Below are 44570 nucleotides of genomic sequence, written 5' to 3'. Positions count from 1 at the left end.
CACGTGGATGACCCAACCAACCCTCGCCGACCCCCAACCCGGACGCGTCGGCTGGCTCACCCCCACCCAACAATGGCGCGCCAACGGAGGCCACTGGTGAACCCCCACCACCTCCCCCAACCACGACTCGGCCCCCACCCCCAACACCCCCACCACCGAACAGGAAACCGACCACCCCACACACCCCTACGACCCACCTGGACCTGCCGCGCCTGCGGCCACCCCTGGCCCTGCGCCGAAGCCCGCCTCCTCCTCAAAACCCAATACGAAACCCGACAACCAAGCCTATCCATCTACCTCGCCGGACTCCTCTACGAAGCCATGCACGACCTCTACCACCTCAACCCCCACGACGGACCAAACCCCCGCGAACTATTCAACCGATTCGTCGCCTGGGGGCCATTCCGGCGGTCTGGCTGCTGAGCACCGCAATCCGGAATTCACCGACCCGGATATCAGTTGCTAGCAACCATCAGGCTGCTGGCTGGCGACCAGGAGGCCCCTCCGCGGCCCCGGTTAGCCTACTCCGGGCGAATCGCAGCAGCCTTCCAACCACAATTACATAGAGAAATGCAACAACAACCCAAACAGCAACCGCCAACAGAACCTGAGCGTATTTCGGCGTAACCCAACCATATCGGAACAGGGTTATCCCATCGTAGCTACGCGAGGATTCGGGAATCACCACCTCCCATTCATAGTTATCGTCAGGACCGTCTAACGCGCGCCAGCGACTCCCCACGGGAACACCGTAGACCGACCCGGAATTGTCTACTCCAAACCGCTCCCACTGACCAGCACAGCGACTATGCATCCGCTCCAAACGGTCATATGTTACATAACAACTTTCTACGGTGATGTGGGCTGGCACCGGAACAATTCCCACAGCAAAGGTAATCACGGTCGCGGTCATGGCGATGACAAGACTGGTCACGTTGAACGACCCTCGGGCGGTCGCGGCGGCATACGGGGGCACCATGTCTCCCCTTCTCGGCAAACGGAAGCCCGGCAGCCGGCACGTTTCGGCCTCGCGGGGAGATTGTCAACCCAGGGGCGCCCGCGTCGTTTTCCGCGTCACGTTGGCTCATCCACGGGCCCACCTGCGTCGCCGTCGTGGGAGGGTTGCCCCATGGCTACCGCGCCTCGCGTCCGAGCACCCGAGCTGAAGGGCCGTCGCTGGCTGAACACCGGCGGACGAGACCTGACCCTGGCCGACCTTCGGGGCCGAATAACCGTCCTCGACTTCTGGACCTTCTGCTGCATCAACTGCCTGCACGTGCTCGATGAGCTACGCCCCATCGAGCAGAAGTACGCCGACGTACTCGTGGTCATCGGCGTGCACTCGCCCAAGTTCGAACACGAAAAGGACCCGGACGCCCTGGCCGACGCCGTTGAACGGTACGGCGTGCACCACGCGGTACTCGACGACCCCGACCTGAACATGTGGCAGCAGTACGCCGCCCGGGCCTGGCCGACCCTGGCCGTGATCGACCCCGAGGGGTACGTCGTGGCCACGATGGCCGGTGAGGGACACGCCGAGGGCCTGGTCCGGCTCGTGGACGACCTGATCGCCACCCACGAGGCCAAGGGCACCCTGCACCGGGGCGACGGCCCGTACGTGCCCCCCGCCGAGCCGGAGACCACGCTGCGCTTCCCCGGCAAAGGCGTCGTACTCGAAAACGGGAACCTGCTGGTGTCGGACTCGGCCCGGCACTCCCTCGCGGAGCTGGCCCCGGACGGCGAGACGCTGCTCCGCCGGATCGGCACCGGCGCGCGCGGCCGAGCCGACGGGCCGGCCACGGCGGCCACCTTCGCCGAGCCGCAGGGACTCTGCCTCCTCCCAGCTAACGTCTCCCGGCTGGTCGGCTACGACCTGGTCGTCGCGGACACCGTCAACCACTTGCTGCGCGGCGTACGCCTCGACACCGGCGAAGTGGTCACCGTGGCCGGCACCGGCCGGCAGTGGCGTTCCACCGTGGATGACCACGCCCACGACGCCCTCTCGGTCGACCTCTCCTCTCCCTGGGACCTGGCCTGGTACGACGGCCGCCTGGTGATCGCCATGGCCGGCATCCACCAGCTCTGGTGGTTCGACCCGGTGAAACGCACCGCGGGCATGTACGCGGGCAGCACTGTCGAGGCCCGCAAGGACGGCCCGCTGGCCGAGGCGTGGCTGGCCCAGCCCTCCGGCCTGTCGGTCTCCACCGACGGCAGCCGACTCTGGGTGGCCGACAGCGAGACCAGCGCGGTCCGCTACGTCGAGAACGGCACCCTGCACACCGCGGTCGGGCAGGGGCTCTTCGAGTTCGGGCACGTGGACGGGCCAGCCGCACAGGCGCTACTCCAGCATCCGCTGGGGGTCTGCGCGCTGCCGGACGGATCGGTGCTGATCGCCGACACGTACAACGGGGCGGTCCGCCGCTACGACCCGGAGTCGGACTCGGTCGGCACGGTCGCCGACGGGCTCGCCGAGCCGAGCGACCTGCTGCTCACCCCGGACGGCGGGGTGCTGGTCGTGGAGTCCGCCGCCCACCGGCTGACCCGACTCGCGCCGGGCGCGCTCACCGCCGCCGGAGCCAGCACGGTCAACGGCCCCCGGCACCGCACCGAGCGGAGACCGACCGAACTACGCGCCGGCGAGGTGACCCTGGAAGTCATCTTCACCCCGGCGCCCGGTCAGAAGCTCGACGACAGCTACGGGCCGTCCACCCGGCTGGTGGTCACCGCGTCCCCGCCGGAGCTGCTGCTGGCCGGCGCGGGCACCGGCACCGAGCTGTCCCGCCAGCTGGTGATCAACGATTCGGTCCCCGAGGGGGTGCTCCAGGTGACCGCCCAGGCGGCGACCTGCGACGCCGACGTGGCGCACGCCGCGTGCCACCTGACCCGGCAGGACTGGGGCGTACCGATCTGGGTGGTCGACGACGGCCCCGACCGCCTCCCGCTGGTGCTACGCGGCATGGACGCCTGAGCCGGCGCGGGGCCCCACGCCTGAACCGGCAGGTCCCACGCCTGAACCGGCAGGTCCCACGCCTGAGCCGGCAGGTCCCACGCCTGAGCCGGCACGGGGTCCCGCGACGCTGTTACGCCCGCCCCACACTTCCCGCGAACGGGGCGAGCGGGACCCCCGCGTCAACCAACACGGCGCGGATCAACTCGGCGCAGCGCACCGCACCGGGGGTGTCGCCGTGCAGGCAGATCGACTGGACCGGGCAGGGAATAACGGTGCCGTCGACCGCCACCACCGCCTGCTCGGTGGCCATCTGGAGGGCCTGCTGGGCCATCTGCTCCGCGTCGGTGACCAGCGCGTCCGGGGCGCCCCGAGGCACCAGCCGGCCGTTGGGCTGGTAGCCCCGGTCGGCGAAGCCCTCGCTGACCGCCCGCAGCCCGGCACCGTTCGCGAGCTGGGCGAGCACCGAGCCGGACGGGCAGAGCAGGGAGAGCTGGGCGTCGTACTCGGCGACCGCGGCGACCACCGCCGCCGCCTGGGACTCGTCGTGGGTGACGGCGTGGTAGAGCGCGCCGTGCGGCTTGAGGTAGCGGACCCGCGTCCCGGCGACCCGGCAGAACCCGTCGAGCGCGCCGAGCTGGTAGATGACCTCGTCACGCAGCTCGGCGAACTCGTACGCGATGTGCCGACGGCCGAATCCGACCAGGTCCCGGTAGCTGACCTGGGCGCCGACCATGACTCCCCGCTCGGCGGCCCCGGCGCAGACCCGGCGCATGGTTACGGCGTCGCCCGCATGGAAGCCGCAGGCGATGTTGGCGGAGGTGACCAGGTCCAGCAGCGCGGCATCGTCGCCGAGCCGCCAGACGCCGAGGCCCTCACCGAGGTCCGCGTTGAGGTCCATAGAACCTCACCGTAGTCCCTGGCCGGGCCTGCGCAAGCGGGGTCACGTCAACCACCACCCCGACAACCGGATACCCACCGGTGGTCGGGTGATCGGCGAGGAAGATCAGGGGTTGGCCGTCCGCCGGCACCTGCACCGCACCGAGTACGACGCCCTCGCTGGGCAGTTCCCCCGACACCGCGCGAGGTAGCGGCGCCCCGGAGAGGCGAGCGCCGACGCGGTTGCTGACCGGGGTGAGGGTGTAGGCCGTGCCGAACAGCAGGTCGAGTGCGGGTGGGGTGAACCAGTCGGCGCGTGGGCCGAGGCACAGCGCCAGCCGTACCTCGTCCGGGGCCGGCACGGTCGCGGTGACATCCACCGGAGCGGGCGGCCCGGCCGGGGCACCCACGGGGAGCCGGTCGCCGTCGTGCAGCGGGGGTGGGCCGAGCCCGGAGAGGGTGTCCGTGGCCCGGCTGCCGAGCACCGGGTCGACGGCGATCCCGCCGGCGACGGCGAGCCAGGACCGCAGACCGGTGCGGGGCGGACCGACCCGTACCACCGCGCCTGCCGGTACCGCGAGCGGTCGTCCCACGTCGCCGGGACGCTCACCGACGTGGACGGGAGCGTCCGCCCCGGTGACCGCGACCGTGGTGGCGCGACGAAACCGCAGCTCACACCCAGTCAGGGTGACCTCCAGACCGGCGGCGCTCTCCGGGTTGCCGACCAGCCGATTGGCCAGCCGGAGCGCGCTCGGGTCGAGGGCACCGGAGCGCGGTACGCCGAGATGTGCCCAGCCGGGCCGGCCGAGATCCTGGACAGTGGTGAGAATGCCGGCCCGCAGCACCTCGACCACGCCACCGCTGCCGGCTTCGATGACGCTGGGTAACTTCGGCCCGGCGGGCCGGGTGCCGGTCATGCCGGGACCAGCCGCACCCGGGTGCCGGGCGTGAGCCGGGCCGGCGGGTCGGCGTGCACGTCAAACAGGGGGAGGTCGGTGTGGCCGACGAGCAGCCAGCCGCCGGGCGAGGCGGTCGGATAGATCCCGGCGTACGGTCCGGCCAGCGCGACGGAGCCGGCCGGGACCCAGGGGCGGGGGGTTGGCAGCCGGGGCACGGCCAGCCCGGCAGGCAACCCGGTCAAGTACGCGAAGCCGGGCGCGAAGCCGCAGAAGGCCACCCGGAACTCGGTGGCGATGAGCCGGCGTACGACGGTCGGCACGGGGACCTCCCAGTAGCCGGCGACGGTTGGCAGGTCCGTCCCGTCGTAGCGCACCGGAACCTCGACAGCGCCGGCGCCTCCCCTGCCGGTGTCGGTGGCAGCACCGCCGGCGCCGGCGGTGCCGGTGCCGGTGCTCGTGGTGCCGGTGCCGGTGCTCGTGGCGACGGTGTCGGTGGCAGCGGTGCTGGGGGGCGGGTTCCAGGTGCCGAGGAGCGCGGCGGTGTGAGCCGGGTCGGTGAGGCCGTCGAGCAGCACGGTGCGCGCCGCCGGGATGATCTCGACCGCGTCCAGGTCGCCCCGTTCCCGGCGTCGCCACAACTCGGCTCGCCACGCCTCCACCTGGTCGGCGTCGGAACAGTCGAGCAGCAGGGCGTGTGCCCCGACCGGCCGGATCCGCATCCCGCTATCTTTCCGGACCAGGCCGCGTTCCGGAACGAGCCAGCTACCGGAACGGCCTGGGCGCCGGAGCGGCCCGGCTCCGGAACGAGCCAGCGCCGGCAGCCCGCTGGCGTTGCCGGACGCCCACCCGCTCGCACCGGTTAACGTGACCATCGGCACTACCACCAGGTAACCTACGGCGTCGTAACCTGTTGGCGTGACCACCTCCGCACCAACCCGCCTCAAGCCGGCCGACCTCGGCAAACCTCGGATGCGCGGCTGGCTGCACGCGTACGCGTTCTTCGTCGCCGTCGTCTGCGGGATCGTCCTCTGCTCCATCGCCGCCGCCCGGTCCGGCTGGTCGCCGTTGGTCAGCACTCTGATCTACAGCCTGACCGTCTGCGGGCTCTTCGGCACCAGCGCGCTCTACCACCGGCGGGTGTGGTCCGAGCGGGGCTTCCAGGTCATGCGGCGGATGGACCACTCGATGATCTTTGTCTTCATCGCTGGTACATACACGCCGTTCTGCGTCCTGCTGCTGGAGCCCCGACCGGCGACGATCATGCTCGCGCTGGTGTGGGGCGGCGCACTCGGGGGTGTGGCACTCAAGCTCATCTGGCCGCACGCCCCGCGCTGGGTCTCCGCGCCGCTCTACCTGGCGCTCGGCTGGGTCGCGGTGGCGATGCTGCCGGACATCCTCCACGCGGGTGGGGTGACCGCCCTGGTCCTGCTGATCGTTGGCGGCGCGATCTACAGCATCGGCGCGGTCAGTTACGCCCTGCGCCGACCCAACCCGTGGCCCACCGTCTTCGGCCACCACGAGTTCTTTCACGCCTGCACCCTGGTCGCCGCGATCTGCCACCACATCGCCATCTACTTCGCCCTCTTCGCCTAGCAGTGCGTCGCCAGATCAGTGTCACCGACCTGCAGCACATGACAGGGGCTCACAGTCCGACCCCCGTCGTCGATCCCGGCCGATAGATCATCAGAACCACCACGATGGCCCAGAGCAGGTTGAAAATGCCGGCGTGCATGCCCAGGCGAGGGACGACCCGGGCGAGGTCCGCGGGTTCCGCACCCACGTCAAGGCAGCGCAGAGTGCGACGCTGGCCGGGCAGGACGACGCCGATGAGCATCGCACCCGCACCGGCGGTGAGAACAATGGACACGATCAGCCACGCGTCACCGAGGACACCGATACTGGCGCCGGTAGCGAGCCCGAACACGGGAACGAGTACGCCGATCACGGCGTAGTTACGGGTGATCCGGTGCAGGACGCGTACGACGGCACCGCGGCGGGGGTCGGTTGGCTTGCCGAGCGCGAGTCGCACGAAGCGCGGAAACATGCTTGCGGTGACAGCGACTGGGCCGATGGTGAGGATCGCGGCCAGGACGTGGACCGACAACAGGAGGGCGCTCATGCCCGCACTCGCTGCCCGCTGACAGGTGTGCGGAACAGGCGTCCGGCAGGCGATTTCCAGGTGGTGCCGCGGCGCTCGAACTCGAAAAGGTCCTCGACGGCACGGGCAGCAGCGCAGCCGAAGTCACGTTCGAGCAGGTAGAGGGCTACGTCGACGCCGGACAAAACACCGCCACCGGTGACGAGATCACCGTCGTCAACGACCCGCGCCCGGACCGCGTTCACGCCGGTGGACCCCAGTCGATCAATGCCGAGGTGGTGGGTGGTGGCTGTTCTCCCCTCCAGCAGGCCCGCCATGGCGAGCGCGAGCCCGCCGCCGCAGACGGCGACGACGGTGACCGGCGGCGCGGCGAGAGCCCCGGCGACGAGTGCCATCACCGGACTTCCGGCGAGCCGCCCGAGCAGCGTGGGAACGGTCAGCTCGCCTGCGTCCGGGTCGCCGTCGACGGGCCCGGACGCACCCGGAACGATGACGTAGCCGGGCACCTCCGGCTCCAGGGCGGCGCTGACAGGGAGGGAGAGGCCGGCGGTTCCCGACGGGATGCTGTCCCGTCCTGACTCGCTCACCAGCACACATTCGAGTACGCCTCCGAGGGCGGCGCTGCCCGCGGAAAGCACCTCGAGTGGAGCGATGACATCGAGTAGGTCGAAGCCGTCGAAGAGCACGAACTGGGCGCGAAGCGTAGGCATCGGTAGTCCCCTCACGTGTAGGTGCATTCCATGGTCGGGCAGCCGCGCACCTCCCGACAGTGGCTACTAAGCCACGCAACGCCTTAATCTCGCCAGATGTCAGAGAGGCCTATCATGCAGGTATGTATACGGTCGTCGTGCTCGCTCTGCCGGATGTGATTGCCTTTGATCTGGCCACGCCGGTTGAGACGTTCGGACGTGTCCGCCTGCCGGACGGCCGGCCGGGCTACCGGGTCCTCGTCGCAGGGCCCGATGATGTCGTTGACGCCGGGCCGGTGCGGCTGGCAGTCAGCGAGCAGCTGGATGCGCTCGATCGCGCCGACCTGGTCTTGGTGCCCGGCCGGAACAACCCCTTGCGGCCCTCCCCGCCCTCGGTGCTCACAGCCCTGCGTGCGGCCGCGGCCAAGGGCACTCGCGTCGCCTCCATCTGCGTCGGAGCGTTCACGCTGGCAGAGGCGGGACTACTCGACAATCTGAGGGCCACGACCCACTGGCTCGCCGCGGAACAACTTGCGCGCAAGCACCCGTCGATCCAGGTGGACCCCGACGTGCTCTACGTCGACAACGGCAGCATTCTCACCTCTGCCGGTGCAGCGTCCGGACTGGACCTGTGCCTGCACGTGATTCACACCGACTACGGCGCGGCGGTGGCTGCGGACGCGGCACGCCTCGCCGTGGCCCCACTGCACCGAGCCGGCGGACAGGCGCAGTACATCCTGCGGAACCGGCAGCCGCTGCGCACCTCAGCCCTCGAACCCGTCCTCGCCTGGATCGAGGCCAACGCGCATCGGGCCCTCACGCTCGCCGACCTCGCCGCCGCCGCGAACATGAGCACCCGCACCCTGACCAGGCGATTCGCCGTCGAGACCAGACAGAGCCCGATGCAATGGGTAGCCGGTGTCCGGATTCGTCACGCCCAGGAGCTGCTGGAAACCACCGACTACACAATCGACCGCGTAGCAAACCAAACCGGATTCACCACCACGAGCAACTTTCGTGCGCAATTCCAGGAGGTCGTCGGCACCACACCAGGCGCCTATCGCAGAACCTTCCGGCTGTGAGGCGAGCAGCGTCCGGCCGATTCACGTCGAGGAGATCGTCGCACTGTTCAACAGCAGAACACCGTCGACAGCATCGACGTACCCGGGCGGTCGGATCGCCGATCAGGCAAGCTGGGGGGCATGACGGACGCGCACGCCCAAAACCGCACACTGGTGTTGCTCCGGCACGCGAAGGCAGAACCCCCCGGTGACCAGCCGGATGTTGATCGGCCGCTGACAACCCGGGGCCGAGCGGACGCGGCGGCGGCCGGCGCGTGGCTGGCCCACCACGGCCTCCTCCCAGACGTGGTGATCTGCTCCTCGGCCCGCCGCACCCGGGAAACCTGGCACGGCGTGGCGATGGGAATGACCGGAGCGCCACCGGAGGGCGGCTCCGCGGGCCCGGCACCCGAGGTGCACTACGCCGACGACGCGTACGAGGCGCATCCGGCGGATCTGCTGGCCCTGGTGCGCCGGGTCGAACCGACCGCCCGGACGGTGTTGCTGATCGCCCACAACCCCGGCGTGTCACAGCTGTCGATCTTGCTCGACTCCGAGCAGGCGGACCGGGACCCACAACGGACCGGCCAGGCCGTCGTACACCGCACGACAGCGGAGTGGGCCGGCCTCGGCCGCCGGGACACCGTCATCACCACCGAGCACACCGCCCGCGGCTGAACCGCCGTCGCGCTGACGCTGGGCTGAGCCGCTGGACGGGCCGCCGTCGCGCTGAGCCGCTGGGCTGAGCCGCTGGGGCGAGCCGCCGTCGGGCTGAGCCGCTGGGGCGAGCCGCTGCCAGGTCGCGACGGCTCACCCCGCCGCTCAGGACGGCGGCGCTGTCGGCGGCGGCGGATCCGGCGGCGGTGGCATCATCGCGGTCGGATGGGACAGCCGGTTCTCCTCCACGATCAGCGTCCGCGCCCGCTTGCGCCGGTCCTGCCAGAACCACACCGTGGTGAGGAGGACTGCCAGCCCGGCCAGGATGAAGACCCAGCCGACCGCACGCAGGTCAACCCACCAGACGTTGGCCCGGACCGCGAAGGTGAGGATCGCCCCGAGGGCGATCAGGAAAATACCGCTACCAATGCCCATGTGCGCTGCACTCCCCCGTGCGATGGCTTCTGGGCGTTCTCTGCCTGACCTGATGCCGGTTACCCGCCGCCGCCGGGTGCTACCCCTGTCCGGGCCCATAACCCCGCCCCGGGCCGGTTGATGCTCGACGTGAGCAGCTACAGCTAACGCGACGGCCGGCGGGTCACCCCGCCGGCCGTCGATTCTGCCGGGTCTGCTCCGGATCAGCCCTACCCCCCGAAACGGGTCAGAACGCCTCCTCCGGGAGGTCCATGACGCTCAGGTCGACGTTCTCGATGATGCGCCGATCGGCACCGATGCGGGGCAGTACCTCGCGGGCGAAGAACCGGGCTGCGGCCACCTTGCCGGTGTAGAAGTCCCGGTCGGTGCCGGGGTCGCCCGCGAGCGCCGCCAGCGCCACGTCGGCCTGCCGCTGGAGCAGCCAGGCCACCACCAGGTCACCGATGGCGAGCAGGAACCGGCGGCTGCCCAGGCCGACCTTGTAGAGCGCCCGGGCCTCGCCGCCCTGCGCCTCACCGAGCCAGCCGGTCAGCGTACCGAGGATGCTCTGAATCTCGACGAGGGCGCGGCCGAGCGCCTGCCGCTCCTCCTTGAGCTGACCGTTGCCACCCTCGGCGGCGATGAACTCCTGAATCTCGCCGGCGACCGCCATCAGGGCCTTGCCGTTGTCCCGGACGACCTTGCGGAAGATCAGGTCGAGGCTCTGGATCGCCGTGGTGCCCTCATACAGGGTGTCGATCTTGGCGTCTCGGACGTACTGCTCCAGCGGGTAGTCCTGGAGGAAGCCGGAGCCACCAAAGGTCTGCAGGGACTCGTGGCCGAGCAGCTCGTACGCCCGCTCCGAGCCGACCCCCTTGACCAGCGGCAACAGCAGGTCGTTGACCCGCTTGGCCAGCTTCACGGTCTTCTCGTCGCCGGCCGCCTCGGCGATGGCGACCTTGTCCTGCCAGGTCGCGGTGTAGCAGACCAGGGCGCGCAGCCCCTCGGCGTACGACTTCTGCAGCAGCAGCGAACGGCGTACGTCCGGGTGGTGGGTGATCGTGACCCGGGGAGCGCTCTTGTCGGTCATCTGGGTCAGGTCGGCGCCCTGCACCCGGCTCTTGGCGTACTCGAGTGCGTTCAGGTAGCCGGTGGAGAGGGTGGCGATCGCCTTCGTACCGACCATCATCCGGGCGTACTCGATAATCATGAACATCTGCCGGATGCCGTCGTGCTTCTCGCCCAGCAGCCAGCCCTGGGCCGGTACGCCGTGCTCGCCGAAGGTCAGCTCGCAGGTGTTCGAGACCTTCAAACCCATCTTGTGCTCGACGTTGGTGGCGAAGACGCCGTTACGCTCGCCCAGCTCGCCGGTCTCCTCATTGAAGTGGTACTTCGGCACCACGAAGAGGGAGAGGCCCTTGGTGCCCGGCCCGCCCACGCCCTCGACCCCGACCGGTCGAGCCAGCACATAGTGGACGATGTTGTCGCTGAGGTCATGCTCGCCGGAGGTGATGAAGCGCTTGACGCCCTCGATGTGCCATGAGCCGTCCGGCTGCGGGATGGCACGGGCGCGGCCGGCGCCGACATCCGAGCCGGCGTCCGCCTCGGTCAGCACCATCGTGGAGCCCCAGCCCTGGTCGATGAAGAGCTTGGCCCACTTCCGCTGTTGCTCGGTGCCCTCAACGTGCAGGACGTGCGCGAACGACGGGCCGGAGGCGTACATCCAGACCGCGGCGTTGGAGCCCAGCACCAGCTCGGCGAGCGACCACCAGAGGGCGCGGGGTGCGTTGCTACCGCCAAGCGCCTCGGGCAGGTCCAGCCGCCAGAACTCGGCGTCAATGAACCGGCGGTACGACTTCTTGAACGATTCCGGCAGCGGCGCGGTGTGCGTCGCCGGATCGAAGACCGGCGGATTGCGGTCGCTGTCCGTGTAGCTGGCTGCCAGGTCTTCCCGGGTCAGGCGGTCGACCTCGGCGAGGAAGCTACGGGCGGTGTCGACATCCAGCTCCGTGTAGGGAGCGTGGCTGAACGCCCGGTCCGCCCCGAACACCTCGAACAGGTTGAACTCAAGGTCCCGAAGGTTGCTCTTGTAGTGGGTCATGGTCGCTGGCCCCGCTTCCGGACGCGTGTTACCGATCAGTAACCCCGACTGTATTACTCACGGGTAGGCAACGACAAGCCCTTCACCCCTCCGCCGTGCCAACCTCCCAATTCGGCACGGCGACCGAACCCCCGGACCGAGCACCGGTGTACTCCATCAAGACCAGTGCGATGTCGTCGTCAAGCCGGTCATACACCCACTCGACCAGCGCCGCTTCCAGGGACGCCAGCCCGTCGGCGACAGTGCCGTGCCCGAGCAACCGCCAGGCTCGATCGGTGGTCGGGAAAAACTCGCCGTCCCGCCGGGCTTCGCCGAGTCCATCAGTGAACAACAGCAGCCGGTCGCCCGGCTCCAACCGCTCCACCCGGGCCCGGACCGCCGGCATGAACCCCAGCGGCGGAGCCGGCGCCGGCGGCTCCAGCGCGATCACCGCACCCCGGCGCAACAACAGTGGCGCCGGATGTCCGCAGTTGACGATGGTCAACGTGCCACCCCGCTCCTCGACCAGAGCCGCGGTCACGAAGTCCTCGTCACCCCCGCTCCGGGCCACCGCCCGGTCCAGATCCGCGACGACCGCTCGCAGATCGGCCCGCTCGTACGCCACATGTCGGTAGGAGCCCAGCACAATGCTGGCCAACCGGACCGCGTCCAGGCCCTTCCCCCGAACATCCCCAATGATCATGCGTACGCCGTACGGCGTGTCCAGGGCCTCGTACAGGTCACCGCCGATCTCCGCGGTGGCCGTGGAGGAGATGTATCGGGCGGCGACGGCCAAAGAGCCGGTCTGCGGACCGAGCGGACGGAGTACGGCCTGCTGAGCAACCGTGGCGAGCTTGGACAACTCCTCGATCCGCTCGGCCTGCCGCTGCCGGATCGACGCCATGGTGGCCGCCAACGCGGCGCCCAGAGCGATGCCAGCTACCGCGACCGCGGCCGACAGTGACCTGACCCCCTCGGCCACCGCAAAGCCGACACCGAGGAAGACGGCTGCGACCCCTACTCCCAGCACCACCTGCCAGGAGGCCAGGGCGGCGGCCAGGAACGGGGCAGCGATCAGTAGAGCGATGTAGCTGGCCCCACGACCATCGGCGCTCTCCAACGCCGAGACAATTACGAGCAGGGCAAGAGCCGCGCCGAGGCCGGCGCGGGATCCGGGGCCCAGTGGGCCGCGGCCCAGCTGGGAAAGCTGTGTGCGTACGAGGGACAGCATGCCTGATGGACAGTGGTCGTTGAATGAACCTGACCTGACATCTGAGGTAGTTCTGACTGTGCGGGTCACCCCGGGAAGCCGTTCGCGGTTGGCGGCGGGCTCAGCCCAACACCTCGTACCGAACCTCGACGTGCCCCGCGCTCAGTGGGGCGATCACTGCGAAGGCCGCCTGGGACAGGTCGATGCAGCGCCCCGTGACGAATGGGCCCCGGTCGTTGATCCGCACGGTCACCGACGTACTGGTAACCGGGTTGGTGACCCGCACCATCGTGTCAAACGGCAGGGTCTTGTGAGCGGCCGTCATCGCCGACGGGTCAAAGACTTCCCCACTCGCCGTCAGCTGCCCCTCGGAGTAGTAGGAGGCACCGCAGGAACCGGTCTCCACCACGGTCGGGGCGGCGCTGGTCGGCGTCGTCGCGGTCGGGGCGGCGCTGGTCGGCGTCGTCGCGGTCGGGGCGGCGCTGGTCGGCGTCGTCCTGGTCGGCTGCGGCGTCGTGGATCTCGGCTTACTCCGGGACGGCGCCTCGGTCTGCCGGACCGGCGTGGGGCTCGCGGCCGGAGCGGACGAGGCGCTCACGCTCGGCGACGCGGAGGGTGGGGCGGGTGTAGCGGCCGGAGAGTCACCCGTGGTCGGCGCGACCGAGGCGGACCAGTCGGGCTCGTTGGCAGAGGTCAGCCGGACGGTGCCCACGGTCCCACCGATCGCGAGCACGACACCGATCGCCGCGGTTGCCGCGACGCCGGTCGAGGAGACCCTTCGGGTACGCGCATGCCTGCCGGCCACCAGCCCGATCCTTTCGCCACCTGAACAAAGCGGGTCGGACCGTAACGAGCGAAGCACATCCGAAGTCAACGTGATCATGGAGGTATTGCCCGATTTATGACTAAACGAATAGCCGATCATCCGATCGGTAATAGTCCGGCCAGCCGATCAGCCGGCAGTGGACCAAAATAGCGGCATGCGCCCCGAGCTGAGTGGACGTCTCGCCGAGCTGATCCGTTGGATTGACCCGGGACCGGGTGCCACCCATCTGGTCAGTGACATCTCCGGCTGGTGGCGGGACCCGGTGGTGCTGGCCAGCCTCGGCCCCGCCCTGGTCCAGCCCTTCCAGCAGTCCCGGCCGACGGTAGTGATCTCCCCGGCGGTCACCGGCTACCTACTCGGACCGCTCGCCGCGACCGCGCTCGGCATCGGCTTCGTCGCGGCCCACAAGCCCGGTGACGGTCGCCTCCCCCCGGGCACACTCACCTGGGCGCAGGGCCCGCCGGACTACCGCGGGCGCCGACTCGACCTCGCCGTACGGGACCGGAACCTCGAAGCCGGAGACCGGGTGCTGGTGGTGGACGACTGGGTCTCCACCGGAGCCCAGGTGCGTGCCCTCTACGACATCTGCGCGACCCGAGGCGCCACCCCGATCGGCACCGCCACGGTGGTGGCCGACTGCCCCCCGGACGTCGCTGCCGAGCTCCAGATCCAGAGCCTGCTCACCGGCGCCGACCTCACCCCCTGAGCCACAACCGAGATAGCTCGGCAGTCGGGGGCAACTCGGCCAGTCGGGGGCACTCGGTCAGTCGGGGCAGCTCGGCCGACCGAGGCCAGTCGGTGCGGGTCGGTCAGCCGAGATCAGCCGAGGCTAGTCGTCGTCGGTCAGCCGGTTAGCCGGCGCAGCTCCGGCAGCTGGGAGGCAACCTCCACCAGGACCGCCTCATCCCCTGCGTACCAGCTACTGGACCGGGGCCAGTGGGTGATCACGTCGGTGAAACCGAGCGCCGCGGCCCGCCCCACCTGCTCGGCGAAGAACTCTGTGCTACGGAGTGAGAAGACGGGCGCGGAGTCCACCAACAGGTGCCGATCGAGGGAACCGGGCTCACGGCCGTCCGACGCCAGCGACTTGTCCAGCCGAGCGGACAGGTCCGCCACGCCCTCCCACCACGCCTCCAAGTCATCGGTGGTGGGACCGGTGGTGATCCAGCCCTGCCCGTACCGGACCGCGAGCCGCATCGAACGAGGCCCGTTGGCGGCGACGACGAACGGTACCCGCGGCGTCTGGACGCAGCCCGGGTTGCTCCGCGCGTCAACCGCGGTGAACCAGTCACCCCGCCACGTCGTCCCATCCTCGCGCAACACCAAGTCAAGCAGCTCGACGAACTCGCTGAACCGGTCCACCCGCTGCCGTGGCGAAAGGGTCTCGCCACCGAGCACCGCGGCGTCGAACCCGATGCCGCCCGCGCCCAGACCGAGCAGGGCCCGACCGCCGGACACATCGTCAAGGGTGGTGACCTGGCGGGCGAAGGCGGCCGGATGCCGGAAGTTCGGCGACGCGACCAGGGTGCCCAGCCGAATCTGGCGGGTCGCGGCCGCGGCGGCGGTCAGGGTGGTCATCGAGTCGAACCAGGGCCCGTCCACCAGATCCCGCCAGCCCAGGTGATCATAAGTCCAGGCATGGTCGAAGCCCCACTCGTCCACCTGCCGCCAACGCCGCTCCGAATCCGCCCAGCGCTGGTCTGGAAGGATCACAATGCCGATCCGCATGATCACCAGCCTATCTGCCTTCCCGCACGGCAGCAGGAGACCAGTGCGAAGACTCGGCGGTACGCGGGCGGATTCACCCAACTGTTGATCGCCGCGACCAGCGAAGCACCGCCCGTCAGCGCAGCGGCTTCGCCATCTGCTGAGTGGTCACCTCATACCCGCTGCGCTCGTACAGGGCGAGCGCCGGCTTGTTGTGGCCGAAAACATTGAGCCCCAGGCGCAGCGCTCCCGCCTCCCGGGCCAGCTCCTCGGCCGCCGACAGGATGGCAGCGCCGTAGCCCAGCCGTCGGTGGGCGGGATCAACCCTGATATCGAAAATCCAGGCCATCTCCGCCGACTTGCTGCGTGGATCGTCCAAGCCGAGCCAGAGGACTCCGACCGCCTCCCCGCTACTGTTCTCCGCCACCAACAGCCGGTGGCGCTCAGTGGCCAACCCGTGGGGCAGGTACTGCTCCCGATCCCGAAACGCCTTCCTCCGGGCTGTTTCGGTCGAGACCAACCCGGTCTGGGACTCCACATACTCGCGGAGCTGCTGATCTGAGTAGACGTCGTACTCGTCCTGGCGCATGTCCCGCAGTTTCACGACCTGATCCATGGTCGAAGGCTACTGGGGGCACGACCAGGGCCGGCCGCAGTAGTCCGCTTGGGACACAACGGGCCAACTAGCCGCCCAGGTAGAGGCGGAAAGGCGCCCAGCGGGGTCGAACAGCACCCGTACCCGCTGCTGTGGTTGGTGGTCGGCGACCGTCGAACCCAGCTCCATCGCGTGCGCCACCGCTGCATCCAGGTGGCGTCAGCAGTACCCAGGCATGGACCTGAGCACGCTGGGACAACACCTGTTCGTTGAAGGCCTCTCCGTGGTCTCGCCAACCCACATGGAGATCAGCTTCCTTCGGCGGCCTCGACTTGCTGTGGTTGACGTGGACGCCTCCGAGCGCGTTCGAGGTGGCACCTAGCCGCCCAGCGCCTCGGGAATCCTGAGTTCACACCGGCGCGGTCGGCCGCCAGAAGTTCGGCACTGCCCGATCTGACCGGAGCTGACGGCACACTGGGGCATGCAGCTCTCCGAAGATCACGATTTGAGCGCCGCGATCAGGAATGCTGGCTCACCTGCCTGGTCATGCGGGGGTAGGGCCTGGGCCGTCGGAAGGAAGCCCGATCCCACTTGATTTGATTACTCCATGTACGTCACGGCTCCTGATCGCATTGGTGAAGTCCAGCTCTCTGATGGGCGGCTGCTGGGTTGGGCGGAGTGGGGACCGCCGGATGGGACACCCGTGCTGTTCTCTCCTGGTGCCGCCACCAGCCGATGGCTCGGATTCGGTGCCGAAGTCATCGACCGGCTCGGCGTACGACTCGTTTCGGTGGATCGTCCAGGGCTCGGTGTCTCGACGCCGTTGCCCGGTCGAACGTTCGCCGACTTCGTCGCGGACCTCCGACAGTTCACCACGATGCGCGGGTTGGGTCGGCCTGCGATGGTCGGGAACTCGCAGGGCGCGCCGTTCGCGCTGGCCTGTGCGGAGGGAGGTGTCACCGCTGCCCTCGCCATCGTTTCCGGCGCGGACGAGGTGGCCGCGCCGGAGTTCGCCTCCGCACTGCCGGCCGAGCTACGCAAGCTCGTCGATTGGACGGTACGGGACGCGGCTGAAGCAGAGCGCTTCTTCGCCGGGTACAGCGCCGACTCGCTGCTTGACTTCGTACTGAGTGGCAGCCCCGAGTGTGACCTCGCGGTGTACCGCGAGCCCGGGTTCGCGGCCGCCTATCGCCGGGCCCTGAACGAGGCGTTCGCGCAAGGGGCAGCTGGGTACGCACGGGACACGGTGCTGGCGATGAGCCCCTGGCCCATCGACCTCGGCAAAATCTCCGTACCAGTCGACGTCTGGTACGGCGAACTGGACCAAAGCCACTCGCCAGACAACGGATCGTTGCTCACTGCCCGGATACCCGGCGCGCAGCATCACCTCGTACCAGCGATCGGTGGAGCGGTGCTGTGGACCCATGCCGAGCCGATCCTCAACACCCTGTTGACCAAGGCAGGCACCTAACCGTCGCCAACCGCAGCCGCGGGCGTCGCCCGGTCGCGGTTTCTCTCGCCGTCCCGGCCACGGTTGAGGCTGTCGATGTGCCGCTTTCGACCGTGTCGACCGGTGGAACGGGCACGGATCGGTCATGCCGCTGGATCTTGCGCCATGACCTCCTCGGCCAGGAGACTTGCCTTGCAGTAAGCAAACGTGAGGAATGCACATGGGCGAGGACAGCGCCGTACCGATGGATGTCGCCGAGCGTCTGACGACCAGGCGGCAAGGGTTGTTCCGGAAGGTGGTAACCGGCGAGACCGTGGGCCTCAGTGACCGGGACACGGTCGTACGGTGGCTGCGCGAACTCCATCTGGAGCGAGACCAGACGGTGATCATCCATCGTTCGTGGGGGGCGGTTTGCGTGGTCGGCGAAGGACAGGCCCCGACCGACATCATGATGAGCGATGGTGACCGGACGTGGTATGCGGCCCGCGCGGGAAGCAATATCCCACAAAAGCGTCCCCAGCTAACCCCGAACGAGGTAGAGCACGTCATGCTCGATGCGCTGACCTCAGATGCGCCGCCTCAGTGGCCAGAGTGGCGGGAGTTCTGACTGCACCGACACAGGAGCGTTACCAGCACATCGCCTAGGGCACGCACCCGTTCTACTCATACGCCGGAAGCCGCGGGCGTGACAGCGGCAAGAAGGCTAGGGACACCCGTCTGTGTACGGCCGCACCACTCGCCGCCTGTCCGCCAGATGACCTCCATACCGAGTGAAACGAGAAGGTCCACGAAGACGTCACCGATCGGACCAGAGAACAGCGCCACCAAGTTTGGTTCAGACCGCTCAATGTCTCGGTAACAAAAGTGCCGGTAGGAAAAGAAATATCCGATGGCCTCTCGTACCACCGTCTCCGCGTTCGGGCCAACCACCTTGGCCTCAACGAGCTAGTGAAGAACCTTCCCGTCAACGGTGAGGTCACAGGGGTGGGTGTTGTTGGCTACCGTCATGCCGACGCCTTTAGCTTGTGCTGCTAGGCGCCGGCACAACTCCGCTGGCTCGGTGGTGGCCGCGAAGGCCTCGGCATGCTCGCCCTGCCAGGAGCGGGCGCTGCCCGCGAGTGCGGGACCGCATGTCGTCGGCGGCCCGGTCCGCGACCCGGCAGCCGACCGAGACGGACCCTTCGGCTGGGGTCTGCCGATGACCGATGGGTCGATCATCCGGCTGTTGATGTCCGGCGTCGCCCTGCGCCTACCCGGCCATTTCTCATCACCACCAGTAGACGCCTTTGCCACCGGTTACGAGCCGTCCTGGTAGCGAGTACACCGGATCATCGGCCTAACGCGGTCAGGTCAGTTGAGACAAGAACCTTTCCAATTCCGTGCCGACGGCGGCCAGCGCGTCGGTGTAGGCCCTTAGCGGTCCATGCGGCCGCAGGCCATGGTTAGCACCTTCGATAGTCAGGACCTTCTTGCCTGTCCGTACTGCAGCGTCAGGAACCCAGGTTCGATCGCGTGTCCCCCCGACGAGCAGGGCCGGCGCCGGGTTTCGGGTAATCGCCTCGGCCACTGCGTTGTCATCCAAGAGTGGCGTCAGCCAGATCGCCGGCAGTTGCCGCTCCGCCGCCAACCCGGCGGCGTGTGTCCCGAGCGACTTAGCGATGATCACGGGCTGTATGCCTGGTGCCGCATCGGCGAGCCGGTGCAGTGCCGCGGAGACGTGCGCCCTGACGAAAGGCTCAGGGCCGATGTCCAGCAGTCCGTTTGGCACGGTCCACGTGATGATCTCTATGATCGCGTCGAGGTCGGTGAGCGCTTCGTTGGCGAGGTTGAGCAACGGCGCTTGCGGGCCGTAACCGTGCCCTGGGACGATGACTCCAGCGATCATCCAGAGACTGTAGCGGCTTTGGTCCGGTCAAATCCTTCTGCACGAGCGAGGTCCCCTCGCCGAAGTAGGCAAGCGCGCGGGGGCCCGGTTCCGGGGAGGCTCGATCGTTCCTGGCGCAGGCTGCGTCGTTGTCACCGGCAGCTGGCTCGTCGAGGACCCACGGCAGCGGGAAGCGATCGGCATCGCGATGAGCCAGCACACCGGGCAAGCGGCACCGGCGCTGATCGCAGCACAGGCGGCCGCTCTACCGGAGCGACGTGGCGCCGCGGTGACCAACTCTGCAACGCTTGCTGCCACGATCGATGCCTGGCAATCCGGTTACGGCGTCGATCCAACTGCAACCAGTGCGCCCTGCGGCGGCAGGATCGACCGCTTCATCCGCACCGGATGGAACCAGGTCGTGCTCGTAGGAGCCAACCTGGCGCGCATCGGGCCGTTCTGAGCCTGCGTAGGGCTCGCGAACGGATCTGTCAGAACTCCGATCTGACGATGCCCCTCTCCGGCTTCCGACCACAACCTCCTTGCCCACATACAAGCGTTTTGTACGCCGCTGCTGGCCGAAATTTCCCAGCGATGCGAGTAGCAATCGCATCTCGTTCCAACAAGCGATCAGTATATATTGGTAAATAACAATGAAGGGAGCGCAAACCGCCTCTGAACAGGGAAACTTGGAGTGGGTGACGGGAATCGAACCCGTACTGCCAGCTTGGGAATTGTCGATCTTCGGCAGGCCACAGGCTTGGCGGCCTGGTCTTGGCAGTCTCGCATGGCCTCGGCTGGCCCCTGTTGTCCTCGCCCAATGGCACGCTAATGGCACGCCATGGTTCGGAATCTGCCTACAGTTCCTCAGGAGCAGGCCGAAGCAGGTCTAGCTGCGGGTCAAAGCAGACAAGGCCATGCTCAGCGGCAATTCGTGCGGCACCGGCCGACACTTCCTCACAGCGGCTGTACACCATCGGGAAGTAGATGAACGGTCCCGATGCCTCCTTGATCAGTGGCCCCGTCGACCACGGGCTCCGCTCATCGTCGTCGTCCTGAGTGAGGTCGATCCACCGCTCAAGCAGGGCTTCGACGTAAGCCCGGATGCGCGGCGTCGGCGGGATCTGGCCTTTACCGACGTACCTCTCGTAAAGCGCCTTGAAGGTGGTCAGCGCTGCGGCGTTGTCAGCGGGCCTGTCACCTTCCCACACCGCCAAGTCGTAACTCATGAGCGGAGTGTGCCAGTCAGCGCTGACATGCCGCGCAGCGGCTACGGAGTAAGCGGTGGAAAGCGGATCTCCTCGTCGGTGAGGTTCCCCCGGTAGCTCGGAGGCTTGTCGAGGCGCAGTTGGCGCGGCGCGAATGGGTCGACCCGGATCGTGCCAAGGTGACGCTCGGGGACTACGCCCGGCGGTGGATCGATCAGCGGCCGAACCTGCGGCCTCGGACCGTTCACCTGTACGGCTGGCTGCTGGACAAGCACATCGTGCCGCACCTCGGCGGGATATAACTGGGTCGACTCGACACGCCGATGATCCGTGAGTTGCGGGCGAGACTTCTCGGCAACGGTGTGTCGGAGAGTATGGCGGCCAAGGCATACCGGCTGCTGCGTGCAGTGCTGATGACGGCCGTCAAGGAAGACGAGATCCTGACCCGGAACCCATGCCGGATGCTGGGTGCGGACCAGGAAAAGCCGGCAGAGAGGCCCGTGCTCACACTCGCCCAGGTCTTCAAGCTGGCCGACATCGTGCCGCCTCGGTATCGCGCCCTAGTCCTGGTGACCACCTTCGCCTGCCTGCGCTGGGGCGAGGTGGCAGCACTGCAACGGCAGGACATCGACACCGTGACCGGCACCGTTCGCGTACGGCAGGCGTACACCGAGCAGCGCGGGGTTGGCCTGGTCCTCGGTCCACCGCAGTCCGGGCGAGCCGGCGCATTGTCAGTCTGCCACCGACCGTTGTCGATGTTCTGCCGTGGCCACCTCGCGGCGGAGGTCGATGACAACCCTGAGGCGCTCGTGTTCAGCACTGAGAGCGGGCGGCCGATCTGGCGGGGCAACCTCAACAAGCTGGTGGGCTGGAGAGCGGCCGTGGCGCAGATCGGCCAACCGAACCTACACTCCACGATCTACGACACACCGGGAACACCCTCGCTGCCCGGACCGGGGCGAGCACTCGTGAGTTGATGGCCAGGACGGGACACGACTCGCCGCAGGCCGCGTTGATCTACCAGCACGCGACTACAGAGGCTGATCGCGCCATCGCCCAGTCGCTGCACGAAGCGATGCGTGCGGACCAGCTCAGGGCGAAGAAGCCGTCTGGTAGTGCGGCGAGGGGCATGGATGAGCCGGGCAGCAAGAAGGGCAAGAAGCAGCCGGCGGCCCGGGATCGCCAGGGCTAATGGCACGCGACGTAATTACCGATCTTGGAACATCGAAGGCCCTGGCGGGACATCTGTCCTGACCAGGGCTTCCGTGCGTGGAGCGGGTGACGGGAATCGAACCCGCACTGTCAGCTTGGGAAGCTGATGTTCTGCCATTGAACTACACCCGCAGGTGGGGCCACTCTACCTGAAGCACCGTGTGGCGCACACCCCGGCACCCGCCGACCCGAGCGAACCGCGCTCCAGCAGCCACCGGAGCGAGCTGAACCCGCAGCCGCGGAACGGCGGCGCCGGCGCATTCCCATTCGGACGAGCCCGGCCAGGGACATGGCATGAACTACCGGTAGGACCCCGCCGAGCCAAATCAGCATTTTCAAATTTATCGATGTCTTGTAAGGTCTGCCCCACGTTTCCTGCCATGGCACGCACACTCCCCCCGCTGTGCTGCCAGAAGGAGGTGGCCCATGGGCCTCCGTCACAACCTACTGTCCCGTCGAAGCGCCGGCATCGCGTCAACGTCGCTCGCGCTACTCCTCGGCGCCGTCACGGCCGGCTACGCCCCGGCGCACGCGGCACCGCTCCCGAGCCACGCCGCAGAGCACGGCGCGAGCGAGGAGTGCGAGCCGGTCCACGCCAACGCCAAGGCTCGGCCCGGCAGCATCACCGAACACGACCCGAACCACCTGACCGAAGCCCAGGTGGAAGCGCGGGAGAACGAGCTGGCCGAACTGGTGGAGATACAGGTACGGCGCCAGGGCGCCGCCGCCTTCGCACCCGTGGCTCCCGCGTCGGTCGCCATCCCGGTTGTGGTGCACGTCATCCAGGAGAACAGCACCCGGGCCGGCGGCAACATCCCGGACTCCATGATCTACTCGCAGATCGACGTACTGAACGACTCGTTCAGTGGGGCGACCGGTGGCGCCCCGACAGCCTTCAGCTTCGCACTCCAGTCGATCAACCGGGTCACGAACCCGAGCTGGTACCCGATCAACTATGGCTCCTCGTCGGAACGGTCAATGAAGAGGTCCCTGCGCACCGGCGGCGCGGACACCCTCAACATCTACCTCGGTGACCTCTCGAGCGGCCTGCTCGGCTGGGCGACCTTCCCGAAGCGCTCGATAAACAAGATGGACGGCGTCGTCGTGCTGAACGAGTCGCTGCCGGGTGGCACCGCCACCAACTACAACCTCGGCGACACCGGCACCCACGAGGTTGGCCACTGGTTGAACCTCTACCACACCTTCCAAGGCGGCTGTAGTGGCTCCGGGGACGAGGTCAGCGACACCCCGGCCGAAGCCTCCCCGGCCTACCAGTGCCCGACCGGACGGGACACCTGCTCCGCGGCGGGCGTGGACCCGATCCACAACTTCATGGACTACACCTACGACTCCTGCATGTACGAATTCACTCCGGGCCAGGCCAGCCGCATGCTGACCGCCTGGAATACGTATCGGGCTTAGCCCTCGACCGGCACAGTCCGCTGCCGGCTCCGACGTTCGGGGCCGGCAGCGGCTCTTGTGAGGCCGGCGCTCAGGCCGCCGCGCTGCCCTGATCGACGGTGGGGGCCGGTGGGGCGACACGTCGAGGTTGGCCGGGGCGACCCGACGCGGGCTGACCACCCGGCTCCAGCCAGACCTGAACAGCCGGTCTCGCCACGCCAGCGATGTCGTGCTGGGCGATCATCGCGACATCAATGCTGAACTCGAAGAGGCGCCAATCGATGTCATAGATCGCGCAGTGCCGACGAGCTAAGCGGGTCACCCGGGTCTGATCCGTCACCAGGTGCGCACGGCCCGCCAGGTAAGCCTCGTCGTCACTCTCCTCGGCGGGGAAAGAATGCAGCGCGTAACGCCCGTCGCGCTCCAGGTCGCGCCGCTTGGGCGAGTCAATCACGAAACAGAATAGGCCCTCCTCGGTGAGCACCGGGGAGACCGGATGCACGCGAGGACCGCCGTCGGCGCGGACCGTGGCCAGGTAGCCCAGGCCCGGCCCGTACTGCTGAAGAAGCCGGCGGACCCCATCGGCGAGGCGAGGTACGTCGGCGGCGAACTCGGACCAGGAAGCCATACCCGCACCCTATCGAACGTGCGTTCGAATGCCCAGGCGAAATGGGCGCGTGTCGCCCCACTCGCTATGGTGGTCCGATGCTTCTCTCCGATCGTGACCTGGCCGCCGAAATCAAGGCCGGCACGCTGGCGCTGGAGCCGTTCGATCCCGCGCTGGTCCAGCCGTCCAGCATCGACGTACGGCTGGACAAGCTCTTCCGGGTGTTCAACAACCACCTCTACACGCACATCGACCCGTCCCGGCAGCAGGACGACCTGACCTCGGCGGTCGAGGTGCCCGACGGCGAGCCGTTCGTGCTGCACCCCGGCGAGTTCGTGCTCGCCTCCACCCTCGAGGTCATCTCACTCGGGGACCAGCTCGCCGGCCGGCTGGAAGGCAAGAGCTCCCTTGGCCGGCTCGGGCTGCTCACCCACTCGACCGCCGGCTTCATCGACCCGGGCTTCTCCGGCCATGTGACGCTGGAGCTCTCCAATGTGGCGAACCTGCCAATCATGCTCTGGCCCGGCATGAAGATCGGTCAGCTCTGCATCTTCCGCCTCTGCTCACCCGCCGAGCACCCATACGGATCGGCCGTCTACGGCTCCCGCTACCAGGGGCAGCGGGGCCCCACGCCCAGCCGCTCCTGGCAGAGTTGGCGCACCTGGCCGACGCGCTGACGCTGGGCGGGTGGCGGCTACTCGCGAGCGACCAGCGACCACTCGCTGCGACCAACGGCTACCAACGGATGACCAGCGGACGAGCCGACGGGTGACACCCGCCCGGGAACCGGCAGACGCACACGACGAGGCCCCGGACGACTTGTCGTCCGGGGCCTCGATTCAGTCGCCGGCTCAGCCTGGTCGACGGAAGCCGGCGATCGACGGCATGGTGTTGATGCTGGAAACCATGACCGGCTTTCCGGTCCGGGGCGCGTGCACCATCTGGCTGTTACCGAGATACAGGCCGACATGGTGCAGGTTGCCGGGGCTGGAGAAGAAGACGAGGTCGCCAGGGCGCGCGTCGGAGCGCGAAATCGCCCTGCCCTCGTTCCACTGGGCGCCGGTGTAGTGCGTCAGATAGATACCGGCCGCCTTGTACGCGTACTGCGTCAGTCCGGAGCAGTCGAACGAGTTGGGGCCGGTGGCACCCCACACGTACGGGTCACCCACCTGAGCGCAGGCGGTCCGGATGGCAGTCCGGGCAGCCTCGCTGACCACACCGTTGATGGTGGGGCACTGCGGGGTCGACACCGTAGTCACCGGGAGCGAGTCCTTGAGCCGCTTGATCTCAGCGTCGATCTGCTTCTTCCTCGCCGCCAGTTCGCTCTCCTGCGTATCCTGTGCGGCAATCAGTTCATCGAGCGCTTTCTTCTGATCCTCGTACTCTCTGCGGACCTTCAGCACTTCCTCGAGCTGCTTGTGCTCCATAGCGGCAACCCGATTCAGCAGGGCCAGATCCTCGCTGATCCCATTCGGATCATCGCTCACCAGCAGCGCGCCGAGCTCCCGCGACGGACCAGTGATGTAGTACTGCGAGGCCATGCTGCCGATCCGCCGCATCGCGATCTCGCTCTTTTCCTGGAGCGGAGCGAGCTTCTTCGCCAGGTCCTCCGATTTCTCGCGGTTGACCTTAAGCTGCGCCCGCACCTTGTTGTACTGCGCAATCGTGGGCTCCATTTCACGCCACTGCTCGTCGATCGCGGCCTCGATCTCCTCCACGGACGGCTCGGCGTACGCGGGGACTGCCAGCGCACCGAGACTGACCGCGACCGCGGCGACTGCGGCGAGCAGGCCGTGAGCGGCCCGACGCAGCCCTCCCGGACGGCGCGGCCATGCCGAGTCCTGACAATGAGGGGGCGTGGTTGCCACCGGCACCGACTCCTTTTGCAACCCGGACAACGGGGCGCCTCGGGACAAGGGGGGGATACGAGGCAGACGATCCACCGTAGCCAACGCACAACGATAGGGAGGGCCCGGTGCGGAATCAAGGCAAACGACCGGCTTTCACTTCTGCGTAGTCGCCCGCCCACAAATAGTGCCCGGCCCTACTCAGGAATTACGGACATTTCCAATAAATTGACATCCACGACCATTACCTTCGGTAATCATTTCGGTCGGGCCGACGGCAGAGCGACCGGCGACAGCACCTGGTGGGTGCCGCCGCCGTCCCCGTCCAGAGCAAGATCAGCCCGCGACCCGCTCACCCTCCTCGTTGACCTGCGGCTGTTCCGGGCGTACCGACCGGAGCAGAACGCTGGCCACGTCAACCACCTCGACCTGCTCGCCAGCGCCCTTGCCGTTCACGCCGTCGTTGAGCATCGTCGAGCAGAACGGACAGCCGACCGCAACCGTCGCTGCGCCGGTCGACATGGCCTCCTCGACCCGATCCACGTTGATCCGCTTACCGATCTTCTCCTCCATCCACATGCGGGCGCCGCCAGCGCCACAGCAGAAGGAGCGTTCACTGTTCCGCGGCATCTCGGTGACCTCACCCTGGACCGCCGTACCAAGCACCTCACGCGGCGGAGCGAAGACCCGATTGTGCCGGCCCAGGTAGCAAGGGTCGTGGTAGGTGACGCCGCCATCGATCGGCTGCACCGGGGTCAGCGCGCCGGTGGACACCAGGTGGGCCAGCAGCTGGGTATGGTGCACCACCTCGAATTCCCCACCGAGCTGCCCATACTCGTTGCCCAGGGTGTTGAAGCAGTGCGGACAGGTAGCGACAATCTTGCGCCGGCTCTTCTCCCGGCCGTCAAACGCCTCGTTCAGAGTCTCAACGTTCTGCTGGGCGAGCATCTGGAAGACAAACTCGTTGCCGATCCGGCGGGCCGGATCGCCGGAGCAGGTCTCCCCCTCGCCCAAGATGGCGAAGGAAACACCGGCCTCGTGCAGCAGCGTGGCGACCGCCCGGGTGGTCTTCTTGGCCCGGTCCTCGAAGGCCCCGGCGCAGCCAACCCAGAACAGGTACTCGAAGTCGTCAACTTCGCCGACCCGCGGCACCTCGAAATCGAGACCCTTGGTCCAATCCTCTCGGGTGTTCTGCGGGGCGCCCCACGGGTTGCCCTTGTTCTCGAGGTTGCGCAGCATCACCCCGGCCTCCGAGGGGAAGCTGGACTCGATGAGCATCTGGTAGCGGCGCATATCGACGATGTGGTCAACGTGCTCGATGTCGACCGGACACTGCTCGACGCAGGCCCCACAGGTGGTACAGGACCAGAGCACCTCCGGGTCGATGACGCCGAACTCCTCGGCGCCCCCGATCAGCGGCTTCTCCGCCTCGGCGAGCGCCAGCGCATCAACATGGGCGAGTTGCCCGTCAGCGGCCTTCTCCGCACCGGTCAGGTCCTTGCCACCACCGGCCAGCAGGTACGGGGCCTTTGCATAGGCGTGATCGCGGAGGCTGAGCACCAACAGCTTCGGCGACAGCGGCTTACCGGTGTTCCACGCCGGGCACTGGGACTGGCAGCGGCCGCACTCGGTGCAGGTGCTGAAGTCCAACAGTCCCTTCCAGGTGAACTGCTCGACCTGGGCAACGCCGAACTGGTCCTTCTCCGGATCCGCTTCCTCGAAGTCGAGGAGCTCGCCGTTGCTGATCATCGGCCGCAGGGCACCGAGCCCAGAACCCGGCCGACCGGGGGTGCGCTTGAAGAAAATGTTGGGGAAGGCCAGGAAACGGTGCCAGGCGACCCCCATGGTCACGTTCAGCGAGATCACGATCAGCCAGGTCATCGAGATCGCGATCTTGATGACGGCGGCGACGCTGACCCCGGCCTCCCAGTTCGGTAGCAGGCCACCGACCGCATGGCTGAGCGGCGCCGCCCAGACCGGGTACTCAAAGTGATCAGTGGCGACCTTGAAGCCCCGGATGAGAAAACCCATCACCAGGACGCCGAGAATGACGGCCTCGACGAAGTAGCCCTGCCACATGGTCGAGCCCGTGAACCGGGACCTTCCACCGGGCCGGGTCGGCCGGTTCCGCAGCCGGATCGCGATCAACACCAAGATGCTGGCGATCCCGAAGATGCCGAGCCATTCGGTGACGAGACCGTAGACCGCCCAGTTCCCGACCAGCGGGAGCCCGCCGGTTGGGGAGACGACCTCGAAGTACGCCTCCAGCACCAGCAGCGACAGCACGATGAACCCGACCATCACGAACCAATGCGCGGCTCCCACGAGGCTCCAGCGAAGCATCCGGGTGTGACCCGCGGTCTCCGCCAGCATCGTCCTCGTCCGCGCGGCCCGGTCGGTGAAGCGGGTCGGATCCGGCTGGCCCAGCCGGATCACGGCCACCATCTTCATGACTGCCCGCACGGCGAGCCACACCGCCACAGCGGTGATGGCGGCCGCGATGATCGTGGTGACGATCTGGACGCTGCCCATCGAGTCGGCCCTCCCGGTCTACTACTGCCTCGAGCGGCTCGGCGATCGGCACCCGGTCAGGGACGCGGTCGCGAAACTCTCGCCACGTCCTCGACTCGGACCGATCGTTGACCTTGCCTCGCCCGGTCGTGCAGTGCAGCCTACGCGCGAGGTTACCCAGCGGTAACGTGACGCATCTCGCATCCCGAACGCCGCCGTCCTGCGCCACACCATAAGGTGCCGCGCCCGGCAGCGCCGGTTGGGGCCGAGTCGACCGAGCTGGCTAGGCTGGCGCGCCGGTTCCGGCCGGCGCGCGAGTCAACGCGTGGTCAACGCCAGCGCGAGAGCAGGATCAGGGAGCCGACCATTGCGCCGAAGCCCACCGCGAGGTTCCAGTAACCCCACGACATGACCGGATACGCCTGCTCGGAGAGGTAGTAGACCACCAGCCAGCCGATGCCGGCGACGATAAGCGCGACCGCCGTAGCCGGCACCCAGACCGGGCTAGGCTTACGCGTCGCCGCCGTCGCCGTCGGACGCACGTCCGTCGGCGGGGTGTACACCTTCTTCTTACGGACCTGAGACTTGGGCACGACGCTCTCCAGAGGGGGTGACGACCTCGTCCGGCCTGACAACCGGGCGCGAGGGCGACGGTCCATGGCCAATAATGTTCGACAGCTAGCGTAGTCCGGAAGACCCGTTCAGGCCACGAAAGGGTCTTCTCCAACACCCCGGAGGGGGCAGCGGAGCGGGCTGGCATGCGATGAGGGGAGGGAACCCCGTGGAGTACACATCCGGCGCGGCCTCCTGGCGGAAGGTACTCCGGCGGGTCATCGCCGCCCTCATCCGGCGCCCGCGGCAGCGCCGACTCGGCTGGCCGGTCGGCGTGCCGTTGATCGCCGTCGCGGCCGGACTGCTCTTCACCACCACCGCTACCACCGCCGGGGGCACCACCCTGCGCGAGGACCGGCGCCCCCAACTCAACCAGCTCATCCAGGACCGCCACCACGAGGTGGCGACCAGCGAGCAGCGGGCGGCGGAGCTCCGCGCGACGGTCGAGGCTCGCACCAGTGCTCTCGCCGGTTCCGACGGGACGATCCAGCAGCAGCAGGAGCGGGCGGCAGCCAGCCAGGAGCCGGCCGGGTTCACCGCCCTCACCGGCCCCGGAGTAACGGTGGAGCTCGACGACGCGCCACGGCGCAGCGACGGCAGCCTGCCCACGGGCGGCGCCACCAACGACGACCTGGTGGTGCACCAAGGTGACGTACAGGCCGTGGTAAACGCCCTCTGGGCCGGCGGCGCGGAGGCGATGTCAATCATGGATGTCCGCGTACTCGCCACCAGCGCGGTACGCTGCGTCGGTAACACCCTGCTGCTCCATGGCCGGGTGTATTCCCCTCCATTCAAGATCGTAGCGATCGGCGACCCCGCTACCCTCCAGCGGGCCCTCGCCGAATCTGAGGGAGTCCGGTTGTTCAGAGACCTGGCGAACATTTACAAGCTGGGCTACGAGGAGACTGTCTCCACCGTGACGGTGCCAGCATTCGATGGCTCGGCCGCACTCCGTTGGGCGACGGTGCCCGAATGACCAGGGCATCGGAGGGCTGGCAACCCGATCAGGACGACGACCAGACGGCGCTCCTGCCGCGGCTGGAACGCCCCTGGCAGCAGCCCCGGCACGCCTCGGAGCAGCCATCGCCCCCGCCGGGGCCCCTGCCCCAACCGGACGCGCCGAGCCAAGTGGACCCGCTCAGCCAACCGGACCCGCTGAGCCGACCAGGCCCGCTGAGCCGGCCATCACGGTCAACCGACACGCCGCAGCACCGACCGAGTCAGGCGCCACGGCACTCGGCCGGCCTCGCCTCCACACCTCCAGCCGGCTCGACCTTCGACGCTGCGTACCCGTCCACGCCGCCGCCACCAGTGCCGGCGGCCGACCGGCCACTTGATCAGCCGCCCGCAGCCCACCGGGATCTTCGGCCCGAATCCCCACCCCACTCGTCCGGACCGGCCGCCCCTTCCCCACCACCAAGCCCGGTCAGCCCGCGGCAGCCAGCATGGGACCGCACCCCATCGACTGCGGACGCCCCCACCGCGCTCATCCCCACGACACCGCTGCGGGCCACACCCCCGAATACCGGCACACCCCCGAATACCGGCGCAACCCCGGGTGCCGGCCCAGCCCCCGATGGCACTGGCGCTGCGGCTGATCCGGCGGCCACCGCGCTCATCCCGCGGTTGGCCAGCCACACCCTTCCGCCACCCGACTCCACCGCCCTGATGGGCGCCGTGCCCCAGCCACCGCGCGACGCGGACTCCACGGCCGAACCCGTCATCGAGGAGCCGACCCAGCCGCGCCGCGGTGAGCGGGTGATCAAGCTACGCCCAGAGCAGTCCACCGACGGCTACAAAAGCGTCTACTCGGAGTTGACCCGGCCGACGTTCTGGTCCCGCCTCCGCACCGGCATCCGCGCCGCCGGCGAGGTGCTCATCACCTTCGGCATCGTGGTGCTCCTCTTCGCCGGGTACGAGATCTGGGGGAAGTCGGTGATCGTCAACGCCCACCAGAACGACCTCAGCCAGCAGCTCGCCGAGGCGTGGGGGCCCACCGGTGACCCGACTGTGACGCCCTCCACCACTTCCTCGTCCACCCCCGCCCCCGCCTCCGCCCCGCCGAAGGTGCAGGGCACCCCGATCGCCGGCCTGTACATTCCGCGGCTCGACAAGAACTGGATCGTCGTCGAGGGGGTGACCCAGAAGGACCTCCGATACGCCCCGGGCCACTATCCGACGAGCGCCCTCCCCGGCCAGCTCGGCAACTTCTCCATCGCTGGGCACCGGAACCGGGCCACCTTCTGGCGACTTGACGAGTTGGACGACGGCGACGTGATCGTTGCCGAGGACCGGGACAACTGGCACGTCTACCGCGTCACGCGCAACCACATCGTCAAACCGAGCGAGGTGGCGGTGGTGGCGCCGGTTCCCGGCGAACCGGACGCCAAGCCGACCGACGCGATGCTCACCCTGACCACCTGCCACCCGAAGTTCGACAACTACGAACGCCTGATCATCCACGCGAAGCTGGACCGGACCCAGCCCAAGTCGGCGGGTCGCCCGGCGGAACTGGGGGGCTGAGGAGATGTACGCCTGGATCTGGCGGAAGTTGCCGTTCGGGCTGCCCGGCAAGCTGGCCGGCAGCGTCCTGTTAACGACGGCCACGGTCGCTCTGCTCTGGTACGTGGTCTTCCCCTGGGCTGAGCCACTGCTCCCCTTCGACGATGTACAGGTCAGCCAGGAGACGGGGGACCCCGGGGACCCGGGTGTTCCCGGCTTCCCGCCGGCCGGCGACGGGCCGGCACCGACCGAGGACGGGCACGACCTGCCGTACGACACGGACGAGAACAACCCACCCCCCTCCCCGGAGGAGTGACCCGTGCGCATCCTGGTCATCGACAACTACGACTCGTTCGTCTTCAACTTGGTGCAGTACCTGGGTCAGCTCGGTGCCGAGTGCGAGGTGCGCCGCAACGACGAGATCAGCGTCGCGGAGGTCGGGCAGGCCAACGCGGACGGCGTCCTGCTCTCCCCTGGCCCGGGCAGCCCGGATCGCGCCGGCATCTGCCTGGACGTCATCCGGGAGTACGCCGGCGAGCTCCCCCTCTTCGGTGTCTGCCTCGGCCACCAGGCGCTCGGGGAGGCGTTCGGCGCCACCGTCGCCCAGGCTCCGGAGTTGCTGCACGGCAAGACCTCCGAGGTCCGGCACCAGGGTGTGGGGGTACTGGCCGGCCTACCGGAGGTATTCACCGCGACCCGCTACCACTCGCTCACTCTCGTACCGGGGACGTTGCCGGACGAGTTGGAGGTCACCGGTTGGACCGGCTCCGGCGTGGTGATGGCGATGCGCCACCGGACGTTGCCGATCGAGGGGGTGCAGTTTCACCCCGAGTCGGTCCTGACCGAGGGCGGACACCTCATGCTCGCGAACTGGCTGGCGTCCTGCGGCTTCCCGGAGGCGCTGGAGCGCGCCCCCGCATTGGCGGCCGAGGTCGACGCGCGCCGGCGCTCTGCTTTCAGCACCATCTAGCTGACAGTCAACCAGGCCGCGCGACACCCCGTATCGTCGCGCACCCGTCAGCGGTCGCCACCGCGCCCCGCGCCCGTAGCTCCGACGCGGGATGTGCCGGCCGTCAGCGCGTCGGGAGACGAGCCGGCGGTGTGGTTGGGAGAGGGAAGCCACCGCCACCGCCGTCGCCACCGCCATCGCCGTCGCCGTCGCCACCGCCGTCGCCATCGCCCGGCGTCTCGGTCGGCTCCGGTGTCGGGGGCTCGGTCGGCTCCTCCAGCACCGTTACCGTGATGGTCACCTTCGCGCCCTTCTTGAGGGGGGCGCCCGGGCGCGGGTTCTGGTTCGTCACCCGGCCTTCCTCGCCCGATGGCACCGGCTGACCGTCCCGGACGTCGACGTCGTAACCGGCGTTCTCGAGGGTCCGCGTGGCATCCTCGACGGAGGATTGCACCACGTTCGGCACGGTGCCGATGTTGCCGTTGGAGACGGTCAGCGTGACTGTCTCCCCCTCCGCCGCCTGAGTACCCACATCCGGCGTCACCTCCAGGACGGTGCCCTTCGCCTCCTTATGATCAACATATTCGCTATCCACCTCGAAGCCGAGGTTCTCCAGCTGCAACTTCGCGTTGTCGAAGTTAGTGCCGACCAGGGTGTTCGGTATCTCCACCGTCGCCGGCCCAGCGCAGATAAAGACCGTGACAACCGTTTTCGGATCCAGCCGTCGGCCCTGGATTGGATCCTGTTTGGCCACCTCTCCCTTGGTGCAGTCGTTGTCGCGGACCGCCTCGCCCCTGTTCGGTACCAGGTCCGCCCGCTCGATCGCCGCGAACGCGTCAGCCTGCTCCAGCCCGGTCACCTGCGGGACCGTGGCCTGCTCGGGTTCTGAGGGCTGAAGCAGGTTGACGGCCAACGCGACCACCGCGAGTACGGCGAGCGTGGCGAAGGCGGCGATCAGCCACGACGACGTCCGGCGCCGTCGTGGGCCGCCGACCCGGGCCGGAATCTGTTGGGTACGCGGACCGGGCGCGGCGGCCGGGTATCCGGCGCCGGCCGGGGCGAGTTGGGTGGTCTCTTCCTCCCGCAGGACCGGGGTCGCCATGACCGGCCGTCCGGCGGCAGCACGCAGCAGGTCCGCCCGCATCTCGCCGGCGCTCTGGTAGCGGTTGAGCGGGTTCTTCGACAGCGCCTTGAGGATGATCGCGTCGACGGCCGGGGGGACCTCCGGGTTGAGGTCGCTGGGCGTCGGTGGCGCCTCCCGCACATGCTGGTACGCGACGCTGACCGGGCTGTCCCCGACGAAGGGCGGATGCCCGCAGAGCAACTCGAAGAGCACACAGCCGGCGGCGTAGACATCCGAACGGGCATCCACCGACTCGCCGCGGGCCTGCTCGGGTGAGAGGTACTGGGCGGTGCCGATCACGGCGCTGGTCTGCGTCATCGTGGTCGCACCGCTGGCCAACGCCCGGGCGATCCCGAAGTCCATCACCTTGACCTGGCCGGTCTGGGTGAGCATGACGTTGCCGGGCTTGATGTCCCGGTGGATGATGCTGTGCCGGTGGCTGAACTCCAGCGCCGCGCACATGTCGGCGCAGATCTCCAGGGCCCGGCGCGGCTGGAGTCGTCCCTCGCCGCCCAGCACCTCCTTCAGCGTCCGCCCGCCGACGAACTCCATGACGATGAACGGCAGGGTCTCACCGGTCGGCGCCTGCTCCTCGCCGGTGTCGTAGACAGCGACAATGGCCGGGTGGTTGAGGGAGGCGGCGTTCTGCGCCTCCCGCCGGAACCGCATCTGGAAGGTGGCGTCCCGGGCCAGATCGGCCCGGAGCATCTTGATCGCAACGTCCCGACCCAATCGCAGGTCACGACCGCGATGCACCTCGGCCATGCCGCCGTAGCCGATGAGCTCGCCGACCTGGTAGCGGCCGCCGAGCAGGCGGGCCTGCGCTGTCATCGCGTCTGTCGTCCTTCGCTCGTCGTCGTCTCGTCGCCGCCCGTCGAGGGCAGTTGTGCTCGACGGTACGACGTTCGGTCTGAATCGTCGCGTCCGTCGAGCCGGAGTTCGTCGGAGGTTCCCGCCGGCTGCCCCGGTCGGCCGGCGGGCCCGGCAGACACCTCGTCCCAAAGGTAGGAAACCATGCCAAAGCAGCTCAGGACCAGAGCCGCCAGGAGGAGAACGAGGAATGCTCTCCCAAGTCGGGACCGGCGGGGCGGGGCTGGAATCGGGGGATGCCCGGGTCGCGCTGAGGCCAGCGGCACGGCGGCGACCGGGGACCGCCGGGCCTGCGGTTGTGGGGTCAGTGGAGAGGAAGGCTGCGGCACCACCGGCGAGCGGGAAGCCTGCGGTGGACGGGAACCGACCGGCGGAGGCACGCTGGCTCGACCTGGCGCCGATGCCGCCGGCACCGCTGACGCCACACTCGCCCGGCCCGGCGCCGCCGACACCACACTCGCCCGGCCCGGCACCGACCCAGCCGGCACCACACTCGCCCGGCCCGGCGTCGACCCAGCTGACACCGCACCGGCCCGACCCGGCGCCGGCGAAACCGGGCTGGCCTGTTCCGCCGCCCGGGCGGCCTGGGAGAGCTGGGACTTCAGTTGTCGGGCCACCCCGGCCAGCGCCGCCGCGCTCGGCCAGCGGTCCGCCGGGTCCTTCGCCATGGCCCGCTCGACTACCGCCCGCACCTGCGGTGGAATGTCGGCAGGCAACGCCCGAGGCGCATCCTGGACGTGCCGCAGGGCGATCTCGAGTGGGTTGTCGCCCTCAAACGGCCGCCGGCCGGAGAGACACTGGTAGGCGACCACACCGAGGGCATACACGTCCGAGGCAGGGGTGGCGACCGCGCCGGTGGCCTGCTCCGGCGAGATGTACGAGGCGGTGCCCAGCACCGAGCCGGCGGCGGTGAGCTGGGCCACCAGATCGGATCGGGCGATACCGAAGTCGGTGAGCACCAGGGTGCCGTTCGGCCGGACGAGGAGGTTGCCGGGCTTCACGTCTCGGTGCACGATGCCCTCCAGGTGAGCGGCGTGCAACGCGTCGGCGGCCTGGGCAACCAGGGCCATCGTCCGGGCGGAGGTGAGCCGGCCGACCCGGTTCAGGGTGGCCGAGAGCGCATCCCCCTCCACGTGCTCCATCACCAGGAAAGCGATCTGCTGGTCGCTGCCGAAGTCGTAAATGTCGACGACACCGGGATGGTTGATGGTCGCCATCGTGCGCGCCTCACCCCGGAACCGTTCGGCGAAGTCAGGATCGTCGAGCAGGGCCGGCAGGAGACTCTTTACGGCGACCACCCGGCCGAGCACCTCATCGGTGCCGCGCCAGACGTCGCCCATGCCGCCGCTGGCGATCCGCTCATCGAGACGGTAGCGGTTGCCGAGCTTCACCCCGGTACTGAGCATGTCAGCGGCTCCCCGGCGAGGCGATCGCCGCCCGCATGATCTGCCCGGCGATCCGGGCGGCCTCGGCGCTGCCGCCGTCACCGGCCTCCTCCAGCAGGACACAGACTGCGGAGACCGGGTTGCCGTCCTTGTCGAGCGCGAAGCCGATGAACCAGCCATGATCGGGAGTGTCCGGACCAGACTGCGCCGTGCCGGTCTTGCCGGCGACGGTGTAGCCGCTGATCCGGGCGTTGCGACCGGTGCCGTTCTGGACGACGCTCTCCATCATTTCCCGCAGGTCGGCGGCGACCTCGCCACTGACCGGCTGGCGCAACTCGTCGGGCTCGGCGGTGTAGTAGTTGGTGGTGCGATCAGCGCCGAGAATCTGACTGACCAGGTACGGCCGCATCTGGCTGCCCTCGTTGGCGACCGTGGCGGCGATCAGGGCGCCCTGGAGTGGGGTCATCCGAACATCACGCTGGCCGATGGAGGACTGGGCGAGGGCGGCCGGGTCGACGCTGCCGTCAGGGTTCGCGATGCCGCCGGTCCGACTGGCCGCGACCGGTTCGCCGTCCTCACCGAGCCGGCCCACGGTCAGGTCGTCCTGCTCGAAGCCGAACTGCTGGGCCTTCTCCTTGAGCGCGTCCGCGCCGAAGCGCACGCCGAGCTGGGCGAAGCCGGTGTTACACGACTCGGTCACCGCGTTCATCAGGGTGACCTCCGCCTCCGGGCAGATGGAGGGGGCCGCGTTTTCGATCGGTTCGCCAGAGGTCGGGGGAGTCCAGCTGGCCCCCGCGGGGATCTTCGTCTCCTTCGTGACCCCGTTCTCCAACGCGATGGCAGCCATCACGATCTTGAAGGTGGAGCCCGGTGGGAGCACCTCGCCGAGCGCCCGGTTCTTCAACGGGCCGTCCGGGTTCTGCTGCAGCTCGTTGTAGGCCGAGGTGGCCTCGTCCGGGTCGTGGCTAGCCAATGGGTTCGGGTCGAAGCTTGGCATGGAGACCAGCGCCTGCACCGCCCCGGTGCGGGGGTCGAGTGCGATGGCCGCACCCTTGGTGACTCCCCTACGGTTCTCCCGCAGCTGCTCGTACGCGACATCCTGCGCTTGTTTGGAGACGGTGAGCAGGACGTTCGCGCCGGCGGTCTCGTCGCCGGTGACCAGATCCCGCAGCCGGTCGCCGATGAGCTGGTCGCTGGTGCCGGCCAGGAATGCGTTCTCCGCCTCCTCGATGCCGGTGTCCGCCAGGTTGACCGGCTTGTAGCCGATCGCGTGGGCGTACTTCGCCCCACCCGGGTAGGTGCGCAGGTACTCCAGCTCCCCGTCGGTCTCCTTGCTCACCGCGAGCGCCGTACCGCCGGCCTCGATGTTGCCGCGCTTACGCTCGTATTCAGCGACCTGGACCCGGCCGTTGTAGTCGCTGTTGCGGTAGTCGTCGGCCTTGTAGGCCTGAATCCAGTTCAGGTTCGCGAAGAGAAGCCCGAACAGGACTATCACGACGAGACCCACCCGGCGCAGTGGTGCGTTCACGGTCTGATCACCTCCGTGGGGGCACCGTGTAGCTGCTCGGGCGGGCCGCCCGTCGGTCGGGTTGACGCAGGGCCCCCGCCGGTCACCGGCCGACGGGCGGCATCGGAGACCCGGAGCAGGATCGCGATCAGCAACCAGTTCGCCATCAGCGACGAACCGCCGGCGGAGAGGAACGGCGTGGTCTGGCCGGTGAGCGGAATCAGCCCGCTGATCCCGCCGACGATCACGAAGACCTGAAACCCAAGGGTGAACGCCAGGCCACCGGCGAACAGCTTGCCGAACGAATCGTGAACCGCCAGCGCAGCGCGCAATCCCCGCTCGACGATGAGCAGATAGACCACCAGCAGGGCGGAGAGACCAAAGAGACCGATCTCCTCGCCGAGGCCGGCGAAGATGAAGTCGTTCTGCACCTCGGGCAGCTTGAGCGGCTGGCCGGCGCCGGGCCCAGCGCCGAACATTCCGCCGCTACCAAGGGCGAGCAGCCCCTGCACTAGCTGGTAACCGTCGCTGTACGGGTCGGCGAACGGGTCCAGCCAGATATTGGCTCGCAGGTAGAAGTTGGCGAACGGACCACCGATCATGCCACCCAACACGTACGCCAGATAGGCGCCGCCGAAGAAGAGCACCAGGCCGATGAGGAGCCAGCTCACCCGTTCGGTGGCGATGTAGAGCGTCGCCACGAACATGCCGAAGTAGAGCAGGGAAGTGCCCAGGTCCTTCTCGAAGACCAGAACCAGGAGGCTGATCAGCCAGACCACCACGACCGGCCCGAGGTCCCGGCCCCGCGGAAAGTCGACACCGAGGAACCGGTGACTGGCCAGCGATAGGACCTCCCGCTTGCGGACCAGGTAGTACGCGAAGAAGGCGAGCAGCGCGAGCTTGGCGAACTCACCGGGCTGGATGGAGAAGCCACCGACCCGAATCCAAAGCTTCGCGCCGTTGACCTCGGAAATGCTCCGCGGTAGCACCGCCGGGATCATCACCAGCACGATGCCGGCGAGACCCAGGGTGTACGCGTACCGGGAGATCGAGCGGTGGTCGCGGACCACGGCGAGCAACCCGGCAGCGAGGGCGACCGAGAGCAACGTCCAGGCGAGTTGACGCCCGCCGGTACCGGCGAAGGTCGCCAGTTCGGCGCGCTCGGCCGGAGTGGTGCGGGCCAGGTCGAGCCGGTGCAGGAAGCCGACACCGAGACCGTTGAGGAGCGCGGCGGCCGGCAACAGGGCCGGGTCGGCGAAGGGCGCCAAGAACCGGATCGCCACGTGCAGGCTGAGGAAGACCGCGCTGAGCGCGGCGGCCGACACCCAAAAGCTCGGCGTGACCGTGTCGAGCACGCTGGCTTCGACCATCGCCCCGTACGCGGCCACCAACACCATGGCGAGCAGCAGCAGCGACAGTTCGGCGTTGCGCCGGGACCGGGCCAACCGCACGCCGCTCTGCCCGCCCGGGGTGGTGGGCGGGGATGTCGACGTGGCCGCTACGGTCACTGAACGTCCTGACAGGTCGAGCCGGCGCTCACTCGGGCGACCGGCAGGCGGCCGGGTCAACGGCCGGTGGGATGGCGGGCAAGGCGTCGGGCGAGGGGGTCGGTTCGGTTGGCAGGCCCGTTGCCGGCGTGCTCGGCGTGGCGGAGCTTGCCGGAGGCGCACTCGGCGCGGTAGCCGACGTCGGCGCTCCAAGCTCCGCTGTCGGGCTCGGCACTACTGACGGGCTCGGCACTACCGACGGGCTCGGACTGGGGCTGGGGGGACAGGTCGGCTTCAGGTTGGGGTTGGTCGGGGTATCAGCGGTCAGCTCGGCCAGCCGACGCTCCGCATCCGCTTCACTCTTGGCCGGAATGCCCTGCTTGACCCGCTCCTGCGCGGCGAGCGTGAGGTCGTCCAGCTCGACCGAGCTGGTTGAGTGCACGGCAGAGAGGTCAATGCCGGCGATCTGCCCCTCGATGCCACGGAACACCGCGACCTGGCCGCCCCCCGTGGCTCCGACGTAGTACTGCCGCTGGGTGAGGCTCCACCCGCCGTAGAGCGCTCCGCCCAGAAGGATGAGCAGGGCGAGGCTTACCGCCGCGAGACGGAGGGGCCGGCGACGACGGGGCTCTGGCTCGTCGTCGGCCCCGGCAGTCGGCTCATCCGGCGTCGCCGGTGGCGCCCCGGAGAGCGCCGAGGCACGGGCCGCAGGGGTGGAGTCGTCGGCGGAGGTCGCCATGCCCCGGTCCCGGGCAGCGGCGCCACCAACGATCGGGGTCGCCTCGACGATGTCCTGGTCCGTCGCGTCGGCGATGATCACGGTGATGTTGTCCGGTCCGCCACCGCGCAACGCGAGCTGGACCAACCGCTCCACGCACTGCTGCGGGTCCGCGTACTCCCGCATCGTCTCCACGATCGTCTCCGCGCTCACCACGCCCGAGAGACCGTCGCTACAGATCAGGTACCGGTCACCGGTGAGGACCTGGCGGACCGAGTACTCCGCGTCGATGTCCCGGCCGTCGAGAGCCCGGGTCAGCAGCGACCGCTGGGGGTGGCTGCTCGCCTCCTCGGCGCTGATCCGGCCCTCGTCGACAAGCATCTGGACGTACGTGTCGTCCTTGGTTATCTGGGCGAACTCGCCGGCCCGCAGCAGGTAGGCCCGGGAGTCGCCGATGTGCACCATGCCCAGCTTGCTGCCCGAGAAGAGGATCGCGGTGAGCGTCGTCCCCATTCCCTCCAGCTGCGGGTTGGCGTCAACCGTTTCACGTAGCTGCTGAGTGGCGTTGGTGACAGCCGAACGAAGCGCATCCACGAGGGCGTTGCCCGGGACATCCTCGTCCAGCGGCGCCATAGCGCCGATGACGATGTTGCTGGCGACGTCACCGGCGGCCATACCGCCCATGCCGTCGGCGACGGCGAGCAGCCGTGGCCCGGCATAGACGGAGTCCTGGTTACCGTCTCGGATCAGCCCGCGGTCGCTGTGGGCCGCATAGCGGAGGGTCAGAGTCATGGCCGTAATTCGAGTGAGGTGCGCCCGATGCGGATCGGCACGCCGAGGGGGACGGGGGTAGGTCCGGTGACCTTAGCGCGATCCAGGTAGGTGCCGTTAGTCGAACCGAGGTCCTCGACGAACCACTGCCCGTCGCGGGGTACGAGCCGGGCGTGTCGAGCGGAGGCGTAATCATCGGTGATCACGAGGGTGGAATCCTCGGCCCGGCCGATTGTGATCTGCGCTTCACCGAGAGTGATGCGGGTGCCGGCTAACTGGCCGGCGGTCACCACCAGCTGGCGAGCTGCCTTTCCCCGCTTCACCCGGGCCGGCTTGCCGCCCTGACCAAGGACGGCCCCGACTCCCCGGGGGGCCGCCACCAGTCGACCAGAGCGGGCACCCGCGAAGAGGTCCCGGCGAATCACCCCGACCACCGTGAAGACGAAAATCCACAACAGGATCAGGAACCCGAACCGGGCAACGGTGATGACGAGCTCCGGCAAGACGAATCAGCCGTCCACGCGGAAGGTCAGCGTCGTGGTGCCGAGCTGGACCATGTCGCCGGGGTTCAGGGCGACGGCGGAGACCCGCTGACCGTTGACCATCGTGCCGTTGGTCGATCCGAGATCGGTCAGCACGACTTGTCCACCGTCGAAATCCAGTCGGGCGTGTCGCCGCGAGATGCCGACATCGGGTAGGCGCAGGGTGGCCTGGTCACCGCGGCCGATCACGGTCGTGCCCAGCTGGAGCGGGTAGGTCCGCCCGTCGCCGGAGACCAGCCGCACGTTGTGGCCGCCGGCCTGACCGGGCGGCGGACCGTAGCCGCCCCCTTGGTCGTAGGCGGGGTAGGCCGGCGGGCCGGCGTCGTAGCCCGGCCCCGACACCGGGGCGACCTCACCGCCGGTGTACACCTCGGCGGTGACCCGGAACATACCGGTGTCGAGCCCCTCCCCCCGTTCGACCTCGACGATCACGTCGCCGTAGACCGTCCACGCCTGCTCGCCGATGAACTCCGCCTGCGACTGGGCCAGCTCCTGGGCCAGCGCGGCGGCGTACGGCGCCAGGCGACTGTGGTCGTATGGCGAGAGATCGATCACGTAGCGGTTGGGCACCAACGTGCGCCCACCGGCCAGGATCGCCTTGTGCGCCTCGGCCTCCCGCTGCATGGCGTTAAGGATCTCCACGGGGTGGACCACCCCTTTGAAGACCTTGGCGAAAGCCCCTTCGACCAGGCCTTCCAGACGCTTCTCGAAGCGTTGCAGCACGCTCACCGGCTCCTCCTCGGGTCCCGAGGACATGATGGTATCCGGCCGACGAGCGTGCAGCTCACACGCCGCTCGGCCGCGCTTGTCCCGGCCCGTTCGGCGGGCCGGCTCCGTCGTGCTAGTCTTTCGTCCGCCACAAACGGCGGCCGTCCTACGAGGGTAACCGTTGGTGGCAAGCGCGAGGAGCCACGTAGAATGTCTCGAGCCCGGGCCGCACAGCCGGGTAGCCGGGCATCAGGTGTCTCCGGTTGCAGCCACGGGGAAGTGGCGGAATGGCAGACGCGCACGGTTCAGGTCCGTGTGCCCGAAAGGGCGTGGGGGTTCAACTCCCCCCTTCCCCACCAGACGAGGGCTCCGCAGTAGCGGGGCCCTCGCGCCGTCTCGGGGCACGTCGTACGTCACGCTATGCTCCGATCGTTCTTGACTCCGACGGACAGGAGTGACGTGTGAGTGTCGCATTCGTGACCGGATCGGGCGGTCTGATTGGCTCCGAAGCGGTCCGGCATTTTGCCGGCCTCGGTCTCGATGTCGTCGGTATTGACAATGACATGCGGCAGGAGTTCTTCGGCGCGGAGGCCTCGACCGCCTGGAACGTCCGACGGCTCACCGAGGAGTTGGGCGCCGCCTACTCCCACCAGAACATCGATATCCGCGACCGGGACGCACTCACGAAGCTGTTCCGCCGGTACGGCCGCGACACCGCCGTGGTGATCCACACCGCCGCACAGCCGTCGCACGACTGGGCTGTCCGCGACCCGTTCACCGACTTCGACGTCAACGCCACCGGCACCCTCAACGTGCTACAGAACGTCCGCGAGCACTGCATTGAGGCGCCAGTCATCCACTGCTCCACCAACAAGGTCTACGGCGACCGGCCGAACAGCCTGCCCCTAGTCGAGTTGGCAACCCGGTGGGAGATCGAGCCCGGGCACCCGTATGAGCAGGGCATCCGGGAGGACATGTCGATCGACGCCTGCCTGCACTCGATCTTCGGCGCCTCCAAGGTGGCGGCGGACGTGATGGTGCAGGAGTACGGCCGCTACTTCGACATGCGGACGGCCTGCTTCCGAGGTGGCACCCTGACCGGGCCCGCGCACTCCGCCACCGAGCTGCACGGTTTCCTCGGGTACGTGATGCGGGCCAACATGGAGCGCCGGAAGTACAAGATCTTCGGATATCAGGGCAAGCAGGTCCGGGACGCGATCCACAGTTCGGATGTGGTCTCGGCGTTCGAGTCGTTCTTCCGTAACCCGCGCTCCGCCGCCGTCTACAACCTGGGTGGCGGGCGGCACTCCAACACCTCGATGCACGAGGCCTTCGCCCTGGCCCAGGAGATCACCGGGCAGGGGATGGACTCCGAGTACGTCGAGGCGAACCGAATCGGCGACCACAAGTGGTGGATCGGCTCGAACGAAGCCTTCCACGCCGACTACCCGGACTGGAAGCAGGTCTACGACGTGCCCATGATCATGCGTGAGATCTACGAGGCCAACGTCGACAAGTGGGTTCCGCAGTCATGACCCTCCGGGCCAAGCGGAACGTGCTCGGCGTCCTCGTTGATGTCACCGACTACGCCACCGCCACCGAGGCGGTGGTGACGGCGGCGCACGAGCGGCAGCCGCTGGCGCTGACCGCCCTGGCCGTTCACGGCGTGATGACCGGTGTGCTCGACCCCGCACACAATGCCCGATTGAACTCATTCGACGTGGTCACTCCAGATGGACAGCCGGTGCGCTGGGCGCTCAACGTGCTGCACCGTGCCGGGTTGACCGACCGGGTCTACGGCCCGACGCTCACCCTGCATGTGCTGTCCCGCTTCGCCGACGAGGGCCTTCCGGTCTACCTCTACGGCTCCACCGAGGAGACGCTCGCAACGCTGGTGCCAGCGCTGGAGCGCATGTTCCCCGCGCTGAAGCTCGCCGGGGTGGAGCCGTCCAAGTTCCGACCGGTGCAACCCGGTGAGGATGTCGAGATCGCCGACCGGATCAGGGACAGCGGGGCCCGGCTCGTCCTGGTCGGGCTGGGCTGCCCGCGGCAGGAGATTTTCACGTACGCCATGCGACCGTTGCTGGACATGCCGCTGATGGCGGTCGGCGCGGCCTTCGACTACCACGCGGGTCTGCTGCGGCAGCCGCCACCGTGGATGCAGCGGGTCGGCCTGGAGTGGCTTTGGCGACTCGGCCTGGAACCGAAGCGCCTCTGGCGCCGTTACGTGATCCTCAACCCGGCCTACCTGGCCCGGCTTGCCGCACAGAAGACCGGCCTGTGGAAGGCGGAGCCGCCGGAGCCCGCCACCGACCAGCCCACCAGCTTCGCGGTCTAAGGACGTCGCAGCACGGCACGGGGCCCCTCCCGGAGATTTCCGGAAAGGGGCCCCGCCCGGTGAAGCCAGATCAGACTGTCAGGGTCCCGGCGGAATCAGGGTAATCATGAGGTCGCCCCGCCAGGTGTGGGGATGTCCACCGTCACGGTCGAGGTGGCGGCGGGGGCGGGGTGCCACCGTCACCGACGTAGAGGAGCTTGTTCGGTGAGCCACTGCCCGGAGAGCCGATCGCACCGTCGGTGGCGTTGTCGACCAGCGCGTCCCGGATCTGCTGCGGGGTGTAGGACGGGTTGGCCGACAGGACCATCGCCGCGGCACCCGCGACGTGCGGCGATGCCATCGACGTGCCGCTGATNGTNNNNGTGCTGGTGTCACTGGTGATCCACGGCGCGGTGATCNACGANCCCGGCGCGAAGATGTCCAGGCAGGTCCCGATGTTAGAGAACCAGGACAGTCCGTCACTGCTGGTCGTTGAGCCGACGGTGATCGCGTCGGGGGTACGGGCTGGTGAGTAGTTGCAGGCGTTGGCGCTGCTGTTACCCGCCGCCAGCGCGTAGGTGACACCGGAGGCGATCGAATTACTCACCGCGTTGTCCAACGCACTGTTCGCACCGCCACCAAGGCTCATGTTCGCCACCGCCGGCTGAACCGCGTTCGCGGTCACCCAGTCGACACCAGCCACAACCCCAGCGAAAGTACCGNTNCCCGCGCAGTNCANCACCTTCACCGCTACCAGATTGGTCTCCTTGGCAACACCATGTGCCGTACCACCAACGGTGCCGGCCACGTGCGTACCGTGCCCATTACAGTCGGTGTCGTTGTTGTCGGCAGTGTTGGTGCCCCAGGAAGCCCTACCACCAAAGTCCTGGTGAGTGGTACGGATACCGGTGTCAAGG

At 68.4% G+C, this 44570-nt stretch carries 46 protein-coding genes, 2 tRNA genes and 1 pseudogene; 22 read left to right on the top strand and 27 right to left on the bottom strand.

The annotated features are described in order from the left end of the window. Positions 1-96: 96 nt before the first annotated feature. Both B116_RS28370 and B116_RS0116890 read left to right on the top strand, forming a co-directional pair. Complete coding sequence (locus tag B116_RS28370; protein ID WP_027660752.1) at positions 97-423, top strand: hypothetical protein; 327 nt, start codon at positions 97-99, stop codon at positions 421-423. Between the two features lie 706 nt (positions 424-1129). Then, positions 1130-2968, top strand: a complete 1839-nt coding sequence (locus tag B116_RS0116890; RefSeq protein WP_027660751.1) for an NHL domain-containing thioredoxin family protein — start codon at positions 1130-1132, stop codon at positions 2966-2968. Between the two features lie 112 nt (positions 2969-3080). Here the strand turns inward: B116_RS0116890 and B116_RS0116885 are convergent, their stop codons facing one another. Genes B116_RS0116885 through B116_RS0116875 form a run of 3 tightly spaced genes read right to left on the bottom strand, consistent with a single transcriptional unit; the run spans position 3081 to position 5444 of the window. Beyond that, positions 3081-3848: a LamB/YcsF family protein gene (locus tag B116_RS0116885; RefSeq protein ID WP_027660750.1), complete on the bottom strand. Its 768-nt coding sequence runs from the start codon at positions 3846-3848 to the stop codon at positions 3081-3083. Further along, positions 3823-4743, bottom strand: a complete 921-nt coding sequence (locus tag B116_RS0116880; protein ID WP_027660749.1) for a 5-oxoprolinase subunit C family protein — start codon at positions 4741-4743, stop codon at positions 3823-3825. Before B116_RS0116880 ends, B116_RS0116885 begins: the two co-directional genes overlap by 26 nt. Continuing rightward, complete coding sequence (locus tag B116_RS0116875) at positions 4740-5444, bottom strand: 5-oxoprolinase subunit B family protein (protein ID WP_027660748.1); 705 nt, start codon at positions 5442-5444, stop codon at positions 4740-4742. Before B116_RS0116875 ends, B116_RS0116880 begins: the two co-directional genes overlap by 4 nt. 196 nt (positions 5445-5640) lie before the next feature. Here B116_RS0116875 and trhA point away from each other — a divergent pair, with 196 nt between their 5' ends. After that, complete coding sequence (gene trhA, locus B116_RS0116870; RefSeq protein ID WP_018724272.1) at positions 5641-6318, top strand: PAQR family membrane homeostasis protein TrhA; 678 nt, start codon at positions 5641-5643, stop codon at positions 6316-6318. Positions 6319-6367: 49 nt separating this feature from the next. On the opposite strand, the gene B116_RS0116865 is transcribed toward trhA, so the two are convergent. Both B116_RS0116865 and B116_RS0116860 read right to left on the bottom strand, forming a co-directional pair. Continuing rightward, complete coding sequence (locus B116_RS0116865; protein WP_027660747.1) at positions 6368-6844, bottom strand: membrane protein; 477 nt, start codon at positions 6842-6844, stop codon at positions 6368-6370. Further along, on the bottom strand, positions 6841-7533 hold the full coding sequence (locus B116_RS0116860; protein WP_188116039.1) for a DJ-1/PfpI family protein: 693 nt from the start codon (positions 7531-7533) through the stop codon (positions 6841-6843). Before B116_RS0116860 ends, B116_RS0116865 begins: the two co-directional genes overlap by 4 nt. Before the next feature lie 122 nt (positions 7534-7655). On the opposite strand from B116_RS0116860, the gene B116_RS0116855 reads away from it, so the two are divergent. Both B116_RS0116855 and B116_RS0116850 read left to right on the top strand, forming a co-directional pair. Then, complete coding sequence (locus tag B116_RS0116855; protein ID WP_027660745.1) at positions 7656-8594, top strand: GlxA family transcriptional regulator; 939 nt, start codon at positions 7656-7658, stop codon at positions 8592-8594. 120 nt (positions 8595-8714) lie between these two features. Further along, complete coding sequence (locus B116_RS0116850; RefSeq protein WP_027660744.1) at positions 8715-9251, top strand: SixA phosphatase family protein; 537 nt, start codon at positions 8715-8717, stop codon at positions 9249-9251. 144 nt (positions 9252-9395) lie between these two features. Here B116_RS0116850 and B116_RS0116845 read toward each other — a convergent pair whose 3' ends face one another. The 4 genes from B116_RS0116845 to B116_RS0116830 all read right to left on the bottom strand — a co-directional run bounded on the left by B116_RS0116845 (position 9396) and on the right by B116_RS0116830 (position 13739). Beyond that, a complete protein-coding gene (locus B116_RS0116845) occupies positions 9396-9665 on the bottom strand; it encodes a DUF6458 family protein (RefSeq protein WP_018217865.1) in 270 nt (89 codons plus the stop codon). 226 nt (positions 9666-9891) lie between these two features. After that, positions 9892-11745, bottom strand: a complete 1854-nt coding sequence (locus B116_RS0116840; RefSeq protein WP_018724277.1) for an acyl-CoA dehydrogenase — start codon at positions 11743-11745, stop codon at positions 9892-9894. Positions 11746-11827: 82 nt separating this feature from the next. Continuing rightward, the gene (locus B116_RS0116835) at positions 11828-12955 is read right to left on the bottom strand and encodes a PP2C family protein-serine/threonine phosphatase (protein ID WP_027660743.1); all 1128 of its coding nucleotides are present in this window, start codon (positions 12953-12955) and stop codon (positions 11828-11830) included. Between the two features lie 100 nt (positions 12956-13055). Further along, complete coding sequence (locus B116_RS0116830) at positions 13056-13739, bottom strand: septal ring lytic transglycosylase RlpA family protein (protein WP_027660742.1); 684 nt, start codon at positions 13737-13739, stop codon at positions 13056-13058. A 175-nt stretch (positions 13740-13914) separates the two neighbouring features. Between B116_RS0116830 and B116_RS0116825 the strand changes: the two genes are divergently transcribed. Further along, complete coding sequence (locus tag B116_RS0116825) at positions 13915-14466, top strand: phosphoribosyltransferase family protein (RefSeq protein WP_027660741.1); 552 nt, start codon at positions 13915-13917, stop codon at positions 14464-14466. 137 nt (positions 14467-14603) lie between these two features. Here the strand turns inward: B116_RS0116825 and B116_RS0116820 are convergent, their stop codons facing one another. From B116_RS0116820 to B116_RS28365, 3 genes and pseudogenes are all read right to left on the bottom strand, one after another. After that, positions 14604-15494: an LLM class flavin-dependent oxidoreductase gene (locus tag B116_RS0116820; protein WP_027660740.1), complete on the bottom strand. Its 891-nt coding sequence runs from the start codon at positions 15492-15494 to the stop codon at positions 14604-14606. Positions 15495-15603: 109 nt separating this feature from the next. Beyond that, positions 15604-16083, bottom strand: a complete 480-nt coding sequence (locus tag B116_RS0116815; RefSeq protein ID WP_027660739.1) for a GNAT family N-acetyltransferase — start codon at positions 16081-16083, stop codon at positions 15604-15606. A gap of 67 nt (positions 16084-16150) precedes the next feature. Further along, positions 16151-16275 (bottom strand): annotated as a pseudogene (locus B116_RS28365) (VOC family protein); the annotation flags it as partial. Positions 16276-16669: 394 nt separating this feature from the next. On the opposite strand from B116_RS28365, the gene B116_RS0116805 reads away from it, so the two are divergent. From B116_RS0116805 to B116_RS27590, 3 genes are all read left to right on the top strand, one after another. After that, positions 16670-17533, top strand: a complete 864-nt coding sequence (locus B116_RS0116805) for an alpha/beta fold hydrolase (protein WP_027660738.1) — start codon at positions 16670-16672, stop codon at positions 17531-17533. Positions 17534-17732: 199 nt separating this feature from the next. Continuing rightward, positions 17733-18119 (top strand): hypothetical protein, encoded by a 387-nt coding sequence (locus B116_RS0116800; RefSeq protein WP_027660737.1) that lies wholly within the window; start codon positions 17733-17735, stop codon positions 18117-18119. A 453-nt stretch (positions 18120-18572) separates the two neighbouring features. Next, positions 18573-18827 carry a hypothetical protein gene (locus tag B116_RS27590; protein WP_155255756.1) on the top strand — a complete coding sequence of 85 codons (255 nt, stop codon included), beginning with the start codon at positions 18573-18575 and terminating at the stop codon, positions 18825-18827. A 30-nt stretch (positions 18828-18857) separates the two neighbouring features. On the opposite strand, the gene B116_RS0116795 is transcribed toward B116_RS27590, so the two are convergent. Then, entirely contained in the window at positions 18858-19397 is a 540-nt protein-coding gene (locus tag B116_RS0116795; RefSeq protein ID WP_027660736.1) for an alpha/beta fold hydrolase, read from the bottom strand. A 187-nt stretch (positions 19398-19584) separates the two neighbouring features. On the opposite strand from B116_RS0116795, the gene B116_RS28360 reads away from it, so the two are divergent. Next, positions 19585-19839 carry a hypothetical protein gene (locus tag B116_RS28360; RefSeq protein WP_027660735.1) on the top strand — a complete coding sequence of 85 codons (255 nt, stop codon included), beginning with the start codon at positions 19585-19587 and terminating at the stop codon, positions 19837-19839. Positions 19840-20233: 394 nt separating this feature from the next. Here the strand turns inward: B116_RS28360 and B116_RS0116785 are convergent, their stop codons facing one another. Continuing rightward, positions 20234-20605 (bottom strand): hypothetical protein, encoded by a 372-nt coding sequence (locus B116_RS0116785; protein WP_027660734.1) that lies wholly within the window; start codon positions 20603-20605, stop codon positions 20234-20236. A gap of 158 nt (positions 20606-20763) precedes the next feature. Here B116_RS0116785 and B116_RS28670 point away from each other — a divergent pair, with 158 nt between their 5' ends. Genes B116_RS28670 through B116_RS28350 form a run of 3 tightly spaced genes read left to right on the top strand, consistent with a single transcriptional unit; the run spans position 20764 to position 21776 of the window. Beyond that, a complete protein-coding gene (locus B116_RS28670; RefSeq protein ID WP_263404927.1) occupies positions 20764-20886 on the top strand; it encodes an N-terminal phage integrase SAM-like domain-containing protein in 123 nt (40 codons plus the stop codon). Positions 20887-20907: 21 nt separating this feature from the next. Then, a complete protein-coding gene (locus tag B116_RS28355) occupies positions 20908-21561 on the top strand; it encodes a tyrosine-type recombinase/integrase (protein ID WP_223874602.1) in 654 nt (217 codons plus the stop codon). Further along, on the top strand, positions 21561-21776 hold the full coding sequence (locus tag B116_RS28350; protein WP_223874601.1) for a hypothetical protein: 216 nt from the start codon (positions 21561-21563) through the stop codon (positions 21774-21776). The genes B116_RS28355 and B116_RS28350 overlap by 1 nt, the downstream gene beginning before the upstream one ends. A 78-nt stretch (positions 21777-21854) precedes the next feature. On the opposite strand, the gene B116_RS0116770 is transcribed toward B116_RS28350, so the two are convergent. Continuing rightward, a tRNA-Gly gene (locus B116_RS0116770) sits at positions 21855-21928 on the bottom strand. 294 nt (positions 21929-22222) lie between these two features. On the opposite strand from B116_RS0116770, the gene B116_RS0116765 reads away from it, so the two are divergent. Further along, positions 22223-23218 (top strand): zinc metalloprotease, encoded by a 996-nt coding sequence (locus B116_RS0116765; RefSeq protein WP_027660733.1) that lies wholly within the window; start codon positions 22223-22225, stop codon positions 23216-23218. Positions 23219-23288: 70 nt separating this feature from the next. On the opposite strand, the gene B116_RS0116760 is transcribed toward B116_RS0116765, so the two are convergent. Continuing rightward, positions 23289-23825, bottom strand: coding sequence for a pyridoxamine 5'-phosphate oxidase family protein (locus tag B116_RS0116760; RefSeq protein WP_027660732.1), 537 nt, complete (start codon positions 23823-23825; stop codon positions 23289-23291). Positions 23826-23902: 77 nt separating this feature from the next. Here B116_RS0116760 and dcd point away from each other — a divergent pair, with 77 nt between their 5' ends. Next, complete coding sequence (gene dcd, locus B116_RS0116755) at positions 23903-24481, top strand: dCTP deaminase (RefSeq protein ID WP_011903978.1); 579 nt, start codon at positions 23903-23905, stop codon at positions 24479-24481. 174 nt (positions 24482-24655) lie between these two features. Here dcd and B116_RS0116750 read toward each other — a convergent pair whose 3' ends face one another. The 3 genes from B116_RS0116750 to B116_RS0116740 form a co-directional block, all read right to left on the bottom strand. Continuing rightward, positions 24656-25672 (bottom strand): C40 family peptidase, encoded by a 1017-nt coding sequence (locus tag B116_RS0116750; protein ID WP_188116038.1) that lies wholly within the window; start codon positions 25670-25672, stop codon positions 24656-24658. A gap of 315 nt (positions 25673-25987) precedes the next feature. Beyond that, positions 25988-28183 (bottom strand): (Fe-S)-binding protein, encoded by a 2196-nt coding sequence (locus B116_RS0116745; protein ID WP_027660730.1) that lies wholly within the window; start codon positions 28181-28183, stop codon positions 25988-25990. A gap of 308 nt (positions 28184-28491) precedes the next feature. Continuing rightward, the gene (locus B116_RS0116740; RefSeq protein ID WP_027660729.1) at positions 28492-28755 is read right to left on the bottom strand and encodes a cell division protein CrgA; all 264 of its coding nucleotides are present in this window, start codon (positions 28753-28755) and stop codon (positions 28492-28494) included. Between the two features lie 188 nt (positions 28756-28943). Between B116_RS0116740 and B116_RS0116735 the strand changes: the two genes are divergently transcribed. Genes B116_RS0116735 through B116_RS0116720 form a run of 4 tightly spaced genes read left to right on the top strand, consistent with a single transcriptional unit; the run spans position 28944 to position 32246 of the window. Continuing rightward, entirely contained in the window at positions 28944-29750 is an 807-nt protein-coding gene (locus B116_RS0116735) for a DUF881 domain-containing protein (RefSeq protein WP_018724296.1), read from the top strand. Beyond that, positions 29747-31297, top strand: coding sequence for a class E sortase (locus B116_RS26810; RefSeq protein WP_082312827.1), 1551 nt, complete (start codon positions 29747-29749; stop codon positions 31295-31297). Before B116_RS0116735 ends, B116_RS26810 begins: the two co-directional genes overlap by 4 nt. Before the next feature lie 4 nt (positions 31298-31301). Beyond that, positions 31302-31592: a hypothetical protein gene (locus B116_RS0116725; protein ID WP_018724298.1), complete on the top strand. Its 291-nt coding sequence runs from the start codon at positions 31302-31304 to the stop codon at positions 31590-31592. Between the two features lie 3 nt (positions 31593-31595). Beyond that, positions 31596-32246: an aminodeoxychorismate/anthranilate synthase component II gene (locus B116_RS0116720; protein ID WP_018724299.1), complete on the top strand. Its 651-nt coding sequence runs from the start codon at positions 31596-31598 to the stop codon at positions 32244-32246. A 103-nt stretch (positions 32247-32349) separates the two neighbouring features. Here B116_RS0116720 and pknB read toward each other — a convergent pair whose 3' ends face one another. From pknB to B116_RS0116685, 7 genes are read right to left on the bottom strand one after another with little or no spacing between them, the layout of a single operon-like run. Further along, positions 32350-34179, bottom strand: coding sequence for a Stk1 family PASTA domain-containing Ser/Thr kinase (pknB, locus tag B116_RS0116715; protein ID WP_027660727.1), 1830 nt, complete (start codon positions 34177-34179; stop codon positions 32350-32352). Beyond that, positions 34176-35624 (bottom strand): serine/threonine-protein kinase, encoded by a 1449-nt coding sequence (locus tag B116_RS0116710; protein ID WP_027660726.1) that lies wholly within the window; start codon positions 35622-35624, stop codon positions 34176-34178. Before B116_RS0116710 ends, pknB begins: the two co-directional genes overlap by 4 nt. A gap of 1 nt (position 35625) precedes the next feature. Next, on the bottom strand, positions 35626-37131 hold the full coding sequence (locus tag B116_RS0116705) for a peptidoglycan D,D-transpeptidase FtsI family protein (protein ID WP_018724302.1): 1506 nt from the start codon (positions 37129-37131) through the stop codon (positions 35626-35628). Next, positions 37128-38618 carry an FtsW/RodA/SpoVE family cell cycle protein gene (locus B116_RS0116700; RefSeq protein ID WP_018724303.1) on the bottom strand — a complete coding sequence of 497 codons (1491 nt, stop codon included), beginning with the start codon at positions 38616-38618 and terminating at the stop codon, positions 37128-37130. The genes B116_RS0116705 and B116_RS0116700 overlap by 4 nt, the downstream gene beginning before the upstream one ends. A gap of 28 nt (positions 38619-38646) precedes the next feature. Further along, complete coding sequence (locus B116_RS0116695; protein ID WP_018724304.1) at positions 38647-40107, bottom strand: protein phosphatase 2C domain-containing protein; 1461 nt, start codon at positions 40105-40107, stop codon at positions 38647-38649. Continuing rightward, the gene (locus B116_RS0116690; RefSeq protein ID WP_018724305.1) at positions 40104-40589 is read right to left on the bottom strand and encodes an FHA domain-containing protein FhaB/FipA; all 486 of its coding nucleotides are present in this window, start codon (positions 40587-40589) and stop codon (positions 40104-40106) included. Before B116_RS0116690 ends, B116_RS0116695 begins: the two co-directional genes overlap by 4 nt. 6 nt (positions 40590-40595) lie before the next feature. Next, positions 40596-41384, bottom strand: coding sequence for an FhaA domain-containing protein (locus B116_RS0116685; protein ID WP_018724306.1), 789 nt, complete (start codon positions 41382-41384; stop codon positions 40596-40598). A 225-nt stretch (positions 41385-41609) separates the two neighbouring features. Between B116_RS0116685 and B116_RS0116680 the strand changes: the two genes are divergently transcribed. From B116_RS0116680 to B116_RS0116670, 3 genes are all read left to right on the top strand, one after another. Continuing rightward, a tRNA-Leu gene (locus B116_RS0116680) sits at positions 41610-41695 on the top strand. A gap of 102 nt (positions 41696-41797) precedes the next feature. Next, positions 41798-42871, top strand: a complete 1074-nt coding sequence (locus B116_RS0116675) for an NAD-dependent epimerase/dehydratase family protein (protein ID WP_027660725.1) — start codon at positions 41798-41800, stop codon at positions 42869-42871. Beyond that, positions 42868-43674 carry a WecB/TagA/CpsF family glycosyltransferase gene (locus B116_RS0116670; RefSeq protein WP_033665706.1) on the top strand — a complete coding sequence of 269 codons (807 nt, stop codon included), beginning with the start codon at positions 42868-42870 and terminating at the stop codon, positions 43672-43674. The genes B116_RS0116675 and B116_RS0116670 overlap by 4 nt, the downstream gene beginning before the upstream one ends. A 142-nt stretch (positions 43675-43816) precedes the next feature. On the opposite strand, the gene B116_RS25280 is transcribed toward B116_RS0116670, so the two are convergent. Then, positions 43817-44570: S8 family peptidase (locus B116_RS25280; protein WP_397540784.1), on the bottom strand; the 754-nt coding region annotated here is incomplete at its 5' end.

Origin of the sequence: Salinispora fenicalii (assembly GCF_000514815.1) — a bacterium.
Classification (GTDB): Bacteria; Actinomycetota; Actinomycetes; order Mycobacteriales; family Micromonosporaceae; genus Micromonospora; species Micromonospora fenicalii.
Note: the sequence above shows the minus strand (reverse complement) of the source record. Positions and strands in the feature narration are given on the sequence as shown.

What these genes read in the sequence shown, in the direction of transcription:
- B116_RS0116890 (WP_027660751.1), top strand. Translation starts at nt 1,130, where the DNA reads ATGGCTACCGCGCCTCGCGTCCGAGCACCCGAGCTGAAGGGCCGTCGC.
- B116_RS0116885 (WP_027660750.1), bottom strand. Translation starts at nt 3,848, where the DNA reads ATGGACCTCAACGCGGACCTCGGTGAGGGCCTCGGCGTCTGGCGGCTC.
- B116_RS0116880 (WP_027660749.1), bottom strand. Translation starts at nt 4,743, where the DNA reads ATGACCGGCACCCGGCCCGCCGGGCCGAAGTTACCCAGCGTCATCGAA.
- B116_RS0116875 (WP_027660748.1), bottom strand. Translation starts at nt 5,444, where the DNA reads ATGCGGATCCGGCCGGTCGGGGCACACGCCCTGCTGCTCGACTGTTCC.
- B116_RS0116865 (WP_027660747.1), bottom strand. Translation starts at nt 6,844, where the DNA reads ATGAGCGCCCTCCTGTTGTCGGTCCACGTCCTGGCCGCGATCCTCACC.
- B116_RS0116860 (WP_188116039.1), bottom strand. Translation starts at nt 7,533, where the DNA reads ATGCCTACGCTTCGCGCCCAGTTCGTGCTCTTCGACGGCTTCGACCTA.
- B116_RS0116855 (WP_027660745.1), top strand. Translation starts at nt 7,656, where the DNA reads ATGTATACGGTCGTCGTGCTCGCTCTGCCGGATGTGATTGCCTTTGAT.
- B116_RS0116850 (WP_027660744.1), top strand. Translation starts at nt 8,715, where the DNA reads ATGACGGACGCGCACGCCCAAAACCGCACACTGGTGTTGCTCCGGCAC.
- B116_RS0116845 (WP_018217865.1), bottom strand. Translation starts at nt 9,665, where the DNA reads ATGGGCATTGGTAGCGGTATTTTCCTGATCGCCCTCGGGGCGATCCTC.
- B116_RS0116840 (WP_018724277.1), bottom strand. Translation starts at nt 11,745, where the DNA reads ATGACCCACTACAAGAGCAACCTTCGGGACCTTGAGTTCAACCTGTTC.
- B116_RS0116835 (WP_027660743.1), bottom strand. Translation starts at nt 12,955, where the DNA reads ATGCTGTCCCTCGTACGCACACAGCTTTCCCAGCTGGGCCGCGGCCCA.
- B116_RS0116825 (WP_027660741.1), top strand. Translation starts at nt 13,915, where the DNA reads ATGCGCCCCGAGCTGAGTGGACGTCTCGCCGAGCTGATCCGTTGGATT.
- B116_RS0116815 (WP_027660739.1), bottom strand. Translation starts at nt 16,083, where the DNA reads ATGGATCAGGTCGTGAAACTGCGGGACATGCGCCAGGACGAGTACGAC.
- B116_RS0116805 (WP_027660738.1), top strand. Translation starts at nt 16,670, where the DNA reads ATGTACGTCACGGCTCCTGATCGCATTGGTGAAGTCCAGCTCTCTGAT.
- B116_RS0116800 (WP_027660737.1), top strand. Translation starts at nt 17,733, where the DNA reads ATGGGCGAGGACAGCGCCGTACCGATGGATGTCGCCGAGCGTCTGACG.
- B116_RS0116795 (WP_027660736.1), bottom strand. Translation starts at nt 19,397, where the DNA reads ATGATCGCTGGAGTCATCGTCCCAGGGCACGGTTACGGCCCGCAAGCG.
- B116_RS28360 (WP_027660735.1), top strand. Translation starts at nt 19,585, where the DNA reads ATGAGCCAGCACACCGGGCAAGCGGCACCGGCGCTGATCGCAGCACAG.
- B116_RS0116785 (WP_027660734.1), bottom strand. Translation starts at nt 20,605, where the DNA reads ATGAGTTACGACTTGGCGGTGTGGGAAGGTGACAGGCCCGCTGACAAC.
- B116_RS28355 (WP_223874602.1), top strand. Translation starts at nt 20,908, where the DNA reads ATGATCCGTGAGTTGCGGGCGAGACTTCTCGGCAACGGTGTGTCGGAG.
- B116_RS28350 (WP_223874601.1), top strand. Translation starts at nt 21,561, where the DNA reads ATGGCCAGGACGGGACACGACTCGCCGCAGGCCGCGTTGATCTACCAG.
- B116_RS0116765 (WP_027660733.1), top strand. Translation starts at nt 22,223, where the DNA reads ATGGGCCTCCGTCACAACCTACTGTCCCGTCGAAGCGCCGGCATCGCG.
- B116_RS0116760 (WP_027660732.1), bottom strand. Translation starts at nt 23,825, where the DNA reads ATGGCTTCCTGGTCCGAGTTCGCCGCCGACGTACCTCGCCTCGCCGAT.
- dcd (WP_011903978.1), top strand. Translation starts at nt 23,903, where the DNA reads ATGCTTCTCTCCGATCGTGACCTGGCCGCCGAAATCAAGGCCGGCACG.
- B116_RS0116745 (WP_027660730.1), bottom strand. Translation starts at nt 28,183, where the DNA reads ATGGGCAGCGTCCAGATCGTCACCACGATCATCGCGGCCGCCATCACC.
- B116_RS26810 (WP_082312827.1), top strand. Translation starts at nt 29,747, where the DNA reads ATGACCAGGGCATCGGAGGGCTGGCAACCCGATCAGGACGACGACCAG.
- B116_RS0116725 (WP_018724298.1), top strand. Translation starts at nt 31,302, where the DNA reads ATGTACGCCTGGATCTGGCGGAAGTTGCCGTTCGGGCTGCCCGGCAAG.
- pknB (WP_027660727.1), bottom strand. Translation starts at nt 34,179, where the DNA reads ATGACAGCGCAGGCCCGCCTGCTCGGCGGCCGCTACCAGGTCGGCGAG.
- B116_RS0116710 (WP_027660726.1), bottom strand. Translation starts at nt 35,624, where the DNA reads ATGCTCAGTACCGGGGTGAAGCTCGGCAACCGCTACCGTCTCGATGAG.
- B116_RS0116695 (WP_018724304.1), bottom strand. Translation starts at nt 40,107, where the DNA reads ATGACTCTGACCCTCCGCTATGCGGCCCACAGCGACCGCGGGCTGATC.
- B116_RS0116685 (WP_018724306.1), bottom strand. Translation starts at nt 41,384, where the DNA reads ATGTCCTCGGGACCCGAGGAGGAGCCGGTGAGCGTGCTGCAACGCTTC.
- B116_RS0116670 (WP_033665706.1), top strand. Translation starts at nt 42,868, where the DNA reads ATGACCCTCCGGGCCAAGCGGAACGTGCTCGGCGTCCTCGTTGATGTC.